39 protein-coding genes and 1 pseudogene are annotated in these 54,086 nt (G+C 45.3%); 29 read left to right on the top strand and 11 right to left on the bottom strand.

Going from position 1 to position 54,086, the window contains the following annotated elements:
* Positions 1–78 precede the first annotated feature (78 nt).
* Together NDI48_29665 and NDI48_29660 are read left to right on the top strand one after the other, a co-directional pair.
* Entirely contained in the window at positions 79–3,525 is a 3,447-nt protein-coding gene (locus NDI48_29665; protein MEP0835333.1) for a DUF3987 domain-containing protein, read from the top strand.
* Positions 3,526–3,685: 160 nt separating this feature from the next.
* The gene (locus tag NDI48_29660; protein ID MEP0835332.1) at positions 3,686–4,333 is read left to right on the top strand and encodes a SprT-like domain-containing protein; all 648 of its coding nucleotides are present in this window, start codon (positions 3,686–3,688) and stop codon (positions 4,331–4,333) included.
* Between the two features lie 211 nt (positions 4,334–4,544).
* Here the strand turns inward: NDI48_29660 and NDI48_29655 are convergent, their stop codons facing one another.
* The gene (locus tag NDI48_29655; protein ID MEP0835331.1) at positions 4,545–4,910 is read right to left on the bottom strand and encodes a hypothetical protein; all 366 of its coding nucleotides are present in this window, start codon (positions 4,908–4,910) and stop codon (positions 4,545–4,547) included.
* A gap of 985 nt (positions 4,911–5,895) precedes the next feature.
* Between NDI48_29655 and NDI48_29650 the strand changes: the two genes are divergently transcribed.
* The 13 genes from NDI48_29650 to NDI48_29590 all read left to right on the top strand — a co-directional run bounded on the left by NDI48_29650 (position 5,896) and on the right by NDI48_29590 (position 23,266).
* A complete protein-coding gene (locus NDI48_29650; GenBank protein MEP0835330.1) occupies positions 5,896–7,560 on the top strand; it encodes an ABC transporter ATP-binding protein/permease in 1,665 nt (554 codons plus the stop codon).
* A gap of 104 nt (positions 7,561–7,664) precedes the next feature.
* Positions 7,665–8,534 (top strand): hypothetical protein, encoded by an 870-nt coding sequence (locus NDI48_29645; GenBank protein ID MEP0835329.1) that lies wholly within the window; start codon positions 7,665–7,667, stop codon positions 8,532–8,534.
* A 214-nt stretch (positions 8,535–8,748) separates the two neighbouring features.
* Positions 8,749–9,852 carry a type 2 isopentenyl-diphosphate Delta-isomerase gene (gene fni, locus NDI48_29640; protein ID MEP0835328.1) on the top strand — a complete coding sequence of 368 codons (1,104 nt, stop codon included), beginning with the start codon at positions 8,749–8,751 and terminating at the stop codon, positions 9,850–9,852.
* A gap of 517 nt (positions 9,853–10,369) precedes the next feature.
* A complete protein-coding gene (locus NDI48_29635) occupies positions 10,370–11,449 on the top strand; it encodes a sigma-70 family RNA polymerase sigma factor (protein MEP0835327.1) in 1,080 nt (359 codons plus the stop codon).
* A 91-nt stretch (positions 11,450–11,540) separates the two neighbouring features.
* Entirely contained in the window at positions 11,541–12,431 is an 891-nt protein-coding gene (locus tag NDI48_29630) for a hypothetical protein (protein MEP0835326.1), read from the top strand.
* Positions 12,432–13,147: 716 nt separating this feature from the next.
* On the top strand, positions 13,148–13,669 hold the full coding sequence (locus NDI48_29625) for an aspartate 1-decarboxylase (protein MEP0835325.1): 522 nt from the start codon (positions 13,148–13,150) through the stop codon (positions 13,667–13,669).
* A 108-nt stretch (positions 13,670–13,777) separates the two neighbouring features.
* Entirely contained in the window at positions 13,778–16,354 is a 2,577-nt protein-coding gene (locus tag NDI48_29620) for an ATP-grasp domain-containing protein (GenBank protein ID MEP0835324.1), read from the top strand.
* 76 nt (positions 16,355–16,430) lie between these two features.
* Positions 16,431–16,838: a hypothetical protein gene (locus tag NDI48_29615; GenBank protein MEP0835323.1), complete on the top strand. Its 408-nt coding sequence runs from the start codon at positions 16,431–16,433 to the stop codon at positions 16,836–16,838.
* 110 nt (positions 16,839–16,948) lie between these two features.
* The gene (locus tag NDI48_29610) at positions 16,949–17,350 is read left to right on the top strand and encodes a hypothetical protein (protein MEP0835322.1); all 402 of its coding nucleotides are present in this window, start codon (positions 16,949–16,951) and stop codon (positions 17,348–17,350) included.
* Positions 17,351–17,828: 478 nt separating this feature from the next.
* Positions 17,829–18,485, top strand: a complete 657-nt coding sequence (locus NDI48_29605; GenBank protein MEP0835321.1) for a YopT-type cysteine protease domain-containing protein — start codon at positions 17,829–17,831, stop codon at positions 18,483–18,485.
* Between the two features lie 1,242 nt (positions 18,486–19,727).
* Positions 19,728–20,858, top strand: a complete 1,131-nt coding sequence (locus NDI48_29600) for an ATP-grasp domain-containing protein (protein ID MEP0835320.1) — start codon at positions 19,728–19,730, stop codon at positions 20,856–20,858.
* Between the two features lie 6 nt (positions 20,859–20,864).
* Positions 20,865–21,995 (top strand): aminotransferase class I/II-fold pyridoxal phosphate-dependent enzyme, encoded by a 1,131-nt coding sequence (locus NDI48_29595; protein MEP0835319.1) that lies wholly within the window; start codon positions 20,865–20,867, stop codon positions 21,993–21,995.
* Between the two features lie 221 nt (positions 21,996–22,216).
* A complete protein-coding gene (locus NDI48_29590) occupies positions 22,217–23,266 on the top strand; it encodes a fatty acid desaturase family protein (GenBank protein ID MEP0835318.1) in 1,050 nt (349 codons plus the stop codon).
* A gap of 45 nt (positions 23,267–23,311) precedes the next feature.
* Here NDI48_29590 and NDI48_29585 read toward each other — a convergent pair whose 3' ends face one another.
* Positions 23,312–23,629, bottom strand: a complete 318-nt coding sequence (locus NDI48_29585; protein MEP0835317.1) for a hypothetical protein — start codon at positions 23,627–23,629, stop codon at positions 23,312–23,314.
* Positions 23,630–24,408: 779 nt separating this feature from the next.
* On the opposite strand from NDI48_29585, the gene NDI48_29580 reads away from it, so the two are divergent.
* Both NDI48_29580 and NDI48_29575 read left to right on the top strand, forming a co-directional pair.
* Positions 24,409–25,401 carry a hypothetical protein gene (locus NDI48_29580; protein ID MEP0835316.1) on the top strand — a complete coding sequence of 331 codons (993 nt, stop codon included), beginning with the start codon at positions 24,409–24,411 and terminating at the stop codon, positions 25,399–25,401.
* A 431-nt stretch (positions 25,402–25,832) separates the two neighbouring features.
* Positions 25,833–26,947, top strand: a pseudogene (locus tag NDI48_29575) (IS630 family transposase).
* Positions 26,948–27,129: 182 nt separating this feature from the next.
* Here NDI48_29575 and NDI48_29570 read toward each other — a convergent pair.
* Positions 27,130–27,324, bottom strand: coding sequence for a hypothetical protein (locus tag NDI48_29570; protein ID MEP0835315.1), 195 nt, complete (start codon positions 27,322–27,324; stop codon positions 27,130–27,132).
* A gap of 139 nt (positions 27,325–27,463) precedes the next feature.
* Here NDI48_29570 and NDI48_29565 point away from each other — a divergent pair, with 139 nt between their 5' ends.
* The 6 genes from NDI48_29565 (at position 27,464) to NDI48_29540 (ending at position 39,447) form a co-directional block, all read left to right on the top strand.
* Positions 27,464–28,081 (top strand): hypothetical protein, encoded by a 618-nt coding sequence (locus NDI48_29565; protein ID MEP0835314.1) that lies wholly within the window; start codon positions 27,464–27,466, stop codon positions 28,079–28,081.
* 263 nt (positions 28,082–28,344) lie between these two features.
* The gene (locus NDI48_29560; GenBank protein ID MEP0835313.1) at positions 28,345–32,448 is read left to right on the top strand and encodes a hypothetical protein; all 4,104 of its coding nucleotides are present in this window, start codon (positions 28,345–28,347) and stop codon (positions 32,446–32,448) included.
* A gap of 82 nt (positions 32,449–32,530) precedes the next feature.
* Positions 32,531–33,340 (top strand): hypothetical protein, encoded by an 810-nt coding sequence (locus NDI48_29555; GenBank protein MEP0835312.1) that lies wholly within the window; start codon positions 32,531–32,533, stop codon positions 33,338–33,340.
* Between the two features lie 150 nt (positions 33,341–33,490).
* Positions 33,491–34,330 carry a phage tail protein gene (locus NDI48_29550; protein MEP0835311.1) on the top strand — a complete coding sequence of 280 codons (840 nt, stop codon included), beginning with the start codon at positions 33,491–33,493 and terminating at the stop codon, positions 34,328–34,330.
* A gap of 73 nt (positions 34,331–34,403) precedes the next feature.
* On the top strand, positions 34,404–37,388 hold the full coding sequence (locus NDI48_29545; protein MEP0835310.1) for a hypothetical protein: 2,985 nt from the start codon (positions 34,404–34,406) through the stop codon (positions 37,386–37,388).
* Positions 37,389–37,404: 16 nt separating this feature from the next.
* Positions 37,405–39,447 carry a hypothetical protein gene (locus NDI48_29540; GenBank protein ID MEP0835309.1) on the top strand — a complete coding sequence of 681 codons (2,043 nt, stop codon included), beginning with the start codon at positions 37,405–37,407 and terminating at the stop codon, positions 39,445–39,447.
* 172 nt (positions 39,448–39,619) lie between these two features.
* Here NDI48_29540 and NDI48_29535 read toward each other — a convergent pair whose 3' ends face one another.
* On the bottom strand, positions 39,620–41,533 hold the full coding sequence (locus NDI48_29535; GenBank protein MEP0835308.1) for a BamA/TamA family outer membrane protein: 1,914 nt from the start codon (positions 41,531–41,533) through the stop codon (positions 39,620–39,622).
* Between the two features lie 340 nt (positions 41,534–41,873).
* Complete coding sequence (locus NDI48_29530; protein MEP0835307.1) at positions 41,874–42,038, bottom strand: hypothetical protein; 165 nt, start codon at positions 42,036–42,038, stop codon at positions 41,874–41,876.
* Between the two features lie 362 nt (positions 42,039–42,400).
* Between NDI48_29530 and NDI48_29525 the strand changes: the two genes are divergently transcribed.
* The 4 genes from NDI48_29525 to NDI48_29510 all read left to right on the top strand — a co-directional run bounded on the left by NDI48_29525 (position 42,401) and on the right by NDI48_29510 (position 45,189).
* Positions 42,401–42,964 (top strand): hypothetical protein, encoded by a 564-nt coding sequence (locus NDI48_29525; protein ID MEP0835306.1) that lies wholly within the window; start codon positions 42,401–42,403, stop codon positions 42,962–42,964.
* Positions 42,961–43,257: a helix-turn-helix domain-containing protein gene (locus NDI48_29520; protein MEP0835305.1), complete on the top strand. Its 297-nt coding sequence runs from the start codon at positions 42,961–42,963 to the stop codon at positions 43,255–43,257. Before NDI48_29525 ends, NDI48_29520 begins: the two co-directional genes overlap by 4 nt.
* 367 nt (positions 43,258–43,624) lie before the next feature.
* The gene (locus NDI48_29515; GenBank protein ID MEP0835304.1) at positions 43,625–44,101 is read left to right on the top strand and encodes a hypothetical protein; all 477 of its coding nucleotides are present in this window, start codon (positions 43,625–43,627) and stop codon (positions 44,099–44,101) included.
* A 113-nt stretch (positions 44,102–44,214) separates the two neighbouring features.
* Positions 44,215–45,189, top strand: coding sequence for a tyrosine-type recombinase/integrase (locus NDI48_29510; GenBank protein MEP0835303.1), 975 nt, complete (start codon positions 44,215–44,217; stop codon positions 45,187–45,189).
* 34 nt (positions 45,190–45,223) lie between these two features.
* Here NDI48_29510 and NDI48_29505 read toward each other — a convergent pair whose 3' ends face one another.
* From NDI48_29505 to NDI48_29495, 3 genes are read right to left on the bottom strand one after another with little or no spacing between them, the layout of a single operon-like run.
* Positions 45,224–45,559, bottom strand: coding sequence for a XisI protein (locus tag NDI48_29505; GenBank protein MEP0835302.1), 336 nt, complete (start codon positions 45,557–45,559; stop codon positions 45,224–45,226).
* The gene (locus NDI48_29500; GenBank protein MEP0835301.1) at positions 45,544–45,963 is read right to left on the bottom strand and encodes a XisH family protein; all 420 of its coding nucleotides are present in this window, start codon (positions 45,961–45,963) and stop codon (positions 45,544–45,546) included. Before NDI48_29500 ends, NDI48_29505 begins: the two co-directional genes overlap by 16 nt.
* 15 nt (positions 45,964–45,978) lie before the next feature.
* Positions 45,979–46,743 carry a hypothetical protein gene (locus NDI48_29495; protein MEP0835300.1) on the bottom strand — a complete coding sequence of 255 codons (765 nt, stop codon included), beginning with the start codon at positions 46,741–46,743 and terminating at the stop codon, positions 45,979–45,981.
* A gap of 248 nt (positions 46,744–46,991) precedes the next feature.
* Here NDI48_29495 and NDI48_29490 point away from each other — a divergent pair, with 248 nt between their 5' ends.
* Together NDI48_29490 and NDI48_29485 are read left to right on the top strand one after the other, a co-directional pair.
* Complete coding sequence (locus NDI48_29490; protein ID MEP0835299.1) at positions 46,992–47,714, top strand: ParA family protein; 723 nt, start codon at positions 46,992–46,994, stop codon at positions 47,712–47,714.
* A complete protein-coding gene (locus NDI48_29485; GenBank protein MEP0835298.1) occupies positions 47,701–48,159 on the top strand; it encodes a hypothetical protein in 459 nt (152 codons plus the stop codon). The genes NDI48_29490 and NDI48_29485 overlap by 14 nt, the downstream gene beginning before the upstream one ends.
* A 109-nt stretch (positions 48,160–48,268) precedes the next feature.
* On the opposite strand, the gene NDI48_29480 is transcribed toward NDI48_29485, so the two are convergent.
* From NDI48_29480 to NDI48_29470, 3 genes are all read right to left on the bottom strand, one after another.
* A complete protein-coding gene (locus NDI48_29480; protein MEP0835297.1) occupies positions 48,269–50,359 on the bottom strand; it encodes a hypothetical protein in 2,091 nt (696 codons plus the stop codon).
* 236 nt (positions 50,360–50,595) lie between these two features.
* Positions 50,596–52,689, bottom strand: a complete 2,094-nt coding sequence (locus NDI48_29475; GenBank protein MEP0835296.1) for a hypothetical protein — start codon at positions 52,687–52,689, stop codon at positions 50,596–50,598.
* A gap of 789 nt (positions 52,690–53,478) precedes the next feature.
* Positions 53,479–53,820: a hypothetical protein gene (locus NDI48_29470; GenBank protein MEP0835295.1), complete on the bottom strand. Its 342-nt coding sequence runs from the start codon at positions 53,818–53,820 to the stop codon at positions 53,479–53,481.
* Positions 53,821–54,086 lie beyond the last annotated feature (266 nt).

Genomic DNA, 54,086 nt, shown 5'->3' with positions numbered 1-54,086 from the left:
TAACTTTAGCAAATTCAGGGAAATAGCCAATACCTATACACAATTTAGGCATGAAACGGCAAGAGGAGAAGGTTAAAAATGTTCACTACACCTCAGCCCCAAGCTCCTCAGACCGTTCGAGAAACTATCCAGTGGCTGCTGCGCTTGGGGCGACCGCCACTGCCCGAATGTCCGATCGAGGCAGCAAAACAGGGCAAAGAACCCAAACAGCCTTGCTTCCTGGATGGGAAGTATCTGAAGACGGTCAACTGGAAACAATGGCAAGAGATTCAACCACTACAAGAAATCCTCGATGCCTGGTTCTCCAACCCCAAAACTGGGATAGGCACGCTAGGCGGTTGGAACGGAAAGCATTGGCTTGGATGGATTGACTTCGATCGCAAAGACTTCCCCTCCCCGGATGCGTGCGATCGCACAATACAAGAGTGGCTCGAAAAATACCCCGCCTTGGAAGCAGTTCCAATGTTTCGGACTCCCAGTGGCGGTTATCGCTTCTTAGTCGCCTTTAGTCGGGAACCGGAAAACTTCAAAGCTAACTCTGGGTTTAGCCTCAAGTCTGATGGGAGTCACCACGTTGGAGAACTGCTCAGCAAGAACGGCGGACATACGCTTCTGCCTCCAACCGTCGGAATTACGGGTGTTGCTTACGAGTGGATGCAATGGAGCGAATATCCACCAGTATTTGAGCAACCAGAAGATATCGGAATCTATCCGCTTATCAAAAAAGCTGAGAGCGAGCCAACCACACTCCAGCTACCTCAGCGTAGCAACTTGCTCGGTGACACACAACTGACAGACTTATTAAATAACGATATACTGCCGAGGTTTTCAGCTCCGCAAGCTTTCAACTGGTCGGGACATAACCTCCAAGAATACCCTGGCGGTAAACACAAGGGAAACTGCCCCTGGCATGAATCTAAGTCGGGTACGGCTTTCTACTGCGAACAGAAAAACGGCGTCTGGTTGTGGCGATGCCCAGCGTGTGAAATTGGCGGCGGGGTGGTAGAGTACCGCCATCGTCTTGCAGGCGGTAACGGCTCACCGCGAGGACGAGAGTTTGTAGAACTGGTGCAACAACTAGCTTGGGAAGTTGGTGTATCAATTCCCAGTAGTTTAGAGCGCAAGTCTGGTAACTCCAGCCAACCGAGTAACAAGGTCATTGTGCACCCCGCTGCCCTAAGAACCACCCTCAGTTCTGAGGAGGTATTCAAGCGAATTGACAACCTGAGCGAGCAGGAATTACCAGAGTCGGAGTTAACGCTAAAGCTTTCGGATTTAGCGCGGGAAGCCGAGCGGCATCCTAAGGAAGTTCGGTCAATTTACAATGCGCGGCTTGGCGAAAAAACTCAGCAGCAGGATTTATCGGATAACGTCGTTCAGTTCCAGAAGTTAGCCGACTATCTGCTCAAAGCACAAACCGTCAACTGGGGAGAGCTTTTGCCTGAACCACTCATCCAAGGGCTGTTGACGAAGAGCGAGTCTTCGCGAATTGACCCAATCTACCTGATTCAAAATTTGCTACCAGGCTCTGGAGGGATGATAGGCGCGAACATCGGTTTGGTTGTTAAGGAAGGAGAAACTGAGGCTGATTCCTGGATTGAGTATCCCAACGTCTGGACGGCTACCATCGCTCCTCCTAGCTCTGGGAAATCAGATGCCGATCGCGCTATCCTCAATCCAATTCAACGCCTGCAAGAGGCGGAAGCTGACCGCTACGAACAAAGTAAAGTAACGCTTTCTAAGTTAGAGGAAGCCTGGAAGAATAAGCCAGCCAGGACGCGAGAGGCACTACAAGATACCCTGGACAACCCAGCTAACTACAAAGAGTCAGAAGTTGGCAAATGTCGAAAGTATTTGCTTGATGAAGGCGAAATTGAAGCGATAAAGCGCAGAATTTCAGAACAACCCGCTCGTGCTGGCTCTATCTGGGCACCCGACGAGTTATTAGGGCTTTTCAAGGGGTTAGATCAGTTTAAGTGCTCTGGTAGGGGGAATGCCCGACAGTTTTTACTGAAGGCTTGGAATGGCCCTCTAAAAGGATACGTGGATCGGGTGAACGAGAATGAAAGTTTTCGGTTCCAAATGCAGTTACTGACTATCTGTGGAGGCATACAAATAGAACCCGCCAGTCAATTCTTTAACCCAGACGGCAACCATACAGATGCCGATGGCTTACAATCTCGCATTCTTCCAGCTATTCCGACGCTGCACCCGGATTTTGATAAATGGTCGGATATCAAAGTCAGCCTGGATAAACTGCTCAGCAACCTTTACGAGAAACTGGAGCAACTCCCAACTGGGTTAGTCTACCTCAGTCCTCAAGCCATGCAGCGCTGGAAACATCAGTGGGAAAAGTACCGTAGGGGTTACAAAACTTATTTGCACACGAATCCAGCCTTTGCCTACTTTCAGGGAAAAATGTGCAGTAACCTCATGCGGCTTGCCTTGATTCTTCATTGCCTCGAACACTGCTACCTTCCAAAATCTAATTTTTTCAGTTTGGGGTTAGACACGTTGGAGCGGGCAATTAGCTTGGCTAGTTTCTACATCGGTCAGTTCCGACTCATGCAGGCTCAATTTACTAAGTCACCAGAACAGGGACTAAGCGAGTTTCTAATGAACATTTTATCCCTGTGCTTGGCAGAAGGGCGAATTAATCCCAGCCGCGTCATTAACAAGTGGCGTCGGCACAAGGGCAGAGATGGTAAGTCGCTCAAATCGCCTGAAGTTCAGGATATGTTCAAAACTATTGCCCAGTCACGACCCCAACAGGTTCGGTTTGACGGTAAAGAACTCATAGCATTGGTAGCCGATCACTCGGCTCAAATGCCTTCTGCCCAAGGCGACAGCGTCACACTCTCGACTGACGCTAACTCCCAACTGTTCGGTCAGACGACTAATGGCAGTCAAGGGGGGGCTATTGAAGAATGCGATTGCACTCCGCGCACTGCTAAATACGATAGCGAAGCGCTGCTGCGTTTGCGTAAGCATGGTGCGGAGCAGCAAAGCGCAGATCGCATTCGATCGGAATGCGATCGCGTTCGATCAGAATTCGATCACCCCGATCGAACGAAAAAAGTCGCACTGGTTAAGGAGTCTGATGACTTATTCGATCAATTCGATCGCCCCCCCTCCCTCACCTATGAGCTTGATACTGATGATTCTTTCTCAACGAATTTGTTTCTCCAACCCCCAGTTTTTGATCGAACCGATCGAATAACAGATGAAACCCTAGTAGAGGAAGACACAGAGGCGTTCGATCGCCCCGATCGAATGCGATCGAAGCGATCGAAAAATCAGACGGAAGAAGTACCAGCCTCCCAAGGCGCTGCTTCCACGTCTTTGAATCCTGAACCCACCTCACCTACTGAGTTCCGAGTAGGCGATCGCGTTTTTTGGGAAAACTGCCCTTCCTGTTGCGAAGAGTTAGCCCCGTTTGAAATCACGGCTATTGATGGCGATTACACGAAGCTTGACTTGATTAACAAGCCGGTGCCACTAGCAGAGCTAAGGTTAGCGACTTAGCGCTCTGAAGAGTCACCCCGACCCCGACGCCCTAACACTCTGAAAGCGGCTTGCAGCAGGGTTTCTCAGGGTAGGCGTACCAGTGAGAGCCGTAACGTCTAGTTAGACGTTACACATAAAATTCCCGCGCCGCCTGTAACCTCTAGTTAGGAGTTACACCTTGACTTCAGAATCAAAAGGAAAATTAGAAATTCTTAAAGCAGCGGCAGATATCTCAGATTGGGGGTACGGTCGTTGGGCTTACGAACAGTGGGAAATCTTCAACGAACAGTATTGGGACGGAAGTTTAGAACCCGGTGGTATTTTTTGGGGACTTACACCCCACGGACAATCGCTTGGCTCTTATGAATCCTGGCGCAATGCCATTACCTTGCACAAAGCTCTTGTTGAACCAGCTTCTAACGCCTGGGGGCGCGGTAAATTACTGGGTAAGAAATTCGCGGCGGATGTGTTGCTCCACGAGATGATCCACCAAGCTCTTTTTCAACAAGGAAAAGTCTGCCCGGAATCCCACAACTGCGAGGCTTGGTGCGATGAGATTAATCGCCTCATCCCCTTGATGGGCATCGAAACCAGTCTGATTGCCCGACCTGTGAAGCAGCGTCGAATCAAAGTTGAGTCAGTGGGGGTAGACGGCAAGCTTACCACAAAGTCCAAAGTAACCTGGGAGCCACGACCGGGGTTTATGTCTCGTTCGATGATTGCTAATTTTCCCCACTCGTTGCGATCGCACTCTTACTATGAAAAATCGGTGGTTCAGTTAGGCAAAAAATCAGGATTGTTGGTAGATAGCGATCGCAGTAGTTGAGCGTAACTCCTAGTTAAGCGTTACAGTTAACGAGCTAGCGCGGGGTTAAGACAAGGCAGTCGAGGGCAAGGCTCATCTTTGGTTTACTGTAGAGAGCGAAAAAAATTGGGGGAGATTTAACTGGAGCGTCTGGTCAGACCCCATCTCCAACTTTGCCTACTAGAGATAGCAGCCAAGACATGAGGATTTGGCCCATGTCTGCAAAAACTACTCAACTTCCATTAAAGGCAAAGTCGTCCGGAGCGGCTTCCTGACGTTTGAGTATCCAGGCTAATGCGATAGCGAAGCGCTGCTGCGTTAGCGAAGTGGTAGCGACGTTAGGAGTGTCAGCGCAGATCGCTGGATTAACCTCTTCAGGTGACTCGATGAGGACAGACAAGGGTGTTATGGCTCCTTTCGTCCCAGCTTGCTTCACCACTTCAATCACTAATTGCCCATCTTTGTCAGTTTTCCGCTCAATTAGAGCATTTTGCATGAATGGATAAAATGGGGCAAGACCTTGGCATAGCAGTTCATCAGAGGCTGCCATTGCCTCGTCAAGAACTAGAGCTTGACCGTCGATTTTCAGAATTGGCATAGGACTGAGTACTTAGATTCCTCAGCAGAGACAGCGATACTACCCTTTTTTGAATTCAAAATTGACGCCTTGTCACTTCCATCAGGTTCAATTTATTCTCTGTTCAAGAATATAATTCACAGAAAATTTATGTATTACAATCGTATTTATATTGACATCAACCTTAAGAAAGATGTTAGAGTCGTAGCGTAGATGACCAACTCATAATTCGACTTTGAAAAAAATGCTCACTTTGAATTTGAGAGCGAATTAAATGTTGAGCAAAATTTATATGGAGTTGATTGTCTTTGCTTAAGTGGTCAACGAGTTTTGAAGGAAAAGTTGGGAAGTTAGAGATATCAGGCGACTGGAACAGAAGTTTTGATATCAGCGTACCAACTATTTTTTTGCCGATATTCGTGTAACCTGAGTTCGAGAGTTTATGCAACATCCGACTTTTCCGACTTGACAATCCGACTTTCCCGACTGACAAGGGCGGGGGAGAGGAAGTATCATAGAAATAAGATGCAGTCTCAAAATTTTTTGAAGCAATTAACTTTCCTTCCATAACTTCTGAACGACACGGTTGTAATCAGGGTTTAACGCTACATAAGGGACTTCTACTCTCATTACTACCACGCTGTGCAGAGGAATTTTAGGAATTACTATGAGCGTGAATTACAGCGCCTTTGAATGCCTCAAGCTAGGCAAAGTGAAACCGGATTAGGACGAACTCATCAAGGTTTGAGCTATTTCCAATGAGATTGTGCTCTCAATCTGTTCACTTGAAATCTCCAGTCCTCACGACTGACCCATGTTGATTACTTAACTCTCTGGACTGAACTGCATTACGGGAATAACGAAGACTTGTCAATAGAGAATTCACGTACACAGCCTATCCCTTTTTCCACAAGAAGTTAAGTAATTTCCAGGTTCTCCAGAGAAACAAAAGAGAAGATAGTTATTACTATACCCTGAGAAATTTTACCCGATTATCTCAAATTCAATGAATTTATTGGTTTTTCTGAAACAAATTAATAAATATATTGCCCCTTATAGATGGTTAGCAATCTTCATTTTGATTCGCCAAGTTTTTGAGGCGGGCTTTGACTCAACCATGAGAATGAGTTTAAAGTTTATTATTGATGCCGCCATTGTTCCCAAAAACTTTGGTCTTCTGATTGTAATTCTGTTGCTTTTGGTTGGCGGAGCAATCATCTTAACATTTGTTGGTTTGCTTGGGGACTTTTATACAGCGCGTTTTGGCGTTTTGGTGAGCAACAACATCCGAAGCTCTCTATTCGAGCGCATCCAAAGCCTTTCTATGGAGTTTTTTGGACGGCGTTCATCTGGGGATATTGTCAACTGCTTCTTGGCGGATGTCGAGAAGGTGGAAAACAGTCTGAGTACAGGGTTAGCAATCGTTGTTTTAGACCTCAGTGGTATTCTGTTTTCTGCTATTTTCCTGTTCTCCCTTAACTGGCAGTTAGCGGTTCTCAGTTGCATCGGTTTAACGTTCTGCATTCTCGCTCCTGCCAAAATTGGTCATCGCGCTACCTCTGAAAGCTACCTATTGCGGCAAAAAGAAGGACACATCGCCAACGTGGTTGGAGAGAATATTCTCTCTCAATCAGTTGTCAAAGTCTTTGGCTTGGAAAAACGAATGTCAAGGGATTTTGCCACCCATTTAAATGACTTGAAACGGGTTTACGTTCGGGCGAAATTTCTCTCCTACTTAGTGCAAAGACTTCCGACGCTGACGTTTATCCTCGTGCAGCTAGTGGTTCTAAGTATCGGTGCAGTGATGACCTACTGGAATTGGCTTTCGGTAGGGACGCTCGTCTCGTATCAGGTTTTATTGCTAGGGTTGAATCTCAATATTATCAGCTTTACATTTGCGCTGCCTTATTTTATAGAAGGGGGAGCAGCCATGCAGCGCATCGGGGATATTTTGGCAGAAATTCCTGAGATAAAAGAGGCTCCTGATGCGATTGACTTGCCGCATTTGTCCAAGGAAATTTGCTTTGATGATGTCAGCTTTAGTTACTCTGCTGAACGAGGAGGGATTCAAAATCTATCACTAAAGATTCGACAAGGGGACTTTGCGGTATTTGTCGGTCATAGTGGTGCAGGGAAAAGTACCATTGTTAATTTACTGACGCGGCTCTATGACCCAGATTCTGGGTGCATTTTGTTTGATGGAATTGATGTGCGTCATGCAACAGTACGCTCCCTCCGCTCTCAAATTGGACTGGTTTCTCAGGAAGTGATTTTGTTTAATTCCTCGGTGCGAGAAAACATCCGCATGGGCTGTTTGTCAGCGACTGATGAGCAGGTAGAAGCCGCAGCAAAAGCCGCAGAAATTCACGATTTTTTCTTGTCTTTGCCTCAAGGTTATGACACACCTGTAGGCGACAGGGGGGGACAGTTATCAGGGGGACAACGGCAAAGAATTGCCTTAGCTAGAGCGTTGGTGAGAGAACCAGCCATTCTGATTTTGGATGAAGCTACATCAGCATTAGACCCGGCGACGGAAGCAGAAATTATGACAACTTTAGAGCGTATTTCTAAAGAACGCACGGTGATTTTTATTACCCACCGCTTTGCCCATGCGTTGCGTGCAGATATGGTTTTTGTGTTGGACAAAGGGTGTCTCGTTGTTAGTGGTTGAATTACGGATTTGATTCAATAAGGAGGACTTTATACCACAGTTTTGCAATCAACTGACGAATCCATAACAGTAATTAATCAACATAAATCAACAAGGTGAATGCAATGACTTATTCTCTTTTCAAGAACAACACTGATGTAGTAATCAATCATGTCCAACATCTCAAAAAGGCAGTTACAAGCCATGACCAGTTGATACCTACCATCTCGTACTGGGCTATTCAAAAATCCATTACCAATCTTCAGGCTATCACTCGGTTCTACTTTCCCTTGCTAGGTCTTTCTGAAGCAGACTTTCCTCAATTTATACCCCTACTCATATTTGTCGAGGCTACGATATATCAGATTGATGAAGAATACGAAAACCACATTGATGAACCCAAATTCATCTCAAAACACATCTCGGTACTGCGAAATATATTAACTCAGCTAAATCTGTTCGATGAAACATTGGAAACCGAACTGCAACAGGGATTAACTTATTACCGCTTGGAACAGAAGTTTTGTTCAGGAGCGATACCTACCGAGGAAGATATTAATCTCGCCAGCCTCTTCAAGTGTTTTGATTTTGGCGTTTTGCAGCGGCTTTTGTATAAATTAACGGCCCAGCCTTATGATGAGGAAATATTGGAAATTAGCCGACTTTCAGACCAAATTTGCAAAGTTGCTGCCGACCTCGAAGACTATAAAGAAGATATCAGACGCAACGTTATTAACACGTATCGAATGTTTGTACGCCTCTATGGTTCTGAGGCTCCCCAACACCTGCGGCACTATCTTGAAAGCTTGAACTCCAAGCTGCAACATCGACTCAAATTGCTAGAACAAACTAGACCAGAACTGGCTAAAAAATTTATTGAACTGTGGAATGCAGATCTGAAATTAGAGAAAATGTGGAATGCAGAGACTGAGGATTTCGCGGTACCGGAAATTCCTGAGCCAATTCTGGAAGAGGGCACTTTAGTTTCACGCTGATACACTGTTTGCACAACTGATGCCAGAAATCCGAAGCAGACGCTTTGCACACTTCACAGCAGAGCAACAGAAGTTGGAGGATTTCTGACACGCTCCCCTAGTAGGAAGGGAGCCTTTATTGCATGACATCGAAATTCAATTCAGATTTTCTGCAAGCAATGCTTCGTCCTTCATTTTGAGTGAATGTCGCTTAACAATAACTGTGAATTGATTAATGAATTCTGTGAAAAACATAGCAACTAAATTATCAAATCAAACGGGTGAACAAGCAACATCAGAGCAGGCGGTTCTAACCCAAACCCGTAAAGCTGACCATTTGCGGATTTGCCTAGAAGAAGATGTGCAGTTTCACCAAACCACCAATGGACTGAAACACTATCGGTTTACTCACTGCTGCTTACCAGAAATAGACCGAAGCGAGATTGACCTGAGTACAACCTTTTTTGAGAAGAAACTGGGATTTCCCCTTCTGATTTCATCAATGACTGGCGGAACTGAACAGGCTCAGATGATTAATTACCGTCTTGCGGAAGTTGCCCAACACTACCGAATTGCAATGGGAGTCGGTTCTCAACGGGTGGCGATCGAAAACCCCCAGGTTGCTTCCACATTTGCTGTGCGCTCTCTAGCACCCGATATTCTACTGTTTGCTAACTTGGGTGCAGTACAGCTCAACTACAAGTACGGCATTGATGAATGCCGACGAAGCGTGGATTTACTAGAGGCGGATGCTCTAATCCTACACCTCAATCCCCTGCAAGAGTGTATTCAAACGAATGGAGATACTAACTTTCGGGGACTACTCGCCAAAATAGCGACTCTTTGCCAAAAGCTTCCTGTTCCCGTCATTGCCAAAGAAGTTGGTAACGGTATCTCTGCACAGATGGCTGAGAAACTCATTGAGGCTGGGGTGAGCGCCATTGACGTAGCCGGAGCGGGTGGAACATCTTGGGCAAAAGTAGAAAGCGAACGGGCATCAGAAGCACGACAACGCCGACTGGGGACAACGTTTGCCAACTGGGGATTGCCAACGGCAGAATGTGTCACAGCAGTGCGGGCGATCACTCCCAAAATTCCCATTATTGCTTCTGGTGGACTTCGCAATGGTCTTGACGTTACCAAAGTTATTGCCCTTGGTGCAGATTTAGCAGGTTTGGCGTTTCCCTTTCTCAAAGCAGCCGTTGAATCTGAAACTGCGCTAACCGAGTTAGTAGAAGATTTAGTCGCTGAAATGACTACGGTTTTATTCTGTACTGGCAATGCCACGTTAGCTGGCTTAAGAACCTCTGGTGTAGTGGAGCGAATAACCATTGAATGAGACTGTGGAGCAAGCAGGTAGTTGGACAGTGAGCGCCAAGATACTGGAAAGTACGATCAAGACCTTGCCAGAAGAACCCATTACGTGGTGGTGAACCCAACTAGCCAACAAGTTGACCTCTGATTTCAAACTTGAGCATATACCACCTGCCTGGGCGATCACCTCAAAGGGACATGGGCATTGCGATCGCATGAGAGAGCACCACCATGTGCGATCACTTGAAACCTCACCCCCAGATACAGCCTGCAACTCGCCCAGTCCAAACTGACTCCTTCATAAACCTTTACAAACAGTTGAAATTTCCTCTCGTTCTATCTGGAGTCTTTGTCTAGTCTTGGCTAACAGATTCCCATTGTAGGACAGGCAATAGTGTCTGTCGAGTTGATGGTGCTCAGGCTTTCTTTTTGGCGCTGGGCAGGGTTTTTCCTGGAATTGGGATGCAATTGGGATTCGAGAAGGGAGAGTTTTTCAAGAGTTTTATTTTGCATCAATTGGGTTCACTACCAGTTATTGATTTATGTCAGATTCTCAAACAGTTAGTGCATCATACCTGCGGGGAAGTTCAGAAGAATTAGGGAAAGGGTTTTGGCAGCAATGGCAGCAGTATCAAGATTATCTTCACCGTTGCTGCATCAAGTGGATGGGGGGGAACCCGACGGATGCGGAAGATGCCCTGAGTCGAGCAATGCTGAAAGCTTGGAAAAAGGTGCAAAAGTACGCGGCGGGGGAAATTTCTAATTTTAAGGCATGGCTGACGACGCTGACTCGCAATCTGTGCATGGACATTTATCGTGAACGCAGTCGGGGGGCGAATCAAGTTGAGGATATAGAAGGTTACGCTTCTTGTGAGGAGCAAGGACTGGTACAGAGTGAGAATACGCCTTATTGTGCAGTGGAGACTGACGAGAAAAGGGTTGTGATTTGTCGTGCTATTGATAATTTACCCCCTAGGTTGCGCGAGACGTTTATTCTGCATTTTTATCAAGAACTGTCTTATCAAGAAATTGCTCAACAGCAAGAGATTTCCTACCCGAATGTCTGCAAGCGGATTTCCCAAGCGCGGAAGATTTTGCGTGAGGAGTTGAGGGGATATTTTATCGAGGAGGAGGGGACGGATAAATCTGTTCCACCGACTGCAACGGAATCGGCAATTGGGGAAATTTCCGAGGGGAATGGGGGAGTTGAAGCGGATGCAGACGAGACGGTAACTTTATCCCTTGCGGTGGTGGAAGTGGAGAATGTTGTGGGTTCCGAAGCGATCAAGGTAGTGCGTGACGTGCAGCACTCAGAGTCAGTGATGGTTGGAGCGACTAATGATGGGAAGTTAGAAGTAAAGAGTGATGGTTGTCGGTGTGTTGAGCAGGCGCTGTGTGAAAGGCAGTTTGCACCGATTTTGGCGTTGGTTCAATTTGAGGAAGAAACTGGAAGTTGGGGGAATTCCTATCTGGCGGTGCTGAGGAAGCAACAGCATCAGGTGGGGAAAGTTGCGGGAGAATTTGTGCGATCGTCCCGCTCTCCTCCTTTGTATTGTTTTCCCTATTTTCAATCCCTTGTCAAGAGTCTGTCGGGGATGATAATGAGGGTTCGTCTCTTTTGAGTCAAATCTACTGAACTCCGCCTTATACACAGGCAATTTTTTTAGCCATGTATCGGTCAACAAACACGTAAATAGAAATGAGGTATTAGCAATGAGAGCTTTTCACATGAATCTTCTTAACTACAATGCGAATACTATGTTTCCCTTGAACGGCAACCAAACCCCAAAACATACGAGGATACAGGATGAATTAAATAACTATAGAAACAATGTGATGGGACAACAAAATAATGTTGATGTCGCAGGTTTTACAGAAGTATTTGTCGCCACTGGTGCAAATCCGAATAATGTTATCAATGCACTCGGAAACCTAGGGGATGCTCTCGGCATCCCAAGAGTAGGAGGGAATCACCAAATAGCGGTAGTCAGATGCGGTTTTACGGCCTTGCAGCCAAATGGAAACGAGGTTGTAGCAATAGTATTAAATGGGAATGCGATAATCGCCAATTACTATATAGCAGCATATTGCCCTCCCCAAGCTGTACAGCCGGGCTGGCATGAAACAACTATTGTTGCTGCACAGGCAGGATACACATCCCATCTTGTCCAAGAGCCGTACATGGTCGCAGACTATAGATATATAGTGGGCGTGGAATTTAGCCTAGGTGGTACAAATTACGACATCGCATTTATCCATAATAGGCAACCGGGTGCCGAGCAGGGAACAGTGATGATGGGACAGATAAGGAACTATCTTGGTCAAGCAACCAATGCAAATATGTTACTTGGTGGAGATTTTAACCTAGATCCGCTATGTCAGAACGCGAATCCATGCTCCTCCGGGGCGGGAGCAAATGCCCGATGGTACTACAGTAATGGAGCAACAACTGCTGCGGATAACCCGCGAGACTGGTGGATCTCTGCCAATCAGTTTTTAAATGGACAGCAACCAGCCCAATGCAACGTCACACCCACAATGCCGAATCCAAATACAACCGGAACCGGAACCGATCACAGAGGGATAGGAATCACGATCAACTAAATATGATAGAAGTAACCGTAGAGATCGCATCGGTGTACAGGTGGTTTAGATCAAAGGCGAGTGAGATCGTAGAACCGGACACATGGCCTAACGACGCACTTGATTAAGGGAATAAGGAATCGGAACTCAATGGCTCCAGAGAACTTCAACCCAGTCGTGAATGAATCTTTACCAGAGTGAGACCGAAGACAACCCCAAAAATCCAACAGGAAAATTTCGGCATAGTCACAACAATCGTGTCATAGGGGGCATCTAGTCAGGAAAAAAGCTTATATAGCAGTGTGAAATGGGTTGTACCGAGTCCAGCCCGAATTCCCAACAGAGAGTGGCTTCTAGACGGAAAGGTGGCACAACTGACCTTAACTCAAAAAATTCACAAAAGACTCTTTGGTTTCTCTTCAAAAAAGGTATTCACGGAAGATTTACACATTACAGCTATATTCTGATTGACATCCTCCTTAAGACATAAGTTATCTTCGTAATGTGTAGGAGTTTACGCAACGATCCGACTTTCCCGACTGACGCGGGCGGAGTTTGGGAGCCATGATGGAGACAAAGATGCAGTTTTGAAACTTGGAAGGGAAGTGGTTAACAACACCCTGAGTTATAAAGCAAGACTCACAGTAGACTTGCTTCTCTCCAATTTTCGCATTTGATAACAACCCAGTACCCACCCAAACTCTCAATCAGTGCGATCGCATTTCAGATAAAAGAAGATGACTACCAAAAGGAGTAATATGGCGACAATCAGACTGATGCACGCTAAACTTCATCGAGTACGTGTGACCGATGCCAAGCGCGATTATGTAGGCAGTATCACCATTGACCAAGAGTTGTTGGAGAAAGTCGGAATACTGCCCCTCGAAGAAGTGGAGATAGTCAACATCAGCAACGGCAACCGTTGGTCAACTTATGCTCTGCCAGGAGAAGCAGGAACGGGCTGCATTTGTCCCAATGGTGGGGGAGCGCTTCTGTGCCAGCCTGGAGACATCCTGATTATATTTTCTTACGAGTGGTGCGATCGCACTGATGTATTACGCACAGGGCATACAGCGCGGGTTATTGTTGCAGATGAGCAAAATCGCTGTAAAGAATTTTTCCACCAAACTTTAACCCCTTGCGAGAACAAACTCCTATTCGACCCTTCGCAACCCCTCACAGTTAAGAGTGATAGTGAAAGCGCCAGCTTTGATTTGAAGAACTGCTTTGAGCATAGCATCGGCAGTTTGAAACAATAGAATTAGCAACTCTGGAATAATTTAGGGAGTTTTAACAAACTTTTTAAAATTCCCAAGAATTCCTCGATTTGATTAGCTAACAGCCATTTCAGAAAAGTATAGTCAAATATGTTTGAGACAATCAACTCAGTTCTCCAAGCTTATAAACTAAAACCAATAAAGGAAGCTGAGGCGGAACTAGAATCAGATGGAAGCCAACCCTGTATTGTTTTCTTTAGTTTGGCAGACGAAAGGCTTACATTACTCTTGGCTGCAAGTAGAATTTTACCGGAAAGTGCTTTTATAGTAACTGAACCGACTTGGGTAAAAGTTGTTCAAGAAGGGGATAAATCTGTATTATACATCCTTGAAGGGATTACCATGAATGAATTTGGTCAATGTTTTCATACCAAATTCAAAACTCCTCAGAGGATAACTTTTTTATGTAATTTTTGTACCGAAGCGGGTTTCAGTTTTTATGAACCAGTCCACCAAGAGAAGGCTCAAAAATTTCAGTTCTATGAAGGACTGGCGGACTGTCCGATGTCAAGTGGTATAGAACTGGAAGAATATACCAATGACAAACTGCATACCCGCTTACTTGCTGCTGCAAGAAATGTAAATGTACCCCAAACGATGGTTTTTGGCTTTTCTTTGGAAAAATATAGCCATCATCCCGTCACTCCAAAAGTTCAATTGATTTCCCTATCTAGAAATCTTTCTAGTGATGAAATCCAAGAATATTTGACGGCATTTCCCGCTTCTCAATTTGTGATTAAGCCTTCTGGAGCAAGGTGGATGGGAAGCCGATTATGCACTATTGAGTCAAAAGATAATCTGGATAGGGCTGTTGAAAACTTTAAGAAATGTATGGATTCACTCCAGGACAATGATTGTCTGTTTGTGGAGGAAGTTATCGGTTCAAGCATTACTGAGAATAGTAACCTGGGTGCAAGGCTGAGGGTGTTTGTGACCCGCCGCCCCAATAATGTGGTTGAAACATCTGGGATTATCTGCAATCTAGGTTATATTGACCAACCCATTAATGGAGATACTTCCGAAAGTTTTTCAATTGACTATGTGTGTAACTTGCTCCAGTTGACAAACGAGGATAAGAATCAGCTTGTTGAAAAAATTAACCGATTAGGTGAAGCGGTACTAGAGTCTATTATTGGCTACGAAACGCAATATTTAACCCATGTCACCCAACAAAACAAACAAACTGATTTCATTGGTTTAGATATTTTTTTAAGGAATCACAATAATCAATTAGAACCGTTTCTAATTGAAGTCAACGATCACGATTGTATTGGTACCTTGCAGCAATACGAAGTGCAACATTTTAACAACAGGACTGACATCCTAGATAAATGGGTGGAAACGATGTTGTACCGCTGCTATCAATATATGCTAAAAGGCAAGAATATATTGATGATTGGAGGTGGAGGCTACTCAAAGTTGAATGTTTTTGAATTTGCCAATCAAGTAGGTATCAATATTATTTTAATTGATAGCGATTCTCAACATTTCGCTGCCAGTTACAGCAGCCAGTTTTTCAATATTGACATTGACGACCATACCAAAGATATTGAAAATGCCCTAGCAATTGTGGAAGTTGTCCGCAATCATTGCATCGCTGTGGACGGTGTAGTTACGTTTTGGGAAGATAATGTACCTTTGTCCTCTTTAGTTGCTAGCTTGTTAGGGAAAGCAGCCAACGATTATCAAAGCACAAGTATTGCTAAAAGCAAATTATTGACTCATAAAAAAATTCTAGCTGATGAGTCTAGTAAACTAACCTGTGAATGTCGAGAATTCTCTAATGGCGTAGATTTTCGGGTCTTAAATAATGTAGCGGATGTCCAGAATATTCCACAACACTACTATCCTTTAGTAATTAAGTTAGATACTGGAAGTGCTTCCTTTGGTGTAGAAGTAATTCAAACAGAAGAAGAATTATTAGCTAAGTTTGAAGACTATAAAAGCTATATTAAAACCGCCACACAGTATGGTGCTGGGTTAAGTTTTAAGTATCAAATATTTGTCACGCCTTACCTGCAAGGGTCTGAACATGATGTTGACCTAATCATGTTTGACGGTGAGTTGGTAGCTGGTTATGTAACTGATAATGGACCCACTCTGCCTACTCTCTGTAAGGAGATGACGGCTATTATGCCTAGTTTACTGGACAAAGAAAAGCAAGATAATTTGATTCACGCCGCCTGGAAAGCCTGCCACAACGTTGGTTTAAAACAGGGTATTTTTAACGTAGAGGCAATCTACACACCACTGGGAGTAAAAATTTTAGAAATTAATGCTAGGATGGCTGGTTTTTATTTTCCTAAATGGGTATTTAATGTATGGGATATTAACCTTATCCTGTATTCCTACCTGATTGCTTGCGGTATCAAACCGTTTGTCAATAAAAATAGCTTACCCCGTATATACCACAATGGTTTTCTCTGTTACGCATCATTGCATAAGCATGGGATAGATGCAGCAAAGCTGAAGGAGTTGTCATCCAAGTCAGATTTCTATGTAATTGTTCTAGAGAAAGAAATACCCGCTGAAGAAAAATATGAAGTTCCCTATGCTTCTGTAGCGATTTGCTCTCAAAATATTGCCGAGGGAAAGCAGAAAATGAAGAGGTTTTTAGAGGAGCATTCTCTCACAAGGGAAGAATATAGGTTTATCTGTGAGGAGTAAATTATTTTAATTCAATCGAGTCGGTCAAAAGTCTATAACAGCGCTCAACCGGACAAAAGCAAAAAGAGGAAACCCTATGGAAAGCAAAGAAAGATACACAGCCGAAGGAATTTTTACAAAGACAACCACCGAAGAGACCGATGAGATCGAATGCTGGGTCAGAGATGGTCACACCGATGAAGAGGCCGCAGCACTGAAAAGTTGCCAAGAATTATTAACGGCACTACAACTCACCACACCAATACGAGGAGGGGAGTTCCTCAAACGACTACAAGGAAAAGACGCTACTAATAACTACTTCAACATAATATACAGATGCGATTTTCAAATTGACTCTAAAAAAATCGCAAATCCACCTGAGACGTACCCATATTACTTCACGCCACAAACCCCCTCAAACTGCGACATAGCACTCCCCGTTACCTGCGTAGAGAACCACCCACTGAACAAATCTTCAAAAAAAAAAATTGCATACTTGGACTAGATCCATTTCGGCTAGAAAACACAATAGGAAAGGAAAAACGTGGCTGGACAGACAACCACCTGACCGGCAAAACCATTTCTAGCCCGTTCACAGGAGAGACCACTCACCCATTGATAAAGATACCCACCAAATTCGCCGACTGGAAAGGGAAAACAACACCCAAGCTATACGCAGGCATATTGCACGGAGAAAAAGGACAACCGTTGTCCGCTAATGTACTAGATGAATGGCTGGGTGAAAAAAATAGCAAAGGAACCCCCCCCAGAGAGGTAGTCGTGTTTGCGGAATGGCGCGGGGATAGAGAAAAAAGACAGCAATGGGTAGGAATATACCACAAACGAGAAATGGGAAAAGAGCGTTACAATATCTGGCGGCCCGTAAGCGAACTAGCCATGGAAGAAGAGTTTTGGATGGCCCTGTTAGCCACAGGCGAAGACAAGAATATGACCGAAGGTTTTGGGACAGATACGCTATTCGGAGAGTGGGAAGACAAAGAGAAAAAAACGACATGAAAACAAGCAGCGCCTAGCATTCAATCATCCTAGAATTATGCAAGGCCAAATTTATTTCACCACTCCTAGCACCCTCACGCACCTCTGTTCGCGAAAGCGATAGGTTCTCGCCCGCAGTTGCGCCACTAGATGCGGTTTTTTCTCAGCCCACCACCGCCGCAACTGCATTACATCACTGTTGTGGTGGTAGTTCTGTCAGCGAGAGTGCTTCGCACGCGCTTCGCGCTCGCACAGCCCACAATCTCTGTAACTCCGGTATTTACGACGGTGTCGGCGCAAACTACCAAACAGTAGGACACGATGAAGGTGCACTAACGTTGGAAAAAATCTCCATCCTGAAAAAATTCAGAAAGAGACGGCGAGAACCGTCGAGAGAGTAGAAGCACAAAGTGATATCCCCAAGACGGTCGTTAGAGTCTCATACTCATTACAGAAGTGATACAGAAGAACCAAACAAAAGAAACACGAGGAGAAAAAAGTGCAGAGTAATGTAAAGTACAGAACAAGAGTTTGCAACCAAAGTGGTTGGGCCAAGGCGATGGGAAGGGACATAAACGAAGGAGTATGTCTTGGTCTAACAATCAATTGGCTAGGGCGGACAATAAAAGGAAAGGAGGAGGAGATGTGGCAGAATATGGAGCAAAGCCTAAAACCGGACACTAAAACCCCTCTAGTCGGAGACCTGGGAAAGGCGATTAACATACAGGAAGTCCATCTGAGTGGAGAGAATGTAATAGGATTATCTCCACTAATAGACACGGGAATGTACGATGAATTAATAAAAGTTGGACTGGAATATGATGACAAAGATAGTCTAAGAATGGCAGCACCTTATATCGAAAAGAGTCAACTGGAAGATATAAATAAGCGATTAATTCAGAGTAATAACAAGCATTTCATTTTAGGCATATCGGGAGATCATGGAGGACACGCCATAGGAATTACCACCAGCAAAGGAGTATTAAATAGTAAGGTCACGATCTTCGACAGCAATGCGGGAAGATATGACGCCCCACTCGCCGAATTTAATGCAGCCATGACGGAAAATTACTTAGACTTACAAGCGAGTTATGGTAATATGACAAAACTGTTCACATTATTCAGTTTAAAAGAGAAGAAACAAGAAAAACATTAACTCATCCAACATTTGGTTGGTTGCTTTTAACCTCATTCCATACCCAGAGAGTCAGACTAAATAGATGGGTTGAGGTTCTCCCAGTCGATACTGTCCCGTTTCTAGGTATATCACCTTCTGGTGTGATCGCGGCTGGTAGAGTTTGGGGAAGAGGGGGTGAGATCGCCCCCTTTTCCGCTTATCGCGCTCATCTCATAGGGGGCATCAAGTTAGAAAAAAAGCCTCTAACTCGAAAAATTCAGAAAGTGACTTTAGGAATCGTCTTAAAGTAGAAACTACGAGTGCCATTCCTCTTCTTTTTTACTTGAAGAAAGGCAATCGTTTTTTGGTTAAGCTTGACAAGAAGGGAAGTGATCGCACAAAGCGCAGTCCTAGAGGTGAGCGCTTCTTTTATGACATCCTGTGCGCTAGCGCAATAAGCTGCCAATTTTTCAGCTTTGGAATAAAGGGTATGAGACTAATACAACTTATGCTTTGACTGTGTTGTTGGTTCGGATGGTTCAATTTATTTTCTCTGCAAAAAAGGTATTCACGGAAGATTTACATATTACAGCTATATTCTGATTGACATCTCCCTTAAGGCATAAGTTATCTTTGTAATATATAGGAATTTATGCAACATCAGACTTTTCCGACTTAACAATCCGACTTTCCCGACTGACGCGGGAGGAGTTGGGGAACCATAATGGAGACTCTTGATACAGTTTTGAAGCTTGGAAAGGAAGTGGTTAACAACACCCTGAACTATAAAGCAAGACTCATAGAGGTGTAGACATAATTTATGTCAAAAGAAAAAGTCAAGTAACTCTCTCACTCTCCCAAAGCAGGAGGGCTTTTTTGTGCTGTTTTCACAGAAAAGCTTAACTACTATGATGTCAAGGTTAAAAATTATTCGTATCAGCAACTTATCTATAGACTTAATTAGGAATTTAACTTCTTAAATTTAATGCAAAGTCTGGTTTTTTACCTAGACAATAAGTTTTTTAGCGATTAACCTACAGAATAGGTAGGCATCAGAGATTAACCCAACATAAGGGACTTCGGCTGAATTACTACCACATTGTTCAAAGGCATTTTAGGAATCAAAATTAGCCTGAATTACTACAGCGTTTTTAATGTCTCAATCTAGGCAAATTGAGGCATCTTTATTACGAAATTATCTGGGTGCATTGTTGGTAGTATTTGAGCTAAAAAAATTGGTTCAACAATGAGAATTATATGCCACCTCTTTGCAGCAGATTAATGAAGCCAATATCAATTTATAAGGAATTGCCTGTGCGTAACAGTAAGCTATTTGTCTGGGTATTTATGCCTCACCGCGTCACAGAGCAAGGGTTAATCAGCCAACTAGGCGACGAAACTCCGTTATATCGTCAAGAACTAGCAGATGTCTTTGCAGAACTTGGCTTGAAGTGGAAGTGGCAGCCAATCACCTTGGAAAATATGCACGCCGTTGTTGAGGAAGTGGCTGCTTCCGCCAATGAGTACATTCCTGTGGTGCTGAACTATTGCATTGGGGATGAGGATACCAACTACCCTGGCACTTGCGTTTACAAACTGCTAGAAGCTAAAGGTATCGCTTCTACAGGAGCAGATTTTGACTCTATGGAACTGAGCACCTCCAAAATTAGGATGAAGCGTGCCTTTGTTGAAGCGGGTGTACCGACGGCTCCCTATGAAGTTATTGTTGACCCTAGCTGCGTTCAGGGGATTTGCGATCGCCTTGGCACTCCCCTGATTGTCAAACCCGCGATGTCTTTTGAAAGCCGAGGACTTTCTTTACAATCAGTTGTCCACAGCGACGAACAGCTCAGCGAACAGGTTCAGCGATTGCTCTGTGGACAGCACGGAATGCAATTTCCGCCGGACAGCATTTTTGTGGAACGATTTATCAATGGTTCTGAGTTTACAGTCTTCCTAATCGGTTCTGTCCATCAGCCAGAAAGCATCAAAATCTACCCACCTGTGGAACGGGTGTTTCACTCCAGCTTGCCTGAAACCGAACGGTTTTTGTCTTACGAGCGCTACCACGGAAAGTGCGAAGGAGAAACTCCCCTGTCACCGGAAGCAACACTCTTCCATTGTCAACGGGTCAATCCAACCTTGCATGACAGGCTTTGCGACTTAGCCAAACGCGCCTACTGTGCAGTTGGTGGTAACGGATTTGGGCGAGTCGATGTGCGGATGGACAAAGCATCCCAACAACTCTTCGTCCTTGAGGTGAATCCTAACTGCGACATTACTGGCGATCGAAGAAGTTCGGTTGGCAAGATTTTGCACCTTTCTGGTACATCGTTTGCACAACTGATGTCAGAAATCATCGCGGCGGCATTGGCTCGGACTAAAACATCTTGTCTATCTTTGAAGGGGTAAATTGGAATGAAAATAGTACCATCTTTATTGGAAACCTGGTTGCTTCAGTATCAAAATGCTCCCTATAATCTTGGGGAAAGTGGTGTCACAAATCTATCCGTTGGGGAGCTAATCAGTCTGACGGGGTGTTCTGTAGAAGAGTTATACCAGCTTAGTTTGGAAAATAACGACACCTATGGTTCTTTAGGCTTAAGAAAAGCGATCGCCTCTTTTTATGAGGGTGTAACTCCTGACTCAATTTTGGTCACATCTGGAACAACCGAAGCCATCTTGATTTATTTTCATGTTCGCTATCAGCCAGGAGCTAATGTAGTGGTTCCCGTGCCAGCATTCCACATCTTGCATGAAGTCCCCAGTTTTCTTGGCTATGAGGTTCGCTATTTACAACTGCGGCCAGAAAACAACTTTAGACTAAATCTAGAGGACTTATCAAAATTAGTCGATGACAAAACAGAGGTTATTGTACTCAATAGCCCTCACAATCCTACCGGAGTAGTATACTCTGACGAGGAAATCAAAGCCGTATTAGAGCTAGCCCAAAAACACAACGCCCAAATCCTTTCTGACGAGCATTATCGCTTCCTTCCACACACTAACAATATTGATATCTTACCCTCTTTGTATGGTAGAGCGCCCAACGTAGTTGCGCTGGGTTCTCCCGGCAAGTGCTTCGGCTGTATTGGTTTACGAATCGGATGGTTGATTGGCTCAAAAGAGGTAATAGACGCTTGCCATAATTTTAAAGATTACACCACTCATACAGTTTGCCCTATCAATGATTTTCTTGCCAAATCTGTCCTGCTCAACTGGAAGCAAATTATTCCTAAATATAAAGGATGGATTTCACAGAACTTGGTTCAGTTCAATAATTTTGTTGAGCAACATAGTGATGTGATCGGTTGGGTTAAGCCAGATGCCGGAACGGTGGCATTTCCTTTTTTTAAGGAGAAATCCATTAAAAGTGACCTATTTGCTCAAAAATTAGTAGAAGAAACTGGAGTGTTAGTTCTTCCAGGGGAAGCTTTTGATATGCCAGGTTTCTTTAGGATTAGTTTCGGAGTTAATCCAGAGCTATTTACTACAGCTTTGAATGCTTTTTCACGAATTTTAAGAGACTATTCACCAAGTCAATCTTAAGTGCTCAACCGTAGTTGTAATATTTTTAGTTGCAGCAGTTCAGAGTTTTCCAGCTTTGCCCTGTCTAAGATAACCGAGCTAAAAAACAATCCAAAACTATCGCTTTTTATTTTCGATTGAATCACCTTAATTAAGTCTTCCGCTTATTTCTATCTATATCTCTTAATGCCCATCCTAGTGGGCATCAAGTTTCTTTATCCATTTCTTGAGAACCTTTGCCAATGGTAGTTTCACTTCCTCCCACCGAGTCATCAAAAATAGCATTTATTTATGGTAGCAATGTTATGAAAGAAAAGTATGAGCGGTATAAATTTTCTCAGGAGATTACCAGCCAGATAAGAGACCTAACAAAGCTAGATAATTGGCATGGTCTACTAGCCTTGTTTGAAAACTATTTCATCATCCTTACCAGTATCCTGATTACAAGCCATGTCACATGGTTTTTCTACCCACTAGCGCTTCTACTAATTGGGTCTCGCCAGCGAGCTTTAGCTACCCTAGTACATGAGAGCGCTCATGGAGTATTAGTTAAAAACAAATCGTTGAACTGGGTACTGGGTACATTCTGCTCCGGATACCTGATTTTCCAGCAGATGATTGTATACAAGAAATCCCACTGCTCCTTGCATCACAGATACTTGGGCAACCCTGAACTAGACCCCGATTTTAGGCTTTATCGAGAAGCAGGACTGTACGAGCCACTTAGCCCTAGAGACTTTCTCCTGAAGCATATTATCCAGCCCCTGCTGCTGTTAAAAGTACCGCGTTACTTGGTCTATGTAGTTAAGCATAGACTCTTCTCCAAAGAAGGCAACCGTCACGAAAGTCTCATCATGTTCGCCTATCTACTCATCCTTATTGGTGCATCTATCTGGTTAGGATTTTGGGACAAGCTAATCTTATTTTGGTTAGTTCCCTACATCACCGTGTTTCAAGTTTTAGGATGGTTCATTGAACTGGGCGAACATTACCCACTCGTGGGAAACAGCACAGTCGATCTGTACATGACAAGGAATCGCTTTAGCCCCTGGTATGAGGCATTCTTTACCAGTATGCACGGCGAAAACTTCCACCTAGTCCATCATTTACTGCCCTCTATACCGTTCTGGAACCTACCGAAGGCACACCAAATTCTTCTTACTGATGCTAACTACCTTCGGCACAACAGCCAAACGGGAGGAATATTTTGTCCCGCAAATGGTGCTCCCAGTATCGTGTCAAGCTTTATTGAGTACGTTCGGGAATCGGCTAACTACAACACAACAGTCTAATATAACGGCTGTCCTTCGTCCCCGATACACTTAGCCTGACCCTAATCAGGCGATCACACAGGTAACGGGTAATTGCTCCATCCAGTAGTGCGCGATCTGCCGAACGGCGGCAGCGCAACGCTCGCGCCCCAAAGGGCACGGCAAAGCGATCGCTTGAAACGTCACCCTCGAATACAGCCAGCAACTCGCCAAGTCTAAATCGACTCCTTCATAAAATTTTCCGCACTGGGCATGATTTCTGCTGGCAATGGGATGCAATTGGGAGAGTGCGAAAGAGAAATCGTACTTGATGCTGGTTTGATAGGGGAAATTATATAGTTTGGTAAAAACGCTTCTAACTCGAAAAAATTCAGAAATTGCCAACAAGAAGCGTCTTAAGTATAGACCGTTTGAACCCTGAACCTAAACTCACATATTGGAGGTCTGCAATGAGCTAATATCTAGAGAACCATGAAAAAAGTTATCGCAGGTCGGGTAGAACTGGGTGGTGGAACACAAATTTAGGCAATTGCTTCACCCCTAAACGAGGCTGAATAATTAGCCTACAACCTTTCAGCAATTCAAGCGTTATTCAACTCCCTCGCGTTGGATGGACAGCTCATTCGCGTTAAGTGCTGTCCCCAAAAGTGCGTGGTTCACTCTCCTCATGGCTGGTGGGTGGAATTACGAGAGCGCTGGCTTTTTGAGGTAAGAGAGGGGGACTATTTTATTACAAACAGCTTCCCATTGTAGGACAGGCTAGACGCAAATACTGCGTTTTTTTGATCGGCCTATGTCCATACCTACGCCGACCACAATCTCTGGAACTCCCGTTTTTATAACTCTTTCGGCGCAATCTCCCGAATTTTGCGCTCGCGATGAAAGGTACACAAGTTTGTCAAAAATATTCTTCCTCAAAACATTCAGAAAGTGATGGTGAGAATCGTCTATATAGTAGAAGCCCAAAATGGGTAATACGAAGATATTGAGACATACACAATAGAGGAATATCCAATGTCCAACTTAGTTGAAAAAGGTGACAACATCTAGTTTGACCCATCCAGTCAGGAATCAGTCACTATAAAATGGCAGCAAAATCTGGCCGATCGCTCTGAAGCATACTCGGTTATTCCTTACACGGTGATTGGCAAATCTGCTGAATTTTGTTCATTCAGAAAAGCTATGCAGACGAGGAAAAAGTAGTAACAACAGAAAAAAAGAGAGGGTATGACGGTATGGAAACAAACGAACAATCTAACAAAAAAGAATTGAAGGATGGAGAGAAGAAAAAAATAAATACTAAATGGAGCGCATTGCTCCAGACATTAGTAAGAGACGACGATGGATGGAGTTCACTGATCATAAACGTGGCCGACAAGGATAGAGATGAACCTCAACGTGTATACACACATAGTAGCGACAAACCAAAAGGCATGGTTGACCTATCATGGCACCACATCATCCCAATCCAAGACCTGAAATTAGTATGGAACACCGCAGTATATCACGACTGGTCATTAGCGATGAATTCGACAGATAAAAAACCGAATAAAAAGGTAAAGCAATACGATCCGAACAGAGTGCTTGTTGACCTCGCGCAAATGTTCATGGCGGACGAAGATAGTGCGAACCTTATGGCGTCACAAGCCTCTGTAGAGAACGCGAGAAACAAAGAAGAAATAATAGAATACATAACGGACATCACGCAGTGGAAAGAGAAACTGCAAAGGAAGTCGAAGAGTCTTGACAATGATGTGCTAAGGAAGCTTGTACACTGGCCGGCATGGAACCTAGTAGAAGGACCCAACGAGCAAAAGGAGAGATCAGACGGGCCGGGAGAAGCGATTGACGACTTTAGCTACGCGCTAAGAGAAAAAGAAGAAAGAGAATTATGCGCGAACATAATCTTATTGTATGAGCAGTGTATTAACCCCTTATGGGAACAAGCGAAGAATTGGGAAGGCAACAATGATGACAGAATATCTATGGAAGGTAAAGAAAAAATACTTAAAACTGCGACAGGGAGCGTGAAAAGTAAAATAACTTGGAAATACAAGAAACCAATACCAGTGGAAAGAGTGTGTTGGTATTACGATGAGCTGACGCTCCATAAATGGAGGAAAGCGACAGCAACAACCGCCCCAACCAAGGAATAATGTAACGAAAATAAATCCCGAAAGCGTACCAACAACCAGAATATGATCAACTCGCCGCAACCCACACCACGATAAACAACTCTCAACACCCCGCTCCTAACCCATCTCAACCATCGGTCATCGCATTCCCCAATGCGACTCGCCGTCGTACCCTGCTCGTAAAGCCGGAAAACCCGCTCAACAAACCGTTCCACCGTCACTCGCGCCACCGCCAACCCCGGAGGCGCAAACTGATATCCCTAGGACTTACGCAAAGCCTCTATTTGTAGTAGCGTGGCAAAGCTAAAATAGTGCATTAAGAAAATCTCCCAAAATCTTGCTTTATCTTGCTTGCAACCGTTTTCTATTGCATCAAATTAGCTGTGTCACGCCAGTAGTGGACTGTTTCAGCTAAAATAGTGCATTAAATCAGCGGAACTGAGGAGATCAAAATGGGAAGAGGTCGCCGAGATAAAGTTCATCTGACGCAAGAACACAGAGAAAACCTTGAACGAATCAGTCGCAATGGCTATGCACCTGCTAAAAAAATCCTACCCGCTCGAATTCTACTGATGTGTGATGAAGGGGAACACGTTAGAAGAAAATGGACAGATGAAGAAATAGCCGAAGCTTTACAGGTGCATAGAAACACAGTAGGACGAATTCGCCAAAGGTATCTTCAAAAAGGGGAAAAACCTGCCCTTAATCGACAACAGAGAAAAACGCCACCTTCTCCCTCCATAGTAGATGGAGCCACCGAGGCACAAATTATTGCCCTGTGTTGTTCTGACCCACCAGAAGGAAGAGCAGAGTGGACGATTAGACTGCTAACCTCAGAACTCAAAAAGCGGCAAATTGTCACCGAAATTTCCGGCTCCACCGTGTGGCGCACTCTAAAAAAAACCAATTACGTCCTTGGAAAACCGAACGATTCTGTATTCCTGAACGGGATTTAGCAAGATTTGTCTCTCAAATGGAAGTCATTCTCGACCTTTACAGTACTGTCCATTGTGAAGATGAACCTTTAATTAATATGGATGAAGCCTCTGTCCAATTGCAAGGACACCTCTACGAAGCGATCTCCATGCAACCTGGGCAAGACAAAAAAGAAGACTATCACTATACCCGTGAAGGAGTACAAGCTTTATTCATGTTTTTTGACCCTAATCGCGGATGGCGACGGGTCAGTAACCGAGACAGTCGCACTCGTTTAGATTGGGCAGAAGAAGTGCGTCAATTATTGGATTTAGACTATCCCAAAGCTCGAAAAGTCAAGCTAGTTTGTGATAATCTGAACACCCATAACATCGCCTCACTTTATGAAGCATTTCCGGCTCCTGAAGCTCATCGTTTAGCCAGAAGACTTGAAATTTATCATACACCTCGCAATGGCAGTTGGTTAAATGTCGCTGAAATTGAACTTAGTATTTTATCGAAGCAATGTTTAGATAGAAGGATTCCCACCAAAGAAGAGCTGAACAAGCAGCTAGAAGCATGGCAAAAAGAGCGTAATCAGACTGCCTCTAAGGTGATATGGAAGTTTTCAACGAACGATGCCAGAGTCAAAAAGAAGAAGAGGGAGGAGCCACAAAGAAACGGAGGTAAGATAGCCCACCACACGCCCAGTTGCGCCACCAAGCAGGGGTTTTTCTCTGTCCACCAGCGCCGCAACTGCCAGACATCATTTTGTGGTGATAGTTGTGACGGCGATCGCACAGCCAGTCATACGCTGCCTCAATAACCTCATCGCTAGTGACTCGTGCGATTAACCTGATTCGATTCCCAGATAATCAGACGAAAAAGATGAATTAACGTTCTCCCAGTAGAAACTGTCCCGTTTTTAGGTATATCGCCTTCTGGTGCGATCGCGGCTGGTGGGGTTTGAAGAAGAGGCGGTGCGATCGCCTGCTTTGCTGCTTCTCGTGATGGGTTCGTGGAGTGCATCAGAGTTAGGGAAAAAACTTGTCACTCGAAAAATTCAGAAATTGCTCTTGGGAATCGTCTTAAAGGTGTAGAGCATTGAGAAAACTGTAAAGTTTTTAGAGACTCTCAAACATCCAATATTTAATTTCAATAGGAAATTATGGCAGACACAAAAAGCCAGGGAAAAGACTCAGCAAAAGAAAAAGAAGTGTATGTTGGCGTTCAAATTGAGATCAATCAGCAAACGGTTGATCTCATGCCAAGAACTCCCATCGACAAGACCAAGGATTATGGTCTTGAACTTGAACTTGCCAAGCCTTTGGAAATCGGTGCGCTCGGAGCAGCTATACAAGCCATTGCGACTCAGGATTTCAAAATGAGCAAAGAGTCCGTGGCATTCTTAGATCCTAAAGCAGAAGCACCTACAGGAATCGGGCCATTGGACAATCTAATTAAAAAAGTCCTCAACGCTGAACTGACAGTTAGAGCCCTGTACTACAAGCAGTATCCAGAGTCAGACACGGCAAAATACTTTGAAGAGCATCCCAAGGAAAAAGACAAAGCTGGGAAAAGCGATTACTTGTTTGCTGCCAGTGCCCGTTGCCCAACGTCTCCAGAGCAACAAGGTGACTTTTTCAAATTCAATGGATTGTTTGTTGTGATTGCCAAAGGAATTAAAGAGGAGAGAGTGACGCAAGTGCTAGAAGAGTCCATTAAGGGAGTCCAAGCTGCTCTTCCAGCAGGCAAAGAGATTGCCGCTTTATCGGCTGGCAAATAAGGTTAAACGCCTGCTCTGATGGATTGGCAAGCTCTCCAAAATCTCACAATTTCGTATTGTGCGTTGCGCTCAATCTGCCAATTTTGAATCTGTTGTAGGTTGAGGCTCTGCTCAACCTACAGCCTCAAGGACATTATCTGGATGAATCGCTACATCTGTTAGCTGAAAAAGCCTAACGTCAATGTAATGACTAACGTTTATCCCTAGGAATTGCAGCCCCTATCCTATTCCAGGGAAGCCGCCTGCCCCATGAGTTTGTTACCATGCGCGATCGCTACTTAATGGTTCCCATTGAAGTCAATGCCCTCTGTCTATCCAAGAGTGAGTTACTCGCTGGGGCAATGGCAGACTTTAGTCGGTTGCCATATTTTGATGGACAACGAGATGTCAACACTCACGTCACCAACATCAGTGAATCGATTGTTACGGCTCCTTTTCAAAGCTGCAACTTTCTAGCCCCTGCGGGCACTCATTTACATTGGCGATTACCGAAAGCACTGTGTCAAGGCAAGCAAGAAGAGGGAAAAAGCCCACAATTTCCAGCCGTTCCCAATCGTTGGTTAATTACCCGTCGGGGAGGGACACTCAATCCTAAAGCCTGGGTTGTTGAAAGTGATTATCTGTGGCCTGAGAAAAGTACCGCTAAAAATGTTTGTATTCCCTTTCCCGCCAAGCCTGATGAAGGGAAATATCAACCCTTTCGCTTTTTAGGTCGCCAAGTCCCCCTCAAGGATTGGCCCCTAAAGGATGCACTCGCAGAATATTGGGGGAACCAGTTAACTGCAATTGGCTATGGCGACCCCGCTTTTGCTGCATTTTATCCCAACGCCTATAGCGTTTTTGGCGGCTACGATGCTGAAGTTCAGGAAGCAACCGAGAAGCTTAACTATGATGTTTGGGGATGGTACAGCGATCCAGATCAAGATTATCTAAAGCAGTTTTTGCAGAATATTTCAAAATTAGGGAAATCATTCAAAGCGGCTTTAGAAGATGAACACAAATGGATTGTCAATGGGGATGAACTACCCACTCAGATGCTCTGCTATGGTCGCCTGACCTTCCGGAAAGCGTTATCCAACAAAGCACAATCTGAGGGTGATACACCGGTCACAATTGCGCTGGCCAATACCGGGACAGAAGCTTTATCTGCGTATCTAGCCGATCGAGTCACCACAAATCAAGCAACCCCACTGGCATCCAAACAGGCACTAGAGAACTATTTAGAAGCGCTACAACTGTCCGCCGCCCTGGAGGGGCATCATTTAGACTTAGACACTCGGCTCAAGGAAGCCCGCCACGAAAAAGGATTCGCAGGATTAGCAGCAGGTATCCTCTGGCGTATCGAGAAAGTAGATCCTAAACAGGATTGGAACATTCCATCCGAAAGCGAAGAATCTGGCAACCCTTCATCGACTGCCAGGAATGCCTCCGAACCCTTGATTCCTGATGAGCTTGCCAGCGCACTTTTGCACCTTAATGAGTCGCAAGAGGAATATAATCGAGCGCTTCGCGAAATAGAGTCTCGGCAAGACCAACTCTTTGCGGATTGGTATAAGTACATCGTTTGTGGCTATCCGCCGATTGGCAGGCTAACTGAGTATCCCAGACCAGATCAAGTCAAGCATTTTATCCAGACCCAAGGCATTGCTGCCTTAGATCGCCTGAAATCTGAAACAGGAATCTTAACTTTAGAAACTGACGATAAAGGAAAAGTAATCAGGGCTGCTGCTTCACCAGAGACTTCTGCAAACAATCCGAATTCGTTAGCGCAGAGAATTGCTGACCATATCAATTTTCTCGTCCAGCAATTAGATAACTTATTCCCAACTGAACCTGATACCAGAACTGCATCACAGATCGCCTATCAACTGCAACCTCTTCCTGCACCTCGTTATTGGCAGCCCACTGAACCAGTCGTTATGGTGGTTGGAGAAGCGGCAAGGTTTACTGCCCCCCCTATTTCTGCGGATCAGCCCCTGACTTGTAACCTCTGGAACCCAGAACCATCTGGCTTTGCCCAGCAGATCGCATCTTTTTGGCGCGGTCAGCTTCAAATCAATCCTGAAGATGCCGATGAATTCCTAAACGCATTAGATCGGCAAATCGCTCAATTGATTGGAACTGACTCAGTAAACCACCCAGGGCATACCATCTGGCAAGAACAGCCCTGGAATCCCTTCATGTTGGAGTGGGAAGTTGCGTTCTACCCCGTCAAAGGTCAAGGTAGTAACCTTTCATCCAATCGCAACTATCCAACCAATTTTCTGACCCGTCACTATCAGCTCGACTCCAACGCAATTGATCTAAAACAGCAGGATCTAGAAGACAACTTCAGCGACAGCACGATTGTTCAGGATATCTACAGCGGTCGGAGTTTCCTCAGCAGCCATGCGACCGTGCACCACGAAGAGCGAATTACTGATTACTTCAGCAAACAGCCTGTTTTTGAGCACTACTGCCAACAGGAACAACTGTCCCAAGCAAATTTCTTTCCAACGCAGGTAGACAATTTTATTAAATGGTTGCAAACTCAATTGCTTGCTCCAGAGAGTGAGTATTCTGAGCAGCAGAGGGCGCAATATGCGATTTACATATCGCTGTTGCTTGCTTATCAAGAACTGCGGCAGACGGTCTGTCTCTCCCAGTGTTTGAGTGGATTGAACCAAGCATTGTTAGGCCGTCGGCAAACCCTACAACTCGACATCGCCGATCCCATTGGTTTTCCGGAGTACCAAAGCTTTGCTGACTTGGTTAGCAGCACTGTTGCCAGCCGTATCATCAGTGCACCGCAACCGTTGAATTTTTTCAACCCGATTCGAGCCGGAAGCCTCAAGGTTTTGCGGCTGCGCCTGGTTGATACCTTCGGGCAGACCCAAACCCTACAATGGCAACACACTCTCACCCCAGACCATCTCAAACCCACTCTTATCCGTACAAAGGACTACAACGCAACTAACCAGTCTATTGAGACTACAGAAACCATTGCCCTGCCACCACGCCTAGTGCAGGGAACCCGACTTAATTTCCGTTGGCTTTCTGGCAATCCTAACTATGAAGGAGAAGCCTCGTCTCATCCATGCTTAAACCCCATCTGCGGGTGGATTCTGCCCGATTTTATTGACAACACCCTGGAAATTTACGATGCAGCAGGTCACTCATTAGGGGAAATAGAAATCCGTCAAGCTGGAGAGGAGCGTTGGCGGAGTGCGCCCCAAACTGCCCACACCCTTGACAGCATTGAGAACCCCTATTTAAAGCGAGTATTGCAGACGCTGTGCGGAGGGGACGATACCGATTCCACCGCAACAGATAGGTTTTTAGAGGAATTTATACAAGCAGTGCGGACGGCATGGGAAAACATTGAACCGGAGGATGTAGATCGTGACCCTGCGATCGCGCTGATCATGGGGCAACCCATTGCAGTGGTACGGGCGACGCTCAATCTACAATTACAGGGGCGACCTGCTATCAACCAGGATTGGTCGGTTTTTCGACAAGATTTAGAACGAACAGAGCGGGAAACCAATCAATTTGAGCAGGTACAATTTCCCATTCGCCTGGGAGATTATCGCAAACTCAGTGATGGGCTGGTGGGCTACTGGCTAGAGGACGACGCTGGCAACCTGAGTCAGCAGGTTTATATTGCCCAAGCACAGGGTGTAAACCATGAGCGAATTGTCACCACGCCGCATCTGTTTTACCAAACAGTACAGGCTGCTCCCCAGGTCGTGACAGCACTGATTGATCCTAGGACGAAAGTCCATGCGGTAACGGGAATTGTGCCCACAAAAGACATTTCCATTCCCAAAGAACATTATGTGGATGCCCTGAAGACAATTTCAATTTCATTTTTAACGGCTCCTATTCTGACGCCCCGCAGAATGCATTTACCCCTCCCTGATGAACAGGGTTACACTTGGTCCTGGTTCGAGCAGCATGAAGATAAAAATTGGTCAGAAATTTCAATGATTGGAGAAATTACACGAGAAGTGTTTGTCCAACATCTCCAACTCCAAATTCAGTCACGCAGCCAAACCTTGGGAAATGCAAACCAGAGTAGCCAACTCCAGAACCAAGGCAAGGAACAGAACTTGAGCGGAGAAACAATTTGGGAACACCTGCTTAAGCGTGAGGTGGGTTGGCTGACAGTAGAGAACGATAAAGTGCTAGTAACGCCCTATGACAAGCGATCGCAACGCGAGCTAGAAGAACCTTATCAAAGATGGCAAAAACATATTGAAATGGCGCTGGATGTCTGTGCAGTAAAAATTCGTCCAGTACAGATGGAAGCTGTTTTTGCCAAGCAGGAGTTACGAGAAGGCTGGCTCAAGTTGAAAAAGCTCGAACACCAAACCAATAGTTCGTGAACTCCTTTCTAGTTGCATATCTCATAATTTAGCACTTTGCTGAATAGCCACTATTAACTATTGAAAAATCAGGAATCCTACCATGCCTGACCAAACCCATGAAGATTTTTTACAACAAAACCTGCTCTCATTTGGACTCTACAATTACTATGAACGGAATGATTACAATATTCTTTACATCAACGATAATCCTGATGACCTGCGATTCAATTTAGAGATTAAAAATCTCTCTCCCAAGGCAATCAATCTTGGGAAGTCTACTCAATCCGATATAGAAGCTCCTAGCTCTAACAATTATCATATAGAACTGAAATTCAGACCTAATCAACTCTCACAGAGATCCCGCGAAAAGATTGATTTGAGTGAAGTCAGTAAAGACGGCTGGAGCATGAGTCGGCCTTATGAAAATCGCGATCGCACGGTTTCGCTTTTTCTCCTCAAACGAAAGGAGGATCTGGTTATAGAACAACAAGGAACTCAATTTATTACATTGGTTGGTATTGGCGCAAATTCTATTGAGGGAGCAAGGGTTACTCAATTAGAGATCAATTATAAAGATTTCTACTTGGCACAGGAGAAATCTGATGAAAATGCTAACGCACAACGAAACGCTATCGATGCTCAAAGGCAGATAATTATTCTCACCGTTCTCAATCACTCTGGGGAAAGAGCAGCCAGTTTAACTGTTACGTTTGCTTATGCACCTACCCTTCTCAATACTGGTTCAGAGTCTCAATCCCTCCTACTTCAGATTGTAAATGTAGGTCAAGATGTAATTACTTTAAACGAAAAATCGAAGTTTGAAATCACAATTGATGTAGAAGGAAATAAAGAAGAAGCTTGGGCGCTTGCCAAAAAAGATGAGACAGAAGAGTGTGAAATATTTGTATGAAAAAATATAGAACCTTCCAGAAAAGCATCTAAAGAAGGTTACTGGGTCATAGAAAAGTCAGATTCAACTGTAGAAGATCCAACCTGGATAATTAAACCAAATTTCGCCTGGAAACGAGAAGATGAGCAAGCTCGTCTGAAGCAATTCACATTGAAACAGAACGAGGATTTATTCATTACAATAAACAAACTTAAAACCTCACTTCGTTCAGGCATTGGTAATTTGCATGTAGCCTACTACAACTTACCAGGATATATGGATAAAAAAATAATACTGGGTGTGACTAAAACCTGTATTACCGAACAAAAGGAGAGCGGAGTTGGTAGCGGACGGATTGGCATTAACAAACTACCCGATCCGGAAACTCAACTAGATGTAAAGGGGAAAATAGCGGCAGATTCCCTAGAAGTGAAGGGAGAAGTAGCGTTAGATTCCTTGGAGGTGAAGGGGGAGGTAGTGGCAAATTCACTCACGGTCAACAATACCGTGAGTGCGAGAAAGTTTGAAGGTGAAGGTGCCTTTGTAACAGGCATGATCATGATGTGGAGCGGAGCAGCAGATGCTCTCCCTTATGGTTGGGCACTTTGTGATGGAACCAAAGGAACCCCTGATCTAAGGGGAAGATTTATTCTATCTGCTGGAGATGGATACCATCTGAATGAAAGCGGTGGTAGCAAACAGCATAATTACAAAGTTGAAGTTCTTGAACATCAATTAACTGAGCAAGAAATACCTTCTCATAAACATAGCTACCGAATAGCGAATCAATTCGATGGACGACCTGATGGTGGAGAAGATCATGGAAAAGGTGGCTACTACTGGGCAGATGCTAGGGACTATGGGAGTCGATGGTGGGATAGATCAGAACGACACTGGGATACCTCATCTGTAGGTGGTAACTATGGGCATAAGCATGAAGCAACTATACAGCCTCAAGAAAGCGATCAGATGCCACCTTATTACGTTTTATGCTTCATCATGAAAGTTTAGATGAGGATGTATCGGTAACTGGTTCTGAGGATTTAACAACAACTGAGGCAGCTAAAAACAGGAAGGAATAGCTATGAGCAATTCACCCTCACTGACTCTTGGTATTCAAGCAGAACTCACCCTGGGTGATCAGCCAACTTCTCTTCTCCTCGTTGTTGAAACTGACCCTGGTTCCCAACAGAAAAAAGTCTACCTTATCCTTCAGCAGCGACGATTTGAATTTGCCACCCTTTCTACGCCTACAAACTCATTTGCGGGGTTTACCGCTGCCTACCGCAACGAAACTGGTGATTCTATCGATATCTCAGAACTCATCAGTTATCTCATTCCTAGCATCGCCGATCAACTGCCCACCGGGTTAGCATTCTCTCTTCAGCAAGTTTTCCTAGCTTATCAAAAGGCTCCCGATTCAGCTAAAAACAAACCCCAAGCATCCCCTACCTTTTTAGTGGGTGCTACATTGGGACTCGATATCAACCTGGCTGATTTGCCCCTCATCGGCGACAAACTCCCTACTGACTTCACCCCCCGCATCAACGGCGTCCAAATTCTCTATGCCTATCAGGACATCTCCGCCGAGTTGGTCAACACCCTGAACCTACCGCAGGGTCTTTCATTACCGCCCGTCCTTTCCAGTAAAGAAGAGCAAACAGAAAAGCCTCCTGCCTTGCAGTCAGGACTATATCTGAGTGCCTGCCTCACTTTGGAAAACAACCCACAATGGGTCACTTTACCCCTCTCCCGCAGCAAAAAAAACAGGTCTAGTGCTGCCTCTTCTCAAAGGGGTCAGATTACCAATACTGCAAAGGCTGACCTTACCCCACAGGAGTCTGAGACATCAATCTCAAAAACTGAACAAAACCCTAAAAACGAAAAATTCAAGGCATTAGCCCAGGCTCCTCCTAACGTAGATGACACTATTACCTGGATTGACGTTAACAAAAAGCTGGGTCCTCTCACCTTGCAACAGGTGGGGATGCAATTCCAGAACTCAGAACTATGGTTTTTTCTTAATGCCTCCCTCTCCTTTGGTGGCATCACCCTTTCCTGCAATGGCTTAGGCGTTGGCTCCTCTCTCACCGAGTTCAAACCCAAATTCCGGCTGAACGGACTGGGCATTCACTACTCCGGCGGAGGCTGTCTAGAAATTGGCGGTGCCTTGCTCCGCAAAACTCTGACCCTGAAAGACGAACAAGGCGCAATTCAACTAGATGAAAACGGGAACCCTGTCATTTATGAGGAATACAGCGGTGCCGTCATTATTGGCACCAGTTTTAAAGGTAAAAAGATTACCCTCTCAGCGATTGGCTCCTACGCGGAAGTCAAAGGCGAGGCATCGCTGTTTATCTTTGCTCTGCTAGATTATCCTCTTGGGGGTCCCCCAGCCTTCTTTGTAACGGGTTTAGCCGCAGGCTTTGGCTACAACCGTCGATTAAATCCGCCTGAAACTGTTGAAGCTGTTGAAGACTTTCCTTTTGTCAAGCTTGCAATAGGAGGCGAGGACACAGGTAAAGACCTGCTACAAATACTTGATAGTTTAGGGCCTTACATTCAGCCTGCCTCAGGGGAGATGTTTTTTGCCATTGGCGTTAAGTTTACCTCCTTCAAGATTGTAGATGCCTTTGTTCTACTCATCGTTAAACTAGGTAAACGTACAGAATTTCATATTTTAGGGCTAGCCTCCCTCGTTGCTCCGCCTGGTGCAGTCGATTTAGATATTGAACCCGTTGCAGAAGCTAAACTTGCCCTCAAAGCTGTTTATATTCCCGATGAAGGAGTTTTACGGGTTGAAGCGAACCTGCAAAAAGGGTCTTACATCCTGTCTAAGAAGTGCTATCTCAGTGGAGGCTTTGCCTTTTACAGTTGGTTCTCTGGTGAGCATGAAGGAGACTTTGTTCTCACCTTAGGGGGGTATCATCCTAAATTCAAAGTTCCCAGCCACTATCCCCAGGTGCCACGACTCAAGCTGGAGTGGCAATTGAATGAAAACCTTTCTATTAAGGGAGAAGGGTACTTTGCCCTCACTGCTTCCACATTAATGGCAGGGGTCTGCATGGAGGCTAGCTTTGAACAAGGAAATGTCAAAGCCACTTACAAAATTGAGGCTCACTTCCTGATTGCCTGGAAGCCGTTCTATTACGAAGCCACTGTTGCTCTGGAAATCAGGGCCTCTGTCAAGATTTGCTGGAGAACCGTCTCGCTAGATATCCGGGCAAGTTTACAAATCTGGGGACCGCCTTTCTCAGGCAGAGCGTTTTTGGAAGTGGGTCCCGTATCCGTCGAGATGAGGTTTGGCAGTTCTCTCCCTCCCAGACCGAAAGCTCTCACCTGGCAAGAATTTAAAGCGTCCCTGCTACCTGCTGATACCGAAATTTGCAACATTGCTGTCGCCGATGGTCTAATCGGGAAAGTTAAGCGTGACAACGTAGAAGAGTGGATTATCAACCCTAAGGAATTCGCGATTTCTACCGACTCTGCGATTCCATCTACTGCCAGTAATATGGCCGATTCTGATGAGTATAGAGCATGGGAGCCAAAAATTTCAATCCGACCGATGGACTTGAGATCGAGCTTGAGCAGTACCCATAAGATTGAAATCAAACATCAGAATAAGCTGGTTAATCCCGAATTTTCTTGGCAGCCTATTTTTAAGAGAGTGCCAACAGCACTGTGGGGTGAAGGCTTTATTCCTAGAGATCCCAATGCACCACGGTTTATGGAGAATGTATTATGTGGGTTCAATATTATTCCTAAACCACCAACGGAAGTCCAGAAAAGCCAAAATATTGCATACAAAAAACTGTTGTTAGGCGATCGCGATGCTGGTAAGGGTTACCAATGGGAAGTAATTAATTTGCCCAGTTTAAGGTCTGGAAGTGCATCAGATACGAAAAATCTAAAACAGGAAATAAATACAGAGACTATTCGGAACGAGCGCAATATGCTCTTGCAAAACCTTGGATTCTTACCGGATAAAGATGTCACGATTGATGGATCTTTTCTGGAGGAATTGCTGGGTGAGCCTCAGTTGATAAATTCATCTAACAATCCCAAATAATTGGAATTTGCTGGTTATGACAGAGACGACCATGACACCCCAAGCAGTGCAATTTATTGAGAATGACCGCCCCTCATTGCAGGCAGGGACGTATACCGTTACTGTCACCCAAACCCTGAGCAACGCTGAGATTAAGACGGATACAACGTTTTCGAGTACCCGCACTTTTCATGTAGAGGGAGATCAGTTTTCCCTTAACCCACAAACGGTTTACTCAGTTTTTCCCGCTGCTAGCAGTAAAGGAAGCTACACCCATGTACTCCCCAGTGTAATCCTGAAGCGCAGCACTCTGCCCTGGGAACGCCGCGCTATACAACCTCCCTGGGAAAAAAAGGCTTCAGCAGATGCTTCTGCAAAGTCCCAAAATTCAGAAGCACCCTGGTTAGCCTTGCTGCTGTTTCATGAAGGCGAAGTGGCTCAACCTGAAGTAGTTACCGTGGGTGAACTCTCACCTCCTCCTCAAGCATCCCCTACCCAAACTAAAGAAGATCCTGTTTCTCTGCTGCAAATTCCTACAGAACTTCTGAAAAAGCTGCTTCCCTCTGCCGCAGATTTGAAACTACTCTCGCATGTGCGAAAAGGTACCCATGAGGATGGTAGCGAAATTGAACTGTCTGTCGTCATTGGAAATCGATTACCCAGACCTGGCCTCAATACCGTTCACTTGGTTTCTCTAGAGCACTTCTTTTGCTTAAAGGTAGAGTCAAATTCTCCTAAAAAGCAGGGGAACTCGCTAGATAACTCTACAATTAATGGACAGCAACAGAAAGCATACAACAAGGATAATGACGCTTTTACGGCTGTTGTTTCTCTGCACAGTTGGGACTTTGTTTGCGACACAACGAATTCCCAAGACCATTTCAGAAACCTGTTAACTAGCTTAGATGTAGGAACTTTAAAGCTGGCTGGCAAAGATGAAACCGTCAATCCTTCTGACAAAAAGGGAACCGTCAATCATTATCTCAAAAAGGGCTATGTACCTCTCAAGCATCACCTGCGTAACTTTCAAACCACTGTTTCCTGGTATCATAGCCCTCTTTTACCGGGTAAAAATCAACAACCGTTTTTATTTAATTTTCCCGTAAGAGCTGCTGATCAGCTTCTAGTTTATGATTGCGAAATTGGGCTGTTCGACAGTTCCTACGCTGCTGCATGGCAGCTTGGCAGACTACTGGCGCTACAAGATAAATCTCTGTCTATAAATCTATTTAATTGGAAACGCCAATATCTTCAACAGCAGCTCATGAATAGGGATACCCTGCACAATTGGGATGGGAATAAACCTTCTGGTCAGCCTAGAGAAATTGACAAGAATTCCATTCAGCTTTTGTTTCAATCTCAGCAAACAAATACTATAGATGATGATGTGCCTAAAAGTATTTGTGATTGGTTTAAAAATTTGATTTTATTGGATAGCATCCCTTTTAATTATTTAGTGCCTGACCCAGGCTTACTTCCCTTAGAGTCCCTACGATTTTTTCAAGTAGATACTACCTGGCTAGCGTGTGTAATTGATGGTGCTTTTGGAATTGGAGATGTTCTAACTCAGGAAGCGTATTATCAGCAATGTAAACAAAAGGTTCTATCTTCTATCCAGAATTCAGAAACCGTTACGGGTTTTTTGTTGCGCTCGCAAGTGATTGAACATTATCCTAGCCTGGAAATCAAAGGCATGGACTATCAGAAAAAAGTACTTAAGTGTCTGAGGTTGGAGCGGCTATCCAACAATGTGATGATCTGTCTTTTCTCAGGAGTTCTGGCTTCCATCACGATCAACCAAAAACCTGAAGCGCTGCATTTTGGGTTTAAAGCAAATGCTCAGCACAAATTTGTTGCCTTGCGAGAACCTACAACCAGTAATTTTTTACCAAACGCTACATATGAACTGAAAGACAGCCATTGGTCAGATGCTGGTTTGGGTGTATTGAAGATGGGTGAGTTATCTAAAGGTATGCAAGAAGCTGTCAATAGTAAAAATCCTCCTTTCACTGCGCTAGAGTTGGCGGTAGAACTACTTGAAGGAAGTTGCATTGTTCAGTTTGGTGTTGAGAAAACATAAAACTCTTCAGAGCTTAACAACTCGCTTCAGGTCGGGATTGGGAATATCATTAACTGATGTTACAGAAAACTTACCGCTCGGAGCAGGTCGCCAGCGCTCAGAATCGCCCTTTGACTCTCATCTGAGGTTGAGGACTCTTAATTAACCCAGGAGGAACCCTGCTCAATGGTACTTAATGGTTGTATTGCACGGAGAAATACAGACCATTTTCTTGCCCTGTTCCATCTTGTGAATCTACCGACACTAAAGGAATTCCCCAGTCCAAGCGAGCGGTAAAATCACCCTGTTGCCACTGCAAACCCAGACCAACAGATGCCAGAGAGTTGGGACTGGGATTCGCTCCTCCAGAACTATTCCAGACCATACCCCAATCAACAAAGGGAACAACCTGTATCACCCCTTTTTCCCTGAAAACACGCAGGACAGGGAGCTGCACCTCTGCCGAAGCTTTAATCCCATTATCGGTGAGAAGGAAATCTTGTGAGTAACCCCGCACACTGCCCTTTCCTCCCAGCGCGAACTGCTCCAAAGGCACCAACGCCCCGTCTGCCAGTTGAGCATTGGCACGCAATAGCAACACTGTATCCTTAGCTAAAAAGCGCGACCACTGCGCCTGACCCTGCCAGGAAAAAAAGTGGTTACTGAGAACAACTTGATTCACCTCAGCGTTCGGTTCATTAGTAGTGGAACCAAAGGTATTGAGTCCAAAGCTAAATTGAGAACGAAGCTCAATCACCTCTTGTGCGTTCTCCCTTTTCCATTCCATCAAAAACCGCAGTGCCAAAGTGCGCGTCAGCCCATTATCATCAGACCATGAAGAGAAAGGGAAAGGAACCTTTGACAAGGTAGTCGAACTTTCTCCTAAAAAAGCGGTTAGACCGAGAGCCAATTCCTCATGAGTTGGCTGCTGCTCCTTAAAGCGATCGCTTTCCCCCAAAAAGCTTCTCCTTACTGGTTGGCGCAGCGTCAATTCGTAAGAGCGCGACGCTAATTCATAGCCTGAACTATTCCCAGCCTCCTGTATGTTTTCAGAGGGAGACTCGCTCGCATAAGTCTCACTTTGAGAGTAGGCAAAACTAAGAGTCCCATCGCGAGCATTGAGGGGCAAGGTGTAGCTGATATCCCAGTCATTTGTTACCTCGGTATGGGTATAGCCCACACTCAAACCATCTCCCATCCCCAGCAAGTTCGCTTCACTAAACACAACTTTTTGTTGGAAGGTTGGCAAACGAGAAAAAAGACTAGTATCGAAGCTGAGTGAAGTACTGAAAGATTGTGCCGCACCGGACTTCTTTTCCTCCTGAAAAGCCGGGGATAATTTCTCATCAATCCTGTCTAACTCCCCTGAAATCAATCGGATTTGGACGACCCCTTTTCCTTGCTGTTGGGTTAATTTCGGGATACAAACAATGGCATGAGAAGTGATGAAGCCACGAGCAACATAATATTTGGTGATAAGAGTTGCAACCGAAAGTAACTGTGCAGGAGAGAGAGGTTTGTTGAGATAGTCACGAGTGAAGTTCTTCAATTCTTCATCCGTCTTGGCTAGATGATTGATAACGAACTCGAACCGGGAAACAGTGATAGTGTCTGGACTATTTTCAAGCTCTCCTGCTGAATTTGTCTCAAAGCACAGAGAGTCTTGTGGTGTACTCTCCACTGATGAGGAATGCAAGGAAGTTGTTTTAGAAACAGAGGAATATAAGGAAGTAAGTTGTCTTTCATCCTGTGGTAGCCCAGGTGCTGGAGACTCATCACTTCGATGGAGAAACTCATATGACTCTCCGCGTCTGGGCGTCTCCCCATCGAAGCGTCCTCTTCGGTTAGCCGTCGCAGTGTCGAGGCTTCCTCCTTGATTAGGGAACGCTTCTGGGGGAGTAGGGGTTGGCAGTGGAGACGGTTGTGATGTCAGTGGGAGGCGAGTGAGCGGTTTCTGAAGAGTTGGAGGGTCAGGTTGAGGAGCAGGTAATGAGTCGAGGGGGCTTGCCTGTGCCGAATCAGCCGCGATACCGCTAGTCAATACAATCGGACTCAACTGGAACACACACCAGACACGGTTGCGCCAACGGAAATTTCTAGGGTGCATGTCGGACAGACATATTGAACCGAAGGGTAAAGATGACTATTAGAGTCACGCATCAAAAACAAGTACACAGAGACAAAAGCTCTTGGATGTCTCTTTATTGATTGGCTGACAAAACTCCGAAAACGCAAGGTTCTATTGGCGCTTGAAGTACCTTGGGACTGTGAAAAAGCCGCAGCCCCATCTATTAACTATTCGCAACGTTATCTGTTGAATCCGGATAGTTCGGACAATGGAGCTTACATCCCCAATTATGGGGAACGCGGGCGGCGGTCGCCTTTAGCCTTGCGTTGGTAAAGTCCCCGACCTGCCAGTTCATCTTGGTATAAGAAAGTCAGTTCCTTTAATGCTTTCCCAGCAATGCCTTCTCCTCCACTGAAAGTGCATCGGGATGCAGAGGGATGACTCCGCTTTCCAATACAAAGTAGATGGATTGGCATCTAGGGAGATTATGCCGTTCTAGCAACGGTACTGATGGCAGGTTAAGTGGGATGGTAACTGTGTTCACTGCTCTGCTTGGCTTTCTGATTTTGATTCGGGTAAAGAGCGGATAAGCTCTCGAAGTATCTCTGTTTTGCTTCTTTTGACCTGGTTGCAGTAAGACTCCAGATGCTGAAACTCTTCTTCGGTCAGACGAAAGGTCATTTTCTTTTCGAGCGAAACGGAGTGCCTTGAATTCATTTTACTTATAGGACTGGCATTATGCCATACAATAAGGGCAGTTTTTATATGGCAAGTATATGGCTTCTTGCTGTAACAAATACGGAGCTTAAAGGCTCCTCGCTCAAAAAAGCTAAAAGGCAGACCCAGTGCTTTGACCGGCGGGGGTCTGCCAATGGCTCTTCCTATCAAAGAAAAACCATACCTATCATGACAAATTCCACCGATTCAGGCACTCCAAAGTGCCGTACCACAGCCTATCAAGACGGATACCAGCAAGCCCTATCCGACTTTGGCATCACCGAACTACTCGAAACGCTGAGTAATTTTAAAGATGCTGACTTCGATGCCCACTCACTCCACCTAGAGCCAGAAGAACTCGACTCCTTAGCGGCAATACTCATTGGTCAGCTAACGGCTAGCCTCAACGGAAAGCTCGTTAGTGGTTATTTGAACGCTCACCGTTACGGCAACGCCGATGTTTTCTCTCGTCCCATTACCCTAGAGTTTCCCCAGTCAGCTTCCTTACCATCTGACTTTCCCAATAGCACCCCAAAACCCCGCTTTGAGTTCGGAGTAATGGTGGTAATTGTTAGCCCTAGTGGTTCTGAATGGGGGATAGTGATTGGGCGCTTCTACAGCTACGCCCCTCACCGCTGCTGTTGGATGTGGCGTTACATCCTGTGGCTCGACTCAGCGAGTTCAAGTGCTGCTTGGGTCGTTGCCGCCACCGCTTGGGAAGAGGACTTGCGAGCTAAAGGGGAAAAACGATGAGAAATCCCCACCCCATTGGCGATCGCGAACTGCGGCTTATCGAGCTTTTTTGCAACTGCCGACTGGAAATGACCCCTAGGCAATTTTACGAGAAATGGGGAGTGACCTACGAGCAAATAGCCCAGCTATGCCGATGTGACATCACGACGGTTAATCGCTGGTTTCAACGAGGACGCCACTACCAACCCCCCAGGCATTACCACAAGTGGTATCTAGCGCTGGCGGATGTCTTTTTGGAGTGCTATGAAGACATCCCCCAGACACTTTTAAATCGCCTCTGTCTCGGTCGGTAGGAAAAATCCTTCGGATGTCAATAGGAAAACTCCATATTTTCGCTAGGCACTCCCCATTAAGGTAAAAACAAGTCCATCAGCATGGCTGTGACGGTTTCCGTCACCTTTTAAGTCAAAGCCCGAATTAAGTTCAACGATGCCTATGGAACAGTGAGTGTGAAAAACGTATCAACTTCCACTTGATTACAAGCACATTGATAGGCGAACTGCTTACAGCAGCGCTTGCGCTATCGCTCTTGTCACGAGTTTATCAAAGCGTTAGCGCTCTTCGGCTCCGCTGGAGCTTCGCCTTCCCTCAACACCAAAAGCGCTTAAATCCCCTCGAACCTGCGCTCACCCCGATTTACTCATCACACCCAAAATACCGATGAAGCATAGCGATTGGCTTCGCCTTTGTTCTGAAGGCGAACAGATTTGTACCGTTTTTCGCCAACAAGGTTATCAGTGCAAGAAACAAACCCGCCGTCTATCCTGGCAGCTTTGCAAAGAGGATCAGGACGATTACAGTCTGACTTGGCTACCTGCCCCAGTGGGCGATTGGAGCTTGATACCGAATAACAACAGCCCAGTACGGGAGCAGATGTGGGCGATTGTCCAAAAGGCTCTTGCACCCAAACTAGGGCAAGCCACGACCGATCAACAGGTGCAACAACCCGAAGATTATTCTCGTCCTTGGGCAATCGTCCGGCTGTTACCCGACCTGCGGCGTTACACGGTAGCCCGTTTTTTTAATCGCCAAGATGCAGAAGACCATCGTCGGTTTTTACATCGGTATATGCCAGCATCTGAGTTTCAGGTGGTTTTTGATGTGCCCAACTCCAGAGAATCTGATGAGCCAACCTGACACACAAGGCAACAGGCATACCGTTAACCCAGTTAGAAATATATCCCGGCGGTCAGGGGGTTTCCGGTTTAGCAGTACTATTTAGAACAGCCCTTCTAAATACTGGCAATGCCTTGGTTACTCGCCACCGGGATAAAAGTCCGGAAAATCTAAAGCTTTCAGAACCCGTACCTCTCAACCGTCACCCAGCAGCGGTCTACCTCTCGAATTTGGCGCAAGGGTCTAGACCAACCATGAAACAGACCTTGGATGCGATCGCCTCTCTGTTGACCTCCGGCGAATGCGACCATTTGAGCCTGGACTGGTCTAAGCTTCGCTATCACCATACCTCCAGTGTGCGGTCAGTTTTAATGCAACGGTATGCGCCCGCAACAGCGAATAAAATGTTGTCCGCTCTTAAGCGGGTTCTCAAGGAAGCTTACCGTCTGGATTTGCTCGGTGCCGACGATTACACAAAAGCTGTGGATTTACCTCGAATCAGTGAGTCCAGAAAACTCAAGGGGAGAGCGCTTAAACCTGGTGAAATATCAGCCCTGATGCAAACTTGCATGAATTCTGATGCACCCATTGACGTGAGGGATGCGGCGCTGATTGCTATCTTGCGGGGAACCGGAATCCGACGAGCAGAACTGTGTCACCTGAATCTTGAGGATTTTGAGCCGAATAGCGGGGCTTTGCAAGTTCGCCAAGGGAAGGGTCAAAAAGACCGGATAGTTTACTTACCTCAGGAGGCGATCACCTTCGTAGAGCGGTGGATTGCCGTTCGGGGTCATCAACCCGGTCCACTCTTACTGCCCATCCGCAGCAGTGGGACGTTGCAGTGGAGGCAGATTACACCGGATGCCGTACTCAAAATTGTGCAGCGTCGGGGTCAGATGGCAGGGATAGAGTCCTTCTCCCCCCACGATTTTCGCCGTACCTTCTGTTCAGACCTCCTCGATGCCGGAGTGGATATCGCCACCGTGCAAAAACTCGCTGGTCATGCCTCGCCAGTTACCACCGCTAAGTACGACCGACGGGGGGAGGAGACAAAACGCGCCGCCGTGCAAAAGCTGTCTTTCAGCCACCCTTCTCCCCACAAATCTTGATGATTTACGCATAGCGATTTTAGCTCGAGGGACTTTACACAGTCTCATACACTCTCTGTGTATCGCTGTTGTCAGGGGAGGAGCTAGTCACGATATGCTCTGCTTTTATACCCGCCGCAATCAGCGCTTGGCTTAGACCTTCCTCGAAATTATCCTCTTCAATCACGACTTGATTATCGACTAAACGAGCATGAAACAGAATCGTGTCGATCCAGCGCTGCTTATCCCAGCCTGTAGCCAGAACTAGAAAGTGACCAGAATCAACATCGCAGACGGGGTAAAGCTGGATCGCCTGTAAACGGGGTTGGGCGCGAGTTGCCTCTTGCAGGGTTTTTTTGAGGATGTCTGCATAGCTTAGTGAGTTATCCATTGGAGAATCGTCTCTTGACTGGGTTCGTAAACTAATAAGTTGATTTTATTGCGCTGGACGGCTAACTGAAAAATCGGTTTTTGAAAGTGCTTAATGTAGATCGCTTGGCTCACGGCTAAAAACAACTGACGCTCCGGTTCTTGTTCTTCCAATGCCCATTGGTAAAGCTGAAGCTGTCCCATCGTTTTTTCGAGTTCGCTGATGACTGAGGGCGAATCGAAGTCTTTGATTTCAACGGCGATTTTATGCCCTTCTTTTTCCGCTGTGAAAAACTTTTCGGCTCCTAAGTCGGCTTTCAACAGTGTCTGCTCTAATACTAAAACTAAAGGATCGTCCGTAATTGTCCACCCGTCTTTTTCGAGGGTGCGACACAGGGAGAAATGTAAATTATCGCGTCTAGACATTCGACCTTCAAGAATTTAGGTGTAGATGGAGTAGTAGCTGAAGTCAGCTAGCGCTGCGCTCGGAACAATTGCTAGTCCAAGTTCTTTCGGCTCCAGTTTATGCAGTCCGCCCCCGTACACTCTCCCCTCACTCATTAGTGTCTCATCCGAAATTTGATTGAGAGCCTGCCACACCTGTTTGAGCCGTTCTGGCTTGTGAGAGAGTGCCTTCTCTAATGCAGGTTTAGGATATAACATCAAGTAAACATTAGTTGCCGTTGCTCTTGAGTGGTTCAGGATAAATCGGAAGGGTTTGCCTCTACTCGTGTTCTGACGACCCATATAGGTACACAGGAAGGGGGAGGGAGGACGGTTTTCCTGCGAGTACCAGGGGGAGCGATGTCTGCACAGGTAGCGATTATTAATCCCTGTCTCTACTCCTAGCTGAAGATAATTCCAAAGGTTGGGATACTTGGCTTTCACTTCATCTTCTGGCAAATAGCACGTCAATAGGAATAACTGACGTTCTCTTAAGGGATTGCCAACGCGATCGGATTCAATCTCATCAACAGTTAAATACCTCGGACTAGGCAGAACTTCCGGATGCTGACGCAGCAGAGCCGGGGTGATGTCGGTCAGATTGGCTGTCCAGGTTAATGCTGACTCGACTTGTTGAGTTGTAGCAAGGCGAGTCTCGCGGTAGGCGGTGGGAGCAAACTGCATGAACCAGTTGTTGTAAAAGTCTACCGACTGGGCAATATCTGGCTTCCACAAGTGGGGTTTGTCGGCATTGACTGGCACGGCATCTCCTGTTGCTGATTTATTGCCGAGCTGCTATTCCATAGACATCTGGCAAGTACTTCGGCGATTGATTTTATCAGAGCGTAACCTCGAAGGCGTGAGCAAATCAGCTCGTTGAGCAATTTTCATGAATCATGATTCTGTAATCCTTAAATATGAATCCTTATTCAAGACTAATTAATCATGATTCTTTATTCTCAGATTCCTGAATGTCGGCTATGCTAAACCTGTGAAGGGTGAATTCTAAAATGCTTACAATCGCGATCGCGTCCCAGAAAGGGGGCGTTGGGAAAACTTGTACCTGTGTCAATTTATGTTCAGGGTTACAACAGCAAAAAATCAAAGTAGTGCTGGTAGACATGGATGCTCAAGGCTCCGCTACCTATGCCTTGGGATTAGTACCTGGAAAACAACCGGGGTTTGACCGCTGGTTGGAAGGAGAAGAGGTTTTACGCACCGATACCGCTGTGCCCTTAATTCCTGGTGGAACGGATACTGCTTATGTAAAGTGGGATTCCCCAGAGATTTTACGCAAAGCCATTAGCAAACTAGATTGCGACCTGGTGCTGCTGGATTGTCCTCCCTCCCTCGTCCCTGCTACAGTTGCCGCACTTGTAGTAGCGGATCGAGTTCTCGTGCCAGTGTTGGCAGACCCCCTGGTACTAGTGGGGTTGGCTCAAGTACTCGACACCCTTAAAGATGTCAATCCAGACGTACCCGTTGATGTTTTGCGTAGCCGACACAAACCAGCATTGAACATGACAGTGGAAGCTGACTCGGTGCTGGTCAGTGACAACCGATTCAATCTCCTACGAATCTGCATTCCGGAAAACGTTGCGATCGCGGAATCTGCTGGACACGGGCAATCAATATTTGAATATGCTCCCAAAAGTAAAGGAGCAAGTGCATTTAAAGCATTAGCTGGTGAAGTGATGAAGGAATGGGGGTTGAAGAAACATGGCAGAAAGTAAAAATCGCATGGGGCAGCGCAATCCACTGCAACTGTTCAACGACTCCCAAAAAGAGTCCATTGCTCCCGAACCATGCGACGAAGCTCCTCAAGAAGATTCAGGAATCTGGAAAACTGATTCAGTAATCAAGATTCATGAATCAGAAAAAAATAATCAGGAATCGGGAATCAGGAATCAGGAATCAGGAAAAGCTGAGCAAGAATCAGAAGATACCAAGGCAACTCCCCTGTATCCCTTATCAGCGAGGATACCAGAGCCATTGAACGATACCTTGGATGATGCCGTGAAACAGACCCGCCGTTCTATGGGGCGTAAGATTCGTAAGGAAGTCCTGGTATCGCTAGCGATAGAAACAATGTTGCAACGTGTCGAGGCCGCTGGGGGGTGGAGAGCGATCGCATCCGAGGAAGAACTACGGGAGTTGCTGGGGTTGCAGAACGAGTGACCCAGCTCCCGCAGCAACCGATACTAAATGTGGAATAGGCTGCCAATCGGATAGCAAAAGTGGCAGCAGTAGCCTGCTCGATCTCTCAACATAAAACTGCACCCACCAGTTACCGTGAAAGCATCTGTACCAAGCGCTGCCGTTCAACTGGTGTCAATTTCTGTAACTGACGAGCCAGTGTAACTGGGTCAGGAGTTGAAGGAGTTTGCAGCTTGTCGGATTGAAGGGTCTCAAACAACAGTTCCTCTATGGCCTCCTCTATGGGTCGTCGTTTTTCCTCCGGCGTACATCGCTCATACATTTTTTTCAGAGTTTCGAGCTTGTGACCCATCGCATAGGCCAGTGATTCTTTTTGTTGATCAGTCAGACCCACCTGGAAAGCCCAGGTCGCCCAGACAGAACGCATCGTATGGGGTGAGATATATTTACCAGTTAATCGATGCGCCGCAGATGTAACTAATCCCCAAAATTCTGATTTGTTAAGCGGCATTCCAGCAATTGGCTGTATGAACAAATATCCCCATGACCAAAATTCCGACTCGGTTTTGTTTTGAAGGCAGCAGACATCGTTAGGGTTGAACTCCGCACGGCCTAGAGTTATCCATCGTCCGCGACAGCCGTTAAGTTCGGGCTGCCACCAGTCATAGATTTGCTGCTTGTTACGCCCCCCCGGTATCCACCAACCGTATAAATAGCGTTCAATGTGATCATAAACGCAGGTACCATCAGCGAATGGACGGTTAGGAACCACAATTGACTGAGGGCTATGTATTTTCAGAGTTTTGTAATCTTGAATATCTAAAACCCAAAGTCCATTTTTGTAAAACTTGCCCTTGTGAATATAAGTTTTGTAAAGATAGTTGTCTTTAACACTATTGTCATAGCGCTTTTCGCGTTTTTCATCTGGAGGTAAGGGGTGATATAGACCGTCGAGAGGGACTTCTTTAGGTCGTTCGATTGGGCAAGACAAAGAAATCTTTAAACTTCTAGACTCCGCCTGACGCCTAGCTGGCATATCTGCTAAAAAGCTCCAGGCTAGATACCGTTGAAAAGAAATGGCGATCGCGCTACCACCTCGTAGCCTTCTATGATTATTTTTAAATCGGCATTCCAAACGTAACGGTTCCAAAACTTGCTCGCGGACTGTCGTCAGAACAGTTTTCCCCTCAATTGCATTGGGCCATTTCTCTTCCTGATTGGTGACGTACCGTTTGTGACGCTCCCACTCACCAACTTCCTCACTGGCCTCGCGACTATACTTACCGATCACTTTCAGAACAGGAATATCGGCGTAGTCACCTACCTCCTCAACTTCTGTGTGATAGAGAAATTTTCCCAGAGCTGAAAGGGCAGTCAAGCGGGAAACTTTAGTTCTAGGACTTTGAGAACCAACAGTTTGTCTGAGAAACTTCAGGTAATCACAAAACCAAGTTTCAAACTCTCGCTGCTTTTCTTTCCAAAGCTTTTGTTGTTTTTTATTGCTAAGTTTTGCTAACTCCTGCTTTGTGAGCTTTGGAATCAGTAGACTCAAGCTCAATTGTTCCGAGGGTATCCTCTTATATCGATAGAACCAGCCCAGCAGAAGGCGTATTGCACTTAAGTAATTATCAGCACCGGAATGGGTGAGTGAGTTAGTCACTCGACCTGGCCACTCCGGTTTTGTGAGAAATTGGTAGAACTGTTCCAGTTCGGCTTGTAGATTAGAACTTGTTTCTCGCGGCTGTAGTGTGTAAGGAAAAGACTTGCCTCTACGACGGCTAAGCTGTTGCTTCTCAAAGACTTCTGTGTTTGAAATTCGCGGACAACATTGGTCTTGTATGTTGGCAGAGTGCAACTGTTTCCCTAACCACCAAGGTTGCTGTTCACACCAATTCAATAGCTGATTAAGTCGCGTTCCGTAAACTTTTTGACTTTTTTGCGACCGATTGAGAAGCTTAAACCCCTGCCGCTGAGCCATACGGGCATCTAGGAGTTTCTCTAATTTTTGAGTTTTCATAAACTCCTTAGCCGCCAGCGTTTCAGCGCTTGACATCTTGCCACTACCAATCATCTCTTGATAGCCCAAGCCTAGCAGCAGAGGTCGCACAATGGCTGAGCGGGTTTCATTGAGAATATTTTTAGCTCTTTTGCTATCATGTATTGCTTCAATGTGCTTCTCGTACAGGTAATATACATCGAGCAAGTTTTTGGGTTTATCCATAACCATGTTTTGAAGAGTGTGATTTTGCAAATGCTTAGTGTGGTATTTAGGCGGTCAATGAATAGACGAGTACTAAACGGTCTCAAGGACACTCGCTCAAAGCCGCGATTAGGTACTCAAGGACATTCGTTCACTGTGACTGAATTAGAGAATTAATAAGGGAATTTTGTAGTCAGGCATCCTAATGAATAGTCCCTCAAACAGCACTGTAAGAATTTTGCTATCCTTAGCTGAAGTCATTGAGTCAGTAACAGCACCAGCGGCTGAAAGTCAGCTTCGGGCAATTGAAGCAACTCACTAGCCAGTTTTTCCAGATCAGTTGTTGAAGAAGGCTTCGGCTTCTCTAGCTCAAGCGTATTGAACAATAGTTCATCAATTGCTTCTTCAATGGGTCGCCGTTTCTCATCTGGCGTACATTGCTCATACATTTCCAAGAGGGTTTTGACATCGTGACCCATTGCGTAGGCTAAGGATTCTCTTTGTTGGTCAGTCAGACCCACCTGATAGGCCCAAGTCGCCCATATATAACGCAAAGTGTGTGGTGTAAGCCGCTTGCCAGTTAACCGATGAGCGGCAACAGTAACTAAGTCTTTAAAGTTTGATGAACTGTAGGGCAGCCCAACTATAGGTTTGACAAAGAAATATCCCCATGACCAAAAGTCGGATTGAGTTCGATTGCTGATGTAGCAAGCATCACCACAGTTGAAGGAAGCACGACCCGCCGTAACCCATTGTCCTCGTTGACCTTTCAAATGCGTTGACCACCAGTCATAGAGAAGCTGATGAGTACCAACTCCTGGCATCCACCAACCGTATAAATAGCGTTCAATATGGTCATACAAACAGCTACCATCTGCAAATCGACGGTTGGGAATTACAATTGGCTGCGAACCATAGGTTTTGAAGGTTTTGTAATCTTGAATATCTAGAACCCAGGCTCCATCCGGGTAATTGGAGTTTTTGTAGGTATACGTCTTGTAGAGGTAGTTGTCTTCAAGGCTGCCGTCATAACGCTTCGACCGCACCTCAGCAGGTGGTAAGGGATGATATAGACCATCAGATGGAACATCCGCTGGGCGTTCGATGGGACAACAAAGAGCGATTCTCGTGCTTCTGTACTCCTCCTGTCGTCTAGCAGGCATATCAGCTAGAAAACTCCAAACTAAGTAGCGCTGAAGACTCATAGCAATGGTAAGATTCTCGCGTATATGCCAGTTGTCGTACTTAAACCGACATTCCAGGCGCAGTGGCTCCAAAATCTGATGCCGCACTGTGGTCAGCACGGTTTTCCCCTCAATGACCTCCGGCCATTTTTTTTCTGGATTGACTACATAGCGTTTTTGACGCTCCCACTCTTTGATTTCCTTACGGACAGCGCAACTGTATTTGTTGACAACTTTAATAACGGGAATATTGGCGTAGTCATTAATATTGACAACTTCTTCGTAATATTGGAATTTGGCTAGGGCAGAGAGGGTATTCATTTTAAATTTTTTAGTTCTTGGGCTAAAAGCCTTCATGCTCTCTCTCAAGAACTTGAAATAATTACAAATCCAGGTCTCAACTGCCAATTTATTCTGTGACCAGAGTTCTTTCTGTTGCACCTCACTCAAGTCTTCTAGCTCTTCATCTGTAATCTTTGGAATGAGTAAATTCAGACTCAGTAGCTCAAGCGGAATGTTTTGCTCGTGATAAAACCAGCCCAGCAGAAGGTGTACCTCTTCTAAGTAGATAGTAGCCGATGAATCTGTAATAGGCTTGCTCAGGCGACTTGGCCACTCCGGCTCAGTGAGAAACCTATAGAACTTTTTAAGTTCCGCTTGTAGGGATTCTGAAATTTCTTTTGGTTGCAATTTGTAAGTAGAATACTGCGACCTACGCTCAGTAAGGCGATTACTGCTAACCTTACCGTTCCCCTTTCGTATCCTTGGACAGTATTGATTCCGCCTTCTGGAACCACTAGGCACATCTCCTGGCCACCAAAACTGCTCTTGGCTCCAAGCTAGTAGTTGCTCAAATCTACCCCGATAAGTGTTTTGTGAAGCTGTTGACGCTTTAAGCTTCTCAAAACCTTTTTGTAGCGCCTTATGGGCATTTAGGAGTTGATTCATTTTTTGAGTTTGCATAAACTCCTTCGCAGCTTCTACCTCAGCCCTCGTCATCTTCCTGCCACTAGGCTTTTTTTCATAGCCCAAACCAGAAAGCAGAAAGCGCATGATAGCTGATTGAGTTTCACTGAGAATGTTCTTGGCTGTCTTACTATCTTTTGTTGCTTTTATGAATTCGTTGTACAGCTTGTACACATCCAGTAAATTTTTTGGCTCATGCATAATAAATCTCTACTATTCCTTAATTTCGAGAAAGCCAAGGGGAGACCAACGGAGAAAGCGCTTCCCTATCAAACTCTATTGAATAGAGTACAAGTATACTAATTATTATGTAAAGAGTAATTCTACCTAATAAACGGCGGCTATCACTACCCTTTTGCAATCAAACTAAAAAGCCATAAAAGCCTTACTGGAAGCTAATTTATGCTTGTATTTTTCTATTTAGATTAATAAATAATTTGGATTGATTTAATAAATATCAGTGGCTCTTGGGAGAGTAAACACTGAAACCTAAGCTCTATCTAGGATAGCGACCATAGCGGCTCGACCAAAAGTAAAATTTGTGGACACCTTTGGTGAAAGTTATAAAAATCTCTTTCAATAAGTGAAAAGCTTTGCGAAATTGAGTGGAGTATGGGCTAAAGCAAAATAAAAATGAGTTAGGTTAGGCGAATTTTCGTCTGACTGAATATGACCATTTCGCCTTTCTCTATAACCCAGTAGAAGTGGTAGTTACTCACAAGAAAGAAGATGGCACAAGAGTAGAAATTGAGGTAGCTCCGAAAGCGATTCACCTAACCTATGGATATTCTCGTGACCATAGAAGTGACCTCAAACAATTCGTGATGAATCTGATTTTTGGTGGAGCGGAATGTGGGCTATAACTTTCTAAACAGGTATGTTATTTGTATGCAATTCTTCACCCTCTCCACATTCTCGATTCGGGTACTGCTAGGGCTTGCACGTCGTCATTTTCTAGTCAAAAAAGTGGTTGGAAAGCTTTAAACTCAATCAACTTACTTGCACAACTTCGTTGTCACCAGCTCTCCAGCGGCGTGCGATCGCAATCAACAACTCAGGAATCTCGTCTTCAGAAATGTCCTTAAACTCACCCTTGCTTACACCCAGCTTTATTGGTTCCCCGGCTAGGAGCGAACAGAAATACTTGCGTGACCCCGGAGCAATCGTCTGCATCGCTTGAAGAAGGCTATCGAGCATGTCATCGGTTACGCCTTTCTTACCGTGCCTAAACTGCGACACGAGACTCTCGCTAGCCTGGGCTTCCTGAGCTAAGGCTCTACCACTAATTTTGTACCGCTTCAGAGTCTCGTTAAAGGCTTCGTGGATCAGCATTTAAAACCAAGGTAATACTTCACTTTAAGTGAATTTGGCTGTACCATAAGTAAAGTGTTTTCCCAACCCGGAGACACCGAATTTGAAATTAAGCAACCGCGTTTAGCGATACGAAGCTCCGTTATTGGTAAGAAAAAGTATGGTGCTACTACTTAACTTTAGCAAATTCAGGGAAATAGCCAATACCTATACACAATTTAGGCATGAAACGGCAAGAGGAGAAGGTTAAAAATGTTCACTACACCTCAGCCCCAAGCTCCTCAGAC

Source organism: Microcoleus sp. AS-A8 (assembly GCA_039962225.1).
Lineage (GTDB): Bacteria > Cyanobacteriota > Cyanobacteriia > Cyanobacteriales > Coleofasciculaceae > Allocoleopsis.
The sequence above is the reverse complement of the archived record's forward strand: the minus strand, read 5'-3'. Positions and strand labels throughout refer to the sequence as shown.

Coding starts and splice junctions, on each gene's coding strand:
- NDI48_29665 (MEP0835333.1), top strand. CDS start 79: ATGTTCACTACACCTCAGCCCCAAGCTCCTCAGACCGTTCGAGAAACT.
- NDI48_29655 (MEP0835331.1), bottom strand. CDS start 4,910: ATGCCAATTCTGAAAATCGACGGTCAAGCTCTAGTTCTTGACGAGGCA.
- NDI48_29650 (MEP0835330.1), top strand. CDS start 5,896: ATGAATTTATTGGTTTTTCTGAAACAAATTAATAAATATATTGCCCCT.
- NDI48_29645 (MEP0835329.1), top strand. CDS start 7,665: ATGACTTATTCTCTTTTCAAGAACAACACTGATGTAGTAATCAATCAT.
- fni (MEP0835328.1), top strand. CDS start 8,749: ATGAATTCTGTGAAAAACATAGCAACTAAATTATCAAATCAAACGGGT.
- NDI48_29635 (MEP0835327.1), top strand. CDS start 10,370: ATGTCAGATTCTCAAACAGTTAGTGCATCATACCTGCGGGGAAGTTCA.
- NDI48_29630 (MEP0835326.1), top strand. CDS start 11,541: ATGAGAGCTTTTCACATGAATCTTCTTAACTACAATGCGAATACTATG.
- NDI48_29625 (MEP0835325.1), top strand. CDS start 13,148: ATGACTACCAAAAGGAGTAATATGGCGACAATCAGACTGATGCACGCT.
- NDI48_29620 (MEP0835324.1), top strand. CDS start 13,778: ATGTTTGAGACAATCAACTCAGTTCTCCAAGCTTATAAACTAAAACCA.
- NDI48_29615 (MEP0835323.1), top strand. CDS start 16,431: ATGGAAAGCAAAGAAAGATACACAGCCGAAGGAATTTTTACAAAGACA.
- NDI48_29600 (MEP0835320.1), top strand. CDS start 19,728: ATGAAGCCAATATCAATTTATAAGGAATTGCCTGTGCGTAACAGTAAG.
- NDI48_29595 (MEP0835319.1), top strand. CDS start 20,865: ATGAAAATAGTACCATCTTTATTGGAAACCTGGTTGCTTCAGTATCAA.
- NDI48_29590 (MEP0835318.1), top strand. CDS start 22,217: ATGGTAGTTTCACTTCCTCCCACCGAGTCATCAAAAATAGCATTTATT.
- NDI48_29570 (MEP0835315.1), bottom strand. CDS start 27,324: ATGCACTCCACGAACCCATCACGAGAAGCAGCAAAGCAGGCGATCGCA.
- NDI48_29565 (MEP0835314.1), top strand. CDS start 27,464: ATGGCAGACACAAAAAGCCAGGGAAAAGACTCAGCAAAAGAAAAAGAA.
- NDI48_29560 (MEP0835313.1), top strand. CDS start 28,345: ATGCGCGATCGCTACTTAATGGTTCCCATTGAAGTCAATGCCCTCTGT.
- NDI48_29555 (MEP0835312.1), top strand. CDS start 32,531: ATGCCTGACCAAACCCATGAAGATTTTTTACAACAAAACCTGCTCTCA.
- NDI48_29545 (MEP0835310.1), top strand. CDS start 34,404: ATGAGCAATTCACCCTCACTGACTCTTGGTATTCAAGCAGAACTCACC.
- NDI48_29540 (MEP0835309.1), top strand. CDS start 37,405: ATGACAGAGACGACCATGACACCCCAAGCAGTGCAATTTATTGAGAAT.
- NDI48_29535 (MEP0835308.1), bottom strand. CDS start 41,533: ATGCACCCTAGAAATTTCCGTTGGCGCAACCGTGTCTGGTGTGTGTTC.
- NDI48_29525 (MEP0835306.1), top strand. CDS start 42,401: ATGACAAATTCCACCGATTCAGGCACTCCAAAGTGCCGTACCACAGCC.
- NDI48_29520 (MEP0835305.1), top strand. CDS start 42,961: ATGAGAAATCCCCACCCCATTGGCGATCGCGAACTGCGGCTTATCGAG.
- NDI48_29515 (MEP0835304.1), top strand. CDS start 43,625: ATGAAGCATAGCGATTGGCTTCGCCTTTGTTCTGAAGGCGAACAGATT.
- NDI48_29505 (MEP0835302.1), bottom strand. CDS start 45,559: ATGGATAACTCACTAAGCTATGCAGACATCCTCAAAAAAACCCTGCAA.
- NDI48_29500 (MEP0835301.1), bottom strand. CDS start 45,963: ATGTCTAGACGCGATAATTTACATTTCTCCCTGTGTCGCACCCTCGAA.
- NDI48_29490 (MEP0835299.1), top strand. CDS start 46,992: ATGCTTACAATCGCGATCGCGTCCCAGAAAGGGGGCGTTGGGAAAACT.
- NDI48_29485 (MEP0835298.1), top strand. CDS start 47,701: ATGGCAGAAAGTAAAAATCGCATGGGGCAGCGCAATCCACTGCAACTG.
- NDI48_29480 (MEP0835297.1), bottom strand. CDS start 50,359: ATGGATAAACCCAAAAACTTGCTCGATGTATATTACCTGTACGAGAAG.
- NDI48_29475 (MEP0835296.1), bottom strand. CDS start 52,689: ATGCATGAGCCAAAAAATTTACTGGATGTGTACAAGCTGTACAACGAA.
- NDI48_29470 (MEP0835295.1), bottom strand. CDS start 53,820: ATGCTGATCCACGAAGCCTTTAACGAGACTCTGAAGCGGTACAAAATT.